Annotated in this window: 50 protein-coding genes (2 of these 50 running past the window's edge); 21 read left to right on the top strand and 29 right to left on the bottom strand. The window is 63.2% G+C overall.

Annotated features, from left to right (window positions below; genetic code table 11):
• The 8 genes from AWB65_RS14345 to AWB65_RS14310 all read left to right on the top strand — a co-directional run.
• Nucleotides 1-542 carry the final stretch of a mannose-1-phosphate guanylyltransferase/mannose-6-phosphate isomerase gene (locus AWB65_RS14345; protein WP_087667786.1) on the top strand. The gene continues 997 nt to the left of window position 1, outside the view, so only the last 542 of its 1539 coding nucleotides appear in the window; its start codon lies beyond the left edge, outside the window; it ends in the stop codon at nt 540-542.
• A 106-nt stretch (nt 543-648) separates the two neighbouring features.
• Nucleotides 649-2028 carry an undecaprenyl-phosphate glucose phosphotransferase gene (locus AWB65_RS14340; RefSeq protein WP_087667785.1) on the top strand — a complete coding sequence of 460 codons (1380 nt, stop codon included), beginning with the start codon at nt 649-651 and terminating at the stop codon, nt 2026-2028.
• Between the two features lie 15 nt (nt 2029-2043).
• Entirely contained in the window at nt 2044-3231 is a 1188-nt protein-coding gene (locus AWB65_RS14335; protein ID WP_087667784.1) for a polysaccharide biosynthesis/export family protein, read from the top strand.
• An 81-nt stretch (nt 3232-3312) separates the two neighbouring features.
• Nucleotides 3313-5547, top strand: a complete 2235-nt coding sequence (locus AWB65_RS14330; protein ID WP_087667783.1) for a polysaccharide biosynthesis tyrosine autokinase — start codon at nt 3313-3315, stop codon at nt 5545-5547.
• A 74-nt stretch (nt 5548-5621) separates the two neighbouring features.
• Nucleotides 5622-6740 (top strand): GDP-mannose 4,6-dehydratase, encoded by a 1119-nt coding sequence (gmd, locus tag AWB65_RS14325; RefSeq protein WP_087667782.1) that lies wholly within the window; start codon nt 5622-5624, stop codon nt 6738-6740.
• Between the two features lie 4 nt (nt 6741-6744).
• Complete coding sequence (locus AWB65_RS14320) at nt 6745-7701, top strand: GDP-L-fucose synthase family protein (protein WP_087667781.1); 957 nt, start codon at nt 6745-6747, stop codon at nt 7699-7701.
• Between the two features lie 53 nt (nt 7702-7754).
• Nucleotides 7755-8897, top strand: a complete 1143-nt coding sequence (locus tag AWB65_RS14315) for a glycosyltransferase family 4 protein (protein ID WP_087667780.1) — start codon at nt 7755-7757, stop codon at nt 8895-8897.
• 135 nt (nt 8898-9032) lie between these two features.
• A complete protein-coding gene (locus AWB65_RS14310) occupies nt 9033-10361 on the top strand; it encodes a glycosyltransferase WbuB (RefSeq protein ID WP_087667779.1) in 1329 nt (442 codons plus the stop codon).
• Between the two features lie 102 nt (nt 10362-10463).
• Here AWB65_RS14310 and AWB65_RS14305 read toward each other — a convergent pair whose 3' ends face one another.
• On the bottom strand, nt 10464-10889 hold the full coding sequence (locus tag AWB65_RS14305) for a hypothetical protein (protein ID WP_087667778.1): 426 nt from the start codon (nt 10887-10889) through the stop codon (nt 10464-10466).
• A gap of 345 nt (nt 10890-11234) precedes the next feature.
• On the opposite strand from AWB65_RS14305, the gene AWB65_RS14300 reads away from it, so the two are divergent.
• Both AWB65_RS14300 and AWB65_RS14295 read left to right on the top strand, forming a co-directional pair.
• On the top strand, nt 11235-11867 hold the full coding sequence (locus AWB65_RS14300; RefSeq protein WP_087667809.1) for a DapH/DapD/GlmU-related protein: 633 nt from the start codon (nt 11235-11237) through the stop codon (nt 11865-11867).
• Between the two features lie 433 nt (nt 11868-12300).
• The gene (locus AWB65_RS14295; RefSeq protein ID WP_087667777.1) at nt 12301-14037 is read left to right on the top strand and encodes a GMC oxidoreductase; all 1737 of its coding nucleotides are present in this window, start codon (nt 12301-12303) and stop codon (nt 14035-14037) included.
• A 30-nt stretch (nt 14038-14067) separates the two neighbouring features.
• On the opposite strand, the gene AWB65_RS14290 is transcribed toward AWB65_RS14295, so the two are convergent.
• Both AWB65_RS14290 and AWB65_RS14285 read right to left on the bottom strand, forming a co-directional pair.
• Nucleotides 14068-15273, bottom strand: a complete 1206-nt coding sequence (locus AWB65_RS14290; protein WP_087667776.1) for a glycosyltransferase — start codon at nt 15271-15273, stop codon at nt 14068-14070.
• A gap of 52 nt (nt 15274-15325) precedes the next feature.
• Nucleotides 15326-16804 (bottom strand): hypothetical protein, encoded by a 1479-nt coding sequence (locus tag AWB65_RS14285; RefSeq protein WP_087667775.1) that lies wholly within the window; start codon nt 16802-16804, stop codon nt 15326-15328.
• Between the two features lie 552 nt (nt 16805-17356).
• Here AWB65_RS14285 and AWB65_RS14280 point away from each other — a divergent pair.
• Nucleotides 17357-18520: an acyltransferase family protein gene (locus tag AWB65_RS14280; RefSeq protein ID WP_087667774.1), complete on the top strand. Its 1164-nt coding sequence runs from the start codon at nt 17357-17359 to the stop codon at nt 18518-18520.
• A gap of 77 nt (nt 18521-18597) precedes the next feature.
• Here the strand turns inward: AWB65_RS14280 and AWB65_RS14275 are convergent, their stop codons facing one another.
• Entirely contained in the window at nt 18598-19800 is a 1203-nt protein-coding gene (locus AWB65_RS14275; RefSeq protein WP_087667773.1) for a glycosyltransferase, read from the bottom strand.
• 386 nt (nt 19801-20186) lie between these two features.
• On the opposite strand from AWB65_RS14275, the gene AWB65_RS14270 reads away from it, so the two are divergent.
• From AWB65_RS14270 to AWB65_RS14260, 3 genes are all read left to right on the top strand, one after another.
• The gene (locus AWB65_RS14270) at nt 20187-21434 is read left to right on the top strand and encodes an oligosaccharide flippase family protein (RefSeq protein ID WP_087667808.1); all 1248 of its coding nucleotides are present in this window, start codon (nt 20187-20189) and stop codon (nt 21432-21434) included.
• Nucleotides 21434-22522 carry a glycosyltransferase family 4 protein gene (locus AWB65_RS14265; protein ID WP_087667772.1) on the top strand — a complete coding sequence of 363 codons (1089 nt, stop codon included), beginning with the start codon at nt 21434-21436 and terminating at the stop codon, nt 22520-22522. Before AWB65_RS14270 ends, AWB65_RS14265 begins: the two co-directional genes overlap by 1 nt.
• A 345-nt stretch (nt 22523-22867) precedes the next feature.
• Nucleotides 22868-23689 (top strand): alpha/beta fold hydrolase, encoded by an 822-nt coding sequence (locus AWB65_RS14260; RefSeq protein ID WP_087667771.1) that lies wholly within the window; start codon nt 22868-22870, stop codon nt 23687-23689.
• A gap of 29 nt (nt 23690-23718) precedes the next feature.
• Here the strand turns inward: AWB65_RS14260 and AWB65_RS14255 are convergent, their stop codons facing one another.
• The 5 genes from AWB65_RS14255 to AWB65_RS14235 form a co-directional block, all read right to left on the bottom strand.
• Nucleotides 23719-24828, bottom strand: a complete 1110-nt coding sequence (locus AWB65_RS14255; RefSeq protein WP_087667770.1) for an MraY family glycosyltransferase — start codon at nt 24826-24828, stop codon at nt 23719-23721.
• Nucleotides 24829-24894: 66 nt separating this feature from the next.
• Nucleotides 24895-25929, bottom strand: coding sequence for a UDP-glucose 4-epimerase GalE (gene galE, locus AWB65_RS14250; protein ID WP_087667769.1), 1035 nt, complete (start codon nt 25927-25929; stop codon nt 24895-24897).
• Between the two features lie 28 nt (nt 25930-25957).
• The gene (locus AWB65_RS14245) at nt 25958-27097 is read right to left on the bottom strand and encodes a glycosyltransferase family 4 protein (RefSeq protein ID WP_087667768.1); all 1140 of its coding nucleotides are present in this window, start codon (nt 27095-27097) and stop codon (nt 25958-25960) included.
• A 19-nt stretch (nt 27098-27116) separates the two neighbouring features.
• Nucleotides 27117-27899 (bottom strand): glycosyltransferase, encoded by a 783-nt coding sequence (locus tag AWB65_RS14240; protein WP_087667767.1) that lies wholly within the window; start codon nt 27897-27899, stop codon nt 27117-27119.
• Nucleotides 27896-29152 carry an oligosaccharide flippase family protein gene (locus tag AWB65_RS14235; protein ID WP_087667766.1) on the bottom strand — a complete coding sequence of 419 codons (1257 nt, stop codon included), beginning with the start codon at nt 29150-29152 and terminating at the stop codon, nt 27896-27898. Before AWB65_RS14235 ends, AWB65_RS14240 begins: the two co-directional genes overlap by 4 nt.
• Nucleotides 29153-29534: 382 nt before the next feature.
• Here AWB65_RS14235 and AWB65_RS14230 point away from each other — a divergent pair, with 382 nt between their 5' ends.
• The 4 genes from AWB65_RS14230 to waaA all read left to right on the top strand — a co-directional run bounded on the left by AWB65_RS14230 (nt 29535) and on the right by waaA (nt 34355).
• Nucleotides 29535-30941 (top strand): phosphomannomutase/phosphoglucomutase, encoded by a 1407-nt coding sequence (locus tag AWB65_RS14230; RefSeq protein WP_087667765.1) that lies wholly within the window; start codon nt 29535-29537, stop codon nt 30939-30941.
• A 149-nt stretch (nt 30942-31090) separates the two neighbouring features.
• Nucleotides 31091-32086, top strand: a complete 996-nt coding sequence (waaC, locus tag AWB65_RS14225) for a lipopolysaccharide heptosyltransferase I (RefSeq protein WP_087667764.1) — start codon at nt 31091-31093, stop codon at nt 32084-32086.
• Between the two features lie 33 nt (nt 32087-32119).
• The gene (gene kdoO, locus AWB65_RS14220; protein ID WP_087667763.1) at nt 32120-33004 is read left to right on the top strand and encodes a Kdo hydroxylase KdoO; all 885 of its coding nucleotides are present in this window, start codon (nt 32120-32122) and stop codon (nt 33002-33004) included.
• A 28-nt stretch (nt 33005-33032) separates the two neighbouring features.
• Nucleotides 33033-34355 (top strand): lipid IV(A) 3-deoxy-D-manno-octulosonic acid transferase, encoded by a 1323-nt coding sequence (gene waaA / locus AWB65_RS14215; protein WP_087667762.1) that lies wholly within the window; start codon nt 33033-33035, stop codon nt 34353-34355.
• 1 nt (nt 34356) lies between these two features.
• Here the strand turns inward: waaA and AWB65_RS14210 are convergent, their stop codons facing one another.
• The 7 genes from AWB65_RS14210 to ureA all read right to left on the bottom strand — a co-directional run bounded on the left by AWB65_RS14210 (nt 34357) and on the right by ureA (nt 40012).
• Nucleotides 34357-35634: a glycosyltransferase gene (locus AWB65_RS14210; RefSeq protein WP_087667807.1), complete on the bottom strand. Its 1278-nt coding sequence runs from the start codon at nt 35632-35634 to the stop codon at nt 34357-34359.
• A 115-nt stretch (nt 35635-35749) separates the two neighbouring features.
• Nucleotides 35750-36400, bottom strand: a complete 651-nt coding sequence (gene ureG, locus AWB65_RS14205) for an urease accessory protein UreG (protein ID WP_087667761.1) — start codon at nt 36398-36400, stop codon at nt 35750-35752.
• Nucleotides 36401-36414: 14 nt separating this feature from the next.
• Nucleotides 36415-37095 (bottom strand): urease accessory protein UreF, encoded by a 681-nt coding sequence (locus AWB65_RS14200; RefSeq protein ID WP_087667760.1) that lies wholly within the window; start codon nt 37093-37095, stop codon nt 36415-36417.
• A complete protein-coding gene (gene ureE / locus AWB65_RS14195) occupies nt 37082-37654 on the bottom strand; it encodes an urease accessory protein UreE (protein WP_087667759.1) in 573 nt (190 codons plus the stop codon). The genes AWB65_RS14200 and ureE overlap by 14 nt, the downstream gene beginning before the upstream one ends.
• 3 nt (nt 37655-37657) lie before the next feature.
• Entirely contained in the window at nt 37658-39364 is a 1707-nt protein-coding gene (ureC, locus tag AWB65_RS14190) for an urease subunit alpha (protein WP_087667758.1), read from the bottom strand.
• A gap of 20 nt (nt 39365-39384) precedes the next feature.
• Nucleotides 39385-39690: an urease subunit beta gene (locus AWB65_RS14185; RefSeq protein ID WP_087667757.1), complete on the bottom strand. Its 306-nt coding sequence runs from the start codon at nt 39688-39690 to the stop codon at nt 39385-39387.
• A 19-nt stretch (nt 39691-39709) separates the two neighbouring features.
• Nucleotides 39710-40012, bottom strand: coding sequence for an urease subunit gamma (gene ureA / locus AWB65_RS14180; protein WP_087667756.1), 303 nt, complete (start codon nt 40010-40012; stop codon nt 39710-39712).
• Nucleotides 40013-40244: 232 nt separating this feature from the next.
• Here ureA and AWB65_RS14175 point away from each other — a divergent pair, with 232 nt between their 5' ends.
• Nucleotides 40245-41393: an IS481 family transposase gene (locus tag AWB65_RS14175; protein ID WP_087667755.1), complete on the top strand. Its 1149-nt coding sequence runs from the start codon at nt 40245-40247 to the stop codon at nt 41391-41393.
• 664 nt (nt 41394-42057) lie between these two features.
• On the opposite strand, the gene AWB65_RS14170 is transcribed toward AWB65_RS14175, so the two are convergent.
• The 11 genes from AWB65_RS14170 to AWB65_RS14120 all read right to left on the bottom strand — a co-directional run bounded on the left by AWB65_RS14170 (nt 42058) and on the right by AWB65_RS14120 (nt 53515).
• Nucleotides 42058-42777, bottom strand: coding sequence for an amino acid ABC transporter ATP-binding protein (locus AWB65_RS14170; RefSeq protein WP_087667754.1), 720 nt, complete (start codon nt 42775-42777; stop codon nt 42058-42060).
• Nucleotides 42764-43414: an amino acid ABC transporter permease gene (locus AWB65_RS14165; RefSeq protein ID WP_087667753.1), complete on the bottom strand. Its 651-nt coding sequence runs from the start codon at nt 43412-43414 to the stop codon at nt 42764-42766. The genes AWB65_RS14170 and AWB65_RS14165 overlap by 14 nt, the downstream gene beginning before the upstream one ends.
• Nucleotides 43411-44088 carry an amino acid ABC transporter permease gene (locus tag AWB65_RS14160; protein ID WP_087667752.1) on the bottom strand — a complete coding sequence of 226 codons (678 nt, stop codon included), beginning with the start codon at nt 44086-44088 and terminating at the stop codon, nt 43411-43413. Before AWB65_RS14160 ends, AWB65_RS14165 begins: the two co-directional genes overlap by 4 nt.
• Before the next feature lie 29 nt (nt 44089-44117).
• Complete coding sequence (locus tag AWB65_RS14155; RefSeq protein ID WP_087667751.1) at nt 44118-44918, bottom strand: transporter substrate-binding domain-containing protein; 801 nt, start codon at nt 44916-44918, stop codon at nt 44118-44120.
• 185 nt (nt 44919-45103) lie between these two features.
• Nucleotides 45104-45967, bottom strand: a complete 864-nt coding sequence (locus tag AWB65_RS14150; protein WP_087667806.1) for an urease accessory protein UreD — start codon at nt 45965-45967, stop codon at nt 45104-45106.
• A 44-nt stretch (nt 45968-46011) separates the two neighbouring features.
• Nucleotides 46012-46704, bottom strand: coding sequence for an urea ABC transporter ATP-binding subunit UrtE (gene urtE, locus AWB65_RS14145; protein ID WP_087667750.1), 693 nt, complete (start codon nt 46702-46704; stop codon nt 46012-46014).
• Between the two features lie 31 nt (nt 46705-46735).
• Nucleotides 46736-47539, bottom strand: coding sequence for an urea ABC transporter ATP-binding protein UrtD (urtD, locus tag AWB65_RS14140; RefSeq protein ID WP_181505760.1), 804 nt, complete (start codon nt 47537-47539; stop codon nt 46736-46738).
• Between the two features lie 62 nt (nt 47540-47601).
• On the bottom strand, nt 47602-48795 hold the full coding sequence (urtC, locus tag AWB65_RS14135; protein WP_087667748.1) for an urea ABC transporter permease subunit UrtC: 1194 nt from the start codon (nt 48793-48795) through the stop codon (nt 47602-47604).
• Between the two features lies 1 nt (nt 48796).
• Complete coding sequence (gene urtB / locus AWB65_RS14130; protein WP_087667747.1) at nt 48797-50428, bottom strand: urea ABC transporter permease subunit UrtB; 1632 nt, start codon at nt 50426-50428, stop codon at nt 48797-48799.
• A gap of 129 nt (nt 50429-50557) precedes the next feature.
• A complete protein-coding gene (gene urtA, locus AWB65_RS14125; protein ID WP_087667746.1) occupies nt 50558-51859 on the bottom strand; it encodes an urea ABC transporter substrate-binding protein in 1302 nt (433 codons plus the stop codon).
• A 339-nt stretch (nt 51860-52198) separates the two neighbouring features.
• Complete coding sequence (locus tag AWB65_RS14120) at nt 52199-53515, bottom strand: MFS transporter (protein WP_087667745.1); 1317 nt, start codon at nt 53513-53515, stop codon at nt 52199-52201.
• Between the two features lie 331 nt (nt 53516-53846).
• Here AWB65_RS14120 and AWB65_RS14115 point away from each other — a divergent pair, with 331 nt between their 5' ends.
• Together AWB65_RS14115 and AWB65_RS14110 are read left to right on the top strand one after the other, a co-directional pair.
• Nucleotides 53847-55127, top strand: coding sequence for an AAA family ATPase (locus AWB65_RS14115; protein ID WP_087667744.1), 1281 nt, complete (start codon nt 53847-53849; stop codon nt 55125-55127).
• A 2-nt stretch (nt 55128-55129) separates the two neighbouring features.
• Entirely contained in the window at nt 55130-55789 is a 660-nt protein-coding gene (locus tag AWB65_RS14110; protein ID WP_087667743.1) for a DUF4276 family protein, read from the top strand.
• An 89-nt stretch (nt 55790-55878) separates the two neighbouring features.
• On the opposite strand, the gene AWB65_RS14105 is transcribed toward AWB65_RS14110, so the two are convergent.
• Both AWB65_RS14105 and AWB65_RS14100 read right to left on the bottom strand, forming a co-directional pair.
• Entirely contained in the window at nt 55879-56637 is a 759-nt protein-coding gene (locus AWB65_RS14105) for an SDR family oxidoreductase (RefSeq protein ID WP_087667742.1), read from the bottom strand.
• A 14-nt stretch (nt 56638-56651) separates the two neighbouring features.
• Nucleotides 56652-57671 carry the 3' portion of an aldehyde dehydrogenase family protein gene (locus AWB65_RS14100; RefSeq protein WP_087667741.1) on the bottom strand. It continues 420 nt past the right edge of the window, so 1020 of the gene's 1440 nt are visible here — the last part of the coding sequence; the start codon falls outside the window, past its right edge; its stop codon occupies nt 56652-56654.

The raw sequence follows: 57671 nt of genomic DNA, 5'->3' as shown, positions 1-57671 counted from the left end.
CGGGCCGCGTCGTGTTCGAAGGCGCGACGTCGAGTTATGCGCGCTCGGAAGGCGGACGCCTCGTCGCATGCGTGGGGACGACCAACATCATCGTGGTGGAAACGGACGACGCGGTGCTCGTCTGCGACCGCTCGCGCGTGCAGGACATCAAGGGGCTCGTCGCACGCATCCGCGAAGAGCATGCGCCGGAAGCGGAAGCGCATCGCAAGGTGCGCCGGCCGTGGGGCTTCTACGACTCGATCGATCACGGCGACCGCTTCCAGGTGAAGCGCATCGTGGTGACGCCGGGCGCGCGCCTCTCGCTGCAGATGCATCACCACCGCGCGGAACACTGGACCGTCGTGTGCGGCACGGCGCTCGTGACGCGCGGCGAGGAGCAGTTCCTCCTGAGCGAGAACGAATCGACGTACATCCCGCTCGGCGTGACGCATCGGCTTGAAAACCCGGGCAAGGTGCCGCTCGAAATCATCGAAGTGCAGTCGGGCTCGTATCTCGGCGAAGACGACATCGTTCGCTTCGACGATACGTACGGCCGTAGCTGAAGCTAGCTGAATTTACAAAAACGACGGGACACGCAGCACGGCAGGGACACGGAGGAAGCGGCGGTTTGCGGTTCGTCATCGGAAAAGCAGGACGGGGAGAATCAGGATGCGCGATTTACAGGGACTACTGGCGCGGATATTCGACGTCGCAATGATCATCTGCGGCGCTGCTATCGCGTCGCAGATTCGTTTCGACAACATCGAAGCACATCGCTTCTACGTCGCGTTCGTCGCGTTCGCGGCCGCGTTTTCACTCGCGCTGTTTCCGTCGTTCGGCGTGTACGAATCGTGGCGCGGACGCTCGAAGATCGTGCTGGCGAGCCAGGTGTCGCTCGCGTGGCTCATCGTGCAGGCGTGCGCTCTCGTGCTGATGTTCTCGCTGCACCGCCTCGACTACGTGTCGCGGTTGTGGTTCGCCTACTGGACGGCGATGTCGGGCGGCTTGCTGATCGCCGGACGCCTCGTCACGCATGCGGTCCTCGCCCGGATGCGCAACGCCGGCATGAACCTGCATTCGGTCGCGGTCGTGGGCTGCGGGCGGCATTGCGAGTCGATCATTCGCAAGATCGACCGCTCGCCGGCTTCGGGCTTCCGCGCCTCGGCCGTGTGCAACGCGACGCCCGAAGCCGGCCCGATCAACACACGAGTGCCGGTATTCGAAGACATCGTCTCGTTCGTGAACTTCGTGCGCACGCAGAACGTGAACGAAGTCTGGCTCGCGCTGCCGCTGTCACACGAACGCACGATCCTGAAGTACGTCAACGAATTCCGTGACGACCTGGTGAACGTGCGCTTCATCCCCGATGTGCGGAGCCTTGCGCTCTTCGAATCCGGCGTGACGGATTTGCTGGGCGAAACGGCGATCAACCTGGTGGCGTCGCCGCTCTCGCCGAGCGCTCTGCTGCAAAAGGAACTCTTCGACCGCGTGTTCGCGGCCTGTGCGCTCTTTGCCGTCTCGCCGCTCCTGATCTGCATCGCGCTCGCGATCAAGCTCACCTCGCGCGGCCCGGTGTTCTTCAAGCAGCGCCGCAAGGGCGCGGATGGCCGCGTCTTCCAGATTTACAAGTTCCGCTCGATGCGAGTGCATGCCGAGCAGGCCGGGGTGGTTCGTCAGGCAACGCGCAATGATCCGCGCGTCACGCGTGTGGGGGCATTTTTGCGCCGCACGAGCCTCGACGAACTGCCGCAATTCTTCAACGTGCTGCGGGGTGACATGTCCGTCGTTGGTCCGCGTCCGCACGCGCTGGAGCACGATGATCTGTACCAGAAGGTGGTATCGGGATACATCCATCGTTATCGGATCAAACCTGGCATCACCGGCTGGGCACAGATCAATGGCTTTCGGGGCGAAACGGATCGCATCGAAAAAATGGAGGGACGCGTCGCACACGATTTGTATTACCTCGGGAACTGGTCGTTCGGCCTCGACATGAGAATCATCGCCGCAACGATCTTTAAAGGATTACGCCACACCAACGCTTACTGATGCAGGGGACGACCAATGCTCACTCAAAAACAATCAAGTACCACGTCGCTGACCAACAACAACCGTGGCACGTCCGGATTCCGGCTCGGCACACTCGCCGCCGCAGCAGCGCTGTGCACGCTCTTCGCAGGCTGCGGCCTGGCGCCGGGCATGCGCATGACCTCGCCGCCGACGCTGGTTGAAACCAGCAACGACGCCGGCGATCCGGCGACCGAAGTCAACATCCCGATCACGCCGATCGATCTGTCGCTCGTGCGCAAGATGCGTGCGCAGCCGGCGTCGACCGGTCCCGATCCGCTTGCGAGCCTTTACGGCAAGTCGGGTTCCTACGCGCTTGGCGTGGGCGACGTGCTGCAGATCACGGTGTGGGATCACCCTGAACTCGTAGCCGCGCTCGGCCAGCCGAATCCGAACACGCGCACGGCGGACGCCGCGCCCGGTTTCGTCGTCGATGCAGACGGCAACCTGCAGTTCCCGTATGTGACGAAGCCGCTGCACGTCGCCGGCAAGACTGCGGAACAGGTGCAGCGCGAGCTGTACAAGGAACTGTCGAAGGTGTTCGTGAAGCCGCAGATCACGGTGCGTGTCGCATCGTTCCGTTCGTCGCAGGTCTACATCGACGGCGACGTGCGCGCACCGGGCACGCAGACCTTCAACGACATCCCGATGACGCTGACCGAAGCGATCGGCCGTGCGGGCGGCTTCGCGCCGAGCGCCGACCAAAGCCGCGTCACGCTGCTGCGCGATGGCGCCACCTATACGATCAACATGGCGGCCATGACGCAGAAGGGCCGCAGCCCCTCGGACATCGTTCTGAAGCCGGGCGACTCGCTGCGCATCGATTCGCGCGAAGAGAACGGCATCTACGTGATGGGCGAAGTGAACAAGCCCGCCACCGTGATCCCGATGAAGAACGGCAAGCTCACGCTTTCCGACGCGATCTCGCAGGCAGGCAGCTTGAACCAGGAAACGTCGAATCCGAAGGAAACGTACGTGATCCGCAACGGCCAGAGCGACAAGCCGGAGATCTATCGCCTGGATGCGCGCTCGCCGGTTTCGATGCTGCTCGCCAACAACTTCGAGCTGCAACCGAAGGACGTTGTTTATATCGATAACAGCGGCCTGGTCCGATTCAGCCGCGTGCTTAACCTGCTGTTGCCGGCAATCAATGCTGGTTTGACCGCAGCCATCGTCACGAAGTAAGCCGTTCGCACGGCGCGCGCATTTCGCGCGCGCCGCCCAATGCGCAGTTCAGAACGTAGTTCAGAACGAGTGAGCGACACCATGGCCATGAACTTTGATACACGATATTCGGATGTATCGTCGGGGGACGAGTTACGGTTATCGGACTATCTGGCTGCCGTGCTAGGCAACTGGAAGCTGGTAACGGTTGTCATGTTGGCGGTCATCGCATTGGGAACAGCCTACGCGTTCCTCGCGCCTCCGACGTATCGCGCGGACGCCCTGATTCAAACGGAAGAAAGCAACGCCGGCGGCAATAACAACAACAACGCAAACGCCAACGCAGTCCAGACCGTCTCGCAGATGTTCGACGCCAAGTCGACCACCGCTGCGCAGATCGAACTCCTTCGCTCGCGCCTCGTCGTCGAAGACGCAGTGCGCCGCATGCACCTCGACATCATCGCCACGCCGCGCTACTTTCCGTTCGTCGGCGGCCTCGTTGCGAGCGCGTTCTCAGCGTTCGACAAGCCGATCCCGGCGGGCTACATGTCGCGCTTCGCATGGGGCAACGAGCAGATTCAAGTGCCGCTCTTCGATACACCGAAGGAGCAGTACGAAAAGACTTTCACGCTCGTCGCCGGAGAAAACGGCACCTATGTGCTGAACGATCCCAACGGCATCGCGATCCTGACCGGCAAGGTGGGCCAGGAAGTGTCGGGCACGAGCTCGATCGGTCCCGTGAAGCTGAAGGTCGAGAAGCTTGTCGGCGCTCCCGGCTCGCAATTCGAGTTGCAACGCTTCTCGACGCTCGGCACCATCGACGCGCTTCAAAAGCGCCTCACGGTGACGGAAACCGCGCTGCAATCGGGCATCATCAGCGTGAGCCTCGAAGGTGGCGACAGCAAGCAGGCAGCGGCGATCGTGAACAGCATCGCGCGCCGCTTCACGCAGCAGGACATCGAGAAGCGTTCGCTCGAAGCCGAGCGCACCCTCGCATTCCTCGACCAGCAACTGCCTGAACTGCGCAAGCAACTCGATGCGGCCGAACAGCGCTACAACACGTTCCGCAATCGCCAGGGCACGGTGGATCTCAGCGAGGAAAGCCGTCTGCTGCTGCAACAGATCGTCGATAACAAGACGAAGCTGAGCGACCTGCAACAGCAACGCGCCGAACTGTCGCTGCGCTTCACGGCGAACCATCCTTCGGTGCAGGCGCTCGATGCGCAGATCGCGTCGCTCGCCGGTGCGCAGACGCGTCTCGGCAAGAGCGTGTCCGTGCTGCCCGATACCGAGCAGACCGCGCTGCGCCTCCTGCGCGACGTGCGGGTCAACACCGAGCTCTACACGAACCTGCTCAACAGCGCGCAGCAACTGCGCATCGCGAAGGCGGGGCAGACCGGCAACGTGCGCGTCGTCGACTTCGCCGAAGCAGCCGACGATCCCGTGCGTCCGAAGCGCCTGATCGTGATCCTGATCAGCGCGGGCGTCGGCCTCGTGCTCGGTATACTGGTCGCGTTCGTTCGCAAGGCGCTGTATGGCGGCGTCGAGCGTCCGGAAGACATCGAGCGGCAACTGGGCGTGCGCGTCTTCGCGATCGTGCCGCGCAGCAATACGCAACTGCGCCTGCAACGCAAGGTCGGCCAGCGCACCGAAGGACTGCACGTGCTCGCCGCGCAAGCGCCGGAAGATGCGGCGGTCGAAGGGATTCGCGGGTTGCGCACGTCGCTGCAACTGCAACTGGAAGACGCGCGCAACAACGTGGTGATGCTGACGGGCTCGCGTCCGGAGGCCGGCAAGTCGTTCCTGTCGGTGAACCTCGCGACACTCGTGGCATCGACCCGCAAGCGCGTGCTCCTGATCGACGGTGACATGCGCCGCGGCGACATCCACTCGCATTTTGGCGTGCGTCATTCGCCGGGCCTCTCTGACGTGCTGATGGGCGCGGACGTGTCGAGCGCGATCCTGCGCGACGTGCTGCCGGGCGTCGACCTGATCACGAAGGGCTCGCTGCCGTCGCACCCGTCCGAACTCCTGATGAGCGACCGCCTTGGAGAAGTACTCGAAGAATTGAAACACCTCTACGACCTCGTCATCGTCGACACGCCGCCTGTCCTTGCGGTCACTGATGCCACCGTCATCGGCAAGCATGCCGGCACGAGCTTGCTCGTCGTGCGTCACGGCAAGAATCAAGTGCAGGAAATCGGCGAAACGATGAAGCGCCTCCATCACGGCGGCGTGAACATGAAGGGCGTCCTCCTCACCGACGTCCCGCAATCGAAGATGCTGATGGGCAGTACCTACGCAGGCTATTACGGATACGAAAGCATCTCCGAATAAAGATGCTGGCGGACACAAGTTCGGCGCGTGTCCGGCACGCGCCTTCTCGGCATGGCAAACAGGCGAGGTAGACAATGAACCGCAAAGTGGCTTTGATCACCGGCATCACGGGGCAGGATGGATCGTATCTCGCTGAGTTGCTGCTCGCAAAGGGCTACGAGGTACACGGCATCAAGCGCCGCAGTTCGCTTTTCAACACCGACCGCATCGACCATCTGTATCGCGATCCGCATGATCCGGACCAACGGCTCTTCCTGCACCACGGCGACCTGACCGATTCGACGAGCCTCTTGCGCATCGTCCAGCGCGTGATGCCCGACGAGATCTACAACCTCGCGGCGCAGAGCCACGTAGCGGTGTCGTTCGAGGAGCCGGAATACACGGCGAATGCCGACGGCATCGGCACATTGCGCATCCTCGAAGCGATCCGCATCCTGGGACTTGAAAAGAAGACGCGCTTCTATCAGGCATCGACGTCGGAACTCTATGGTCTCGTGCAGGAAATCCCGCAGCGCGAAACCACGCCGTTCTATCCGCGCAGCCCGTATGCGGTCGCGAAGCTGTATGCGTACTGGATCACGGTGAACTATCGCGAAGCGTATGGCATGTACGCGTGCAACGGCATTCTCTTCAACCACGAGTCGCCGGTGCGCGGCGAGACGTTTGTCACGCGCAAGATCACGCGCGCGATCGCACGCATCGCGGTGGGCATGCAGGACGATCTGTATCTCGGCAACCTGTCAGCGTTGCGCGATTGGGGTCATGCGCGCGACTACGTCGAGATGCAATGGATGATGTTGCAGCAGGAGAAGCCGGAAGACTTCGTGATCGCAACGGGCGTGCAGTACAGCGTGCGCGACTTCGTTCAGCAGGCGGCTCTTGAACTCGGCGTTCACGTGCGCTTCGAAGGCGAGGGCGTGGATGAAGTGGGCATCGTGGATCGCGTCGAAGGCCGCGAAACGAAGCTCGCGCCGGGCCAGGTGATCGTGCGCGTCGATCCGCGCTACTTCCGCCCGACCGAAGTCGAGACGCTCCTCGGCGATCCGACGAAGGCGCACGAGAAGCTCGGCTGGAAGCCGGAGACCTCGTTCTCGTCGCTCGTGAAAGAAATGGTTCGCTCGGACTTCCAGATCGCACGGCGCGACGCGCTCGTCACGCTGGCGGGCTTCAAGGCTCTCGAACATCACGAGTGAAACCATGGACAAGAACGCACGCATCTTCGTGGCGGGGCATCGGGGGATGGTCGGGTCCGCGCTGGTGCGGCGGCTCGCCAGCGCGGGCTACCGCAACATCGTGACGCGCACGCGTGCGCATCTCGACCTGACCGATCAGGGCGGCGTCAACCTGTTCTTCGAGGAAGAGCAAATCGATGTGGTGTTCCTCGCGGCGGCGCGCGTCGGGGGCATCTACGCGAACTCGACGATGCCTGCGTCGTTCATCTACGAGAACCTCGCGATCGAAACGAACGTGATTCACGCGGCATCGCGCTGGAACGTGCCGAAGCTGATTTTCTTCGGCTCGTCCTGCATCTATCCGAAGGCCTGCCCGCAGCCGATCAAGGAGGAGTATCTGCTCACCTCCGCGCTCGAGCCGACCAACGAGGCGTATGCGATTGCGAAGATCGCGGGCCTGAAGATGTGCGAGGCCTACAACCAGCAATACGGCACCAAGTTTGTGTCGCTGATGCCGACGAATCTCTACGGTCCGAACGACAACTACGATCTGCAAAGCAGCCACGTGCTGCCCGCGCTGATCCGTAAAGCGCATGAAGCGAAGCTGCGCGGCGACGGTGCGCTCGAAGTGTGGGGCTCGGGCACGCCGTGCCGCGAGTTCCTGCACGTCGACGATCTCGCCGACGCCGCGACCTTCATGATGGAAAGCGACATCGCCGAAGGCGTGTTCAACGTTGGCGTCGGTCGGGACTCGACGATTCGCGAGTTGGCGCAGACCGTGTGCCGCGTGGTGGGCTTCGAGGGCGAACTCGCGTTCGATGCGAGCAAGCCCGACGGCACGCCGCGCAAGCTGCTCGACGTATCGAAACTGGAGCGGATGGGCTGGAAGGCATCGATCATACTGGAAGACGGCATCGCCGCGACGTATGCGGACTTTCTCGCGCGATATGAAGGGCTTTCGCAGACGGCGGTCGCAGCATGAGCACGCACCTGAACGCGGACGTAAAGCGTCCCACTTCCAGGGAAGCCAAAAAAATGACTTCGTCGGTCACGATCTTTCATAACGTCGTGTGGTCTCGCCACAAGGGCGCGGTGCTCTCCGCGCTGCACAATATCTCGGGGTCCGGTTCGATTCGCTATTCGATGGTGCAGATCGCCGATACGGAGCATGACCGTCTCGGCTTCTCGGATGTCGATTATTCGTTTCACCGCTATCCGATGAAGAAGCTCTACAACGGATGCTATGAAGACGTGCCCACCTGGCGCATGACGGCGCGCCTCACGTGGGAAGTGTTGAAGGCGAAGTCCGATCTCGTCGTGCTGCCGGGTTATCACCGTCCCGAGTACTGGGCGATGATGATCGCGTGCATCGTGACGGGCAAGCGTCGCGCGGTGTTCTGCGATTCGACCGGCCGCGACCGGCCGCGCCGCATGCTGACGTCGATTCCAAAGCGCGTGTTCTTCTCGCTGTGCGATGGCTACTTCGCATTCGGCACGCGCAGCCGCGAGTATCTGATGTCGCTCGGCGCGAAGCAGGACAAGATCTTCATTCCGTGCCAGGCCGCGGCGCTGCCGCGCTCGTTCTCGCCGGAGACGGCGATTGCGGACCGCGTGCACTATCGCAAGGGCGGCGCGCCGGTGTTCGTGTTCGTCGGGCGGCTGTCGGAAGAGAAGGGCATCGGCACGTTGCTCGATGCGTTCGCGGGCGTGAAGCAACTCATTCCCGCGGCGACGCTGCGCATCGTCGGCACAGGTCCGATGGGCGATCAGCTCAAGCAGAAAGCCGTCGATATCGGTCTCTCCGATTCGGTGTATTTCCTCGGCAGCCTGCAGGACGCGCCGCTCTCGCGCGAATATTTCGGCGCTACCTGCATGGTGCTGCCGAGCGTGAGCGAACCGTGGGGTCTCGTCACGAACGAAGCGCTGAGCCACGGCTGCCCGGTCATCGTGAGCGAGAGCTGCGGCTGCGTGCCGGAACTCGTGATCGACGGCGTCAGCGGCTACGCGTTCCCTGCGGGCGACGTGCCGGCGCTGCAACGCACGATGCTCAAAGGTCTCGAAGCATTCGCCGATACCGAGGGTGTCGCGCGGCGCTGTGTCGACGTGATCAACCATTTCGATCCGCCGTCGGCTGCGGCGAACATCGCGCGGGGCTGCGCGCTGATGCTGAATCATTGATTTCCTCTATAGGAGAACACGCGGTACCGCAACACAGAAAGGCCATACGGATGCATTGCCGGTCCGCAGGCGAGCGCTCGATCGTCCCGTATCACGATGCGAGGGCGACGGTGCGACAGTCGGGCGAGGGACCATATGAAAATTCTTATCTACGGGCTCAACTACGCGCCCGAGTTAACGGGAACGGGTAAATACACGGCTGAAATGGCCGAGGCGCTGGCCGCACTCGGTCACGACGTGCGCGTGGTGTGCGCGCCGCCGTATTACCCGGAATGGAAGGTCGCGGAGGGCTTTTCAGGCTGGCGCGGACGTCGCGAGACGCTGCGCGGCGTGCAGCTCTGGCGCGCGCCGTTGTGGGTGCCCAGGCGTCCGAGCGGCCTCAAGCGGATCCTGCATCTCGCCTCGTTCGCGGCGGCGTCGCTGCCCGCGATGATGTCGCATCTGCGCTGGCGTCCGCAGGTCGTGATGACCATCGCCCCGAGCCTCTTGAACGCTCCCGCCGCGCTTGCGATTTCGCGCATCACGGGCGCGCAGTCGTGGCTGCACATCCAGGACTTCGAAGTCGATGCCGCCTTCGATCTCGGCTTGCTCAAAAACGAACGCGCGGGCCGCGCGGCGCTCGCCGTCGAGCGCTGGCTGATGCAGCGCTTCGACGTGGTCTCGTCGATCTCGGAGAAGATGATCGGGCGCGCGGCGAAAAAAGGCGTCGCGATCGCGAAAACGTTTCACCTGCCGAACTGGGTCGATACGACGGCGATCTTCCCGCTCGATCGGCGCAGCGCTTTTCGTCGCGAGCTGAACATCGGCGAGCATACGATGGTCGTGCTCTATTCGGGCAACATGGGCGCGAAGCAAGGGCTCGAAGTGCTAGCCGAGACGGCGGCGCGCATGGCCGATCGCGAGGACATCGTGTTCGTGTTCTGCGGCAACGGCGCGACGAAAGCGCAGTTGCAGACGCGCTGCGCGACGCTGCCCAACGTCCGCTTCCTGTGTCTGCAGCCGCTCGAACGTCTGAACGAACTGCTCAATCTCGCGGACATGCACGTCCTGCCGCAACGCGGCGATGTCGCGGATCTCGTGATGCCTTCGAAGCTGACCGGCATGTTCGCGAGCGCGCGTGCGGTGATCGCGATGGCGCAGCCCGGCACGGAACTCTTCGATGCCGTGACGACGCGCGGTGTCGTTGTGCAGCCGGAGAACGTCGACAGGCTTGCCGAGGCGATCGAGATGCTCGTCGCCGATCCCGAATTGCGCGCGAACTTCGGCGCGGAAGGACGGCGCTTCGCGCAGGAGCGCCTGGCGCCGCTCGCGGTATTCACGCGGCTGGACGAGAAGCTGACGGAACTGGTCGAGACTCAGCCTTCGACGGATGCCGCCGATGCGCGGACCGTCGACGCCGGCGAGCGGCCGTTCGCCAAGGTCAGCGAGCGGCCGGTGATCCTGCGTGTGGAGAAGGTGGACTGACGTTCAGGGCGCTGGCCGTCGGCCAGCGCTTTTCCAATGACGATGTTTCAGGCCGCCGAGCACATGATCGTGCCCATAACGCAACGGCATGTCCCCGCGCCCTCACCAGGGCGACTTGTAAATCTCCCTGGGCTTCGCAGGCGCAGCCGGCTTGCCGCCCGGCGACTGATAGAGCGCTGCCGCGGCACCATCCGGCGTCTGCATCAGTTTCGCATCGCGATTGCGCGCGAGCGGCCGCAATTGCACGCGGCCGCCTTGCGGCACCATGCCGTCCTGCTGCGCGAGCATCTTTTCGGTCGGCGTGGAAGCCTGCGTCGCCTGTGCATTCGCAGTCGCGCCACGTTTGGCCGTAGCCGGTGTGCCGTACGGGTCCGCGTAGGTCCGCGGGCCGCCGAGCATGTCGAGCTCCGCGGCGTTGCCGCCATCGCCGAGCGGGGCCGCCTCCACGCCCTGCGCGCAGAGCAGTGCAGCAGGCAGGCAAAGCGCCGCGATCAGCGGATGAAACGTCGAACGAATCGTGCGTGCCATGTGGTGCTCTCCAGTGCATGCTTGCTTAAATCGATGGTGTCGCCGGGCGGTTTCAGCGCCGGAATGCTTTCACGTCAGACGATGCGCGCGACCCTGAAAACAGCATATTCCGAGTGCCCGGCTGCTACCGCCAAAAGTCTTTCCCGTGCGGCCATTCGTGCTGTAGCGCACGCGGGCTGGCGCACGCTTCGCAGATAATCGGATCACCAAAGGTCGGTTCAAATGACCAATCAGAGGCGACTTGCCCGTCAAGAAACGTCCCTTGAGTACAGTGCTAAAGAGCATTCGCAAGTGCATGAGTCGCGCTACGGCGCGGACCACGGCAATCACGCGGGGATCGGGCAAATGGACAGGGCAATTGGCGAAGATTGCGTCGGCCAGGCAGGCAGCACCGAAAGTGCGCCGCAGAGTCCGAGCGTCGGCGCGCCGGGCAAGGTGATCGATTTGTCGCTCGCCGGCCCCGGCAACTTCGTCGCCCGACGCGGCTTCGTCACCGAACTCGCGTGGTTCTTCCTCGAAGCCTGCATCATCAACAACAAGCTGATCCCGCTCTCGTCCGTGCGCATCGCGCTGCTGCGCGCATTCGGCGCACGCATCGGGCGCAACTGCCGCATGCCGCATCCGGTCCGCGTGAAGGCGCCATGGAATCTCCAAGTCGGCGACAACTGCTGGTTCGGTGTCGATGCATGGATCTACAACCAGACAACGCTTCGCATCGGCTCCAACGTTTGCATCTCGCAAGGCGTGTTTCTCACGACGGGATCGCACGACGTGGCGGGCAACATGGACCTGAAGGTCGCGCCGATCGTCATCGAGGACGGTGTGTGGATCACGTCGAAATGCGTCGTACAGATGGGCGTCACGATCGGCCGCTCGGCCGTCGTCACGCCGATGTCGGTCGTGCACCGGTCGCTCGAAGCGGAAGGCGTGTACGGCGGCAATCCGGTGCGATTCATCAAGAAGCGCTTTACCGCTTGAGAAACTGCGTCGCTGAATGCATCGCTTAAGTGCATGACTCTCAGTTCATAACAAGCAATCACGGATGCAAACCGCGGTCAAAGGACGGGCGCATCCTTGTCGCCATTTCGGGGTGACGGAAGAGACGAATAGCTTGGCTGTACAGGCTGCCAGTTTGGCGGACCAGCCATTTCTTCTGGGCCGAATATTCTTGGGGGACAACGCACGTGGGTTCTCGCTGCCGCGCGCAAGCCACGCTTGTGTCGCATGCATCGCAGGGAACCGATGACGACGTTCGAATCCTGCACGAGTCCTGCCGCGTCGAGCGGTATCGAAGGGACAGTGGCCGGAGTCGGCGTTTCGATTGTGGATCGCGACAGCGGACGGGTTCGATCGAGGGAATCGGTCATGAACCGGGCGAATCGCTGAGCACGAGAGAGAGGGAGCACGGGGCATGTTCATCGACAGCCGAAGAGTAGAAGATCGGGCAGTCATAGAGACCACGGTATGCATCATCGGCGCGGGGGTGGCGGGAATCACGCTCGCCCGCGAAATGGAAAAGCTGGGCATCGACACGTGCATGCTCGAAAGCGGCGGCCTCAAGCCAGATTCCGAGACGCGCGACCTGTATCGCGGTGAAAACGTCGGCGTGCCATATGAGTTCGCCGACGGCTGCCGCAGCCGCTATCTTGGCGGCAGCAGCAACTGCTGGGGCGGCTGGTGCCGTCCGCTAGATTCGTGGGACTTCGACAAGCGCGACTGGGTGAAGGACAGCGGCTGGCCCTTCGGCCTCGACGAATTGCGCCCGTACTACGCGCGCACGCATGCGCTGCTCAAGCTCGGCGAGAACAACTTCGAGCCGGCGTACTGGGAAGCGGCGATTCATCGTAACGATGTGCGGCGCCATCCGTTCCCGAGCGGCAAGGTGCGCGACACGATTTCGCAGTTCAGCCCGCCGGTGCGCTTCGGCAGGGAGTATCGCGAGGATCTGGAAAAGGCGCGGTACGTGCGCGTTTTTTTGCATGCGAACGCTTTGAACATCGACACCGACCGCGCGGCCAGAGAGGTCACGCAGATCGACGTCGGCACGCTCTCCGGGCGACGCTTCTCGATGAAGGCGAAAGTCTTCGTGCTGGCGACGGGCGGCATCGAGAATGCGCGGCTGCTGCTCTCGTCGAACAAGGTGCACGCTGCCGGTCTTGGCAACGGCAACGATCTCGTGGGCCGCTACTTCATGGACCATCCGCGCATCATGTCGGCGAAGGTGAACTTCAGGAAGCAGTGGGCGCGTAACAAGCTCTACGACATCAAGTATCACTACCAGAACACGGCCGTCGCGGCGCACGGGACGTTCATCTCGTCGCAGTTCGCGTTGACGAAGGACGTGCTCGAACGCGAGAAGCTGCTCAACGCGCGCTCGTGGTTCTACTCGGTGTTTCGTGGCGAAAACACGAAGGGCTCGGAAGCGTTGATCCGTTGCAAGCAGGCGCTGCTCGGCAAGGACCAGCCTGGCTGGAACTTCTCGGCGGACGTCTTGCAGATGATGGCGCATCCGGTCGATACCGCGTGCTTCGGTCTTGCGCGGCTATTGCAGCCGCGCCCGCTCATCACCGAGGTGAAGATCCAGACGATCGTCGAAGCCGAGCCGAACCGCGACAGCCGCGTGACGCTTTCGGAGAAGAAGGACAGTCTCGGTCTCAATCGTGTGAAGGTGGACTGGCAGGTGACGGAACTGGTGAAGCGCACGTTCGATCGCACCGTCGCGCTGATCGCCGACGAACTGCAGCGCGGCGGCGTCGCCGATGTGGAGCTCGATGAACCGCTCGAAGGCAAGCCGTGGCCCGCGCAGCTCGAAGGGACGTGGCATCACATGGGCACGACGCGCATGCACGATTCGCCGAAGGAAGGCGTCGTCGACCGGAACTGCAAGGTGCATGGCATGAGCAACTTCTACATTGCCGGCAGCTCGGTGTTTCCGACGGTGGGCGCCAACTTCCCGACCATCACGATCGCCGCGATGACGCTGCGTCTGTCCGAGCACATCGCGTATGCGTTGAAAAGCGGGGAAGTCGGCGCGACGGTGACGCCAATCGGAGCCGCTGAACATCAGCAGCAGGAAGAGCCGCTGCCGTTCGCGGCATCGACGCTGCACATGCCTTCTGATCTGGCGCTGGAGATGGGGAAGAAATAAGCACGAAGAAAAACCCGCCCCGGCGGGTTTTTAGCGCTCGACAGACGCCGTTCGCGGCCGCTCCGCGAACGCGGCGTTTCGATTCAGCGCACCTTGCCGCAGCACGCGCACGAGATCATGCGACATCGCATCGACGGTGAAGCGCTTCGTGAACGTCGCAAGCGCCTGCGTGCGCATCTTCGCGGCATCGGCGGGGTGCATCGTCAGCCAGGCGCGCAGCATGTTGGCCGCACCCTCGACCGTGTCCGTCCCGACGATCCCCGCGCCGTCCGTCTGCACCTCGCGCCAGATGTTGACCTTGTCGGAGATCAGCACCGGCAGCGAGCAGCCGAGCGCCTCCGCCACCGCGATCCCGAAGTTCTCCTGATGCGACGGCAGCGCGAACGCATCGCTCGCATGGAACGCGCCCCACTTCATGTCGCCGCCGAGCATGCCGGTCCACGTGATGCGGTCCGCGATGCCCAGCTTTTCCGCGAGCGTCTGCAATTGCGCTTGCCATTCGCCGCCGTCGGGACCGGCCATCACGAGATGCGCTCTCGGATCGAAATCGCGCACGGAGGCGAACGCTTCGATCAGCAGGTCGCATCCTTTCTTCTCATGAATGCGGCCGAGGAAGAGGATCAGGCGCTTGCCCGCAAGCTGCGGATACTGCGCAAGAAAATGCGCGCGCAATGCAGAGGCGTCGGTGGGCGGCGGATTCGTGCCGAACGCGACGACTTCCTCGTTCGCGCGATAGAGACTGAACGATTCTCGCGCCAGCACGCGCTCTTCCTCTGCGGTGAAGAGCACGCGCTCGGCGTCGCGCAGCACGCGATACTCGGCCCACGGCCAGTAGAGCCATTTCTTCAGATGCTTGAGCGGATATGTGCGCTTGAACCACGGATCGAGCATGCCGTGCGGAAACACGTAGTACGGCACGCCGATACCGCGCAGCGCCTTCCACGTCCCGTAGCTGTGGTACTGCCAGAGACCGTTGACGATCACCGCATCGAAGCGCGACGCGTGTTCGCGCAGCCACGGCACGAGGCGCGGGCACATGCCGTAGTTGCCCTTCGACGGGCCGAGCGCATGCACCGTCAGCGGAAACGTCGCGAGCCAGGGCGCGTGGGGATCGTCGAGGGTCACGACTTCGACTTCGTGCCCCATCGACTTCAGGCTGAGGCCGCTCTGGCGAACGCCCTCGGTGGGGCCGCCCGCGCGAGGGTCGATGGTCGACAGCAGATGGAGGATCTTCATGTGCATGTGCCGGTCAGTCTCTCATCAAGGCGTCGCGCGGGGCCACGTCGTGTCAGGCAAGCGGTGCGAGCGTGCTCGTGCCGGAAGGCGGCTTCTCACGGCCATGATCATGCGTGAGCGACGGCACCGCCGCCGGATGGGGCGGGAGAAGCTCGACGTCGTCGTGTGGATTGTGCGGGCGCATGCCGGGGTCCATGGGGCCGAGGTCGTGGCCGAATATCGGATGGCGCTGCATCGCGGGGTTGCTGGTGGCGCGAAGGCGCATCGCGTGGGCGATGCGTGCGTAGCTTGCGACCAGCAGTCCGAGCGCCACGCCGAACACGAGGCCCGAGAAGCGGTTGCCGAGCGGATTGCCGCCGACCGACGTCGCGGGCAGGGCGGCAAGCACGAGCAGCGCGCGCCCGAGCACCGGGAGATACAGCACGTCGGGCGCGCTGCGTCGCCATGCGCGATACGCCTGCGAGCCGCGCCAGAGTGCGAACAGCACGGCGAGCGGCAGCCCGATGCCGAACAGGATGCCGCCCGCGAACAACTGATAGACCCAGAAGTTATGCCCGGCCGCCCATTCCTTGATCGCGTAGAAATCCTTCGCGCTCATCTGGCCGGCGAGTTCGGGCAGATACGTGGGCGAGTAGCGGTAGTTGTGGCCGTAGCCCATGCCCGCCAGGAGCGACACCGTCGACGACGTCGTCTGGTCGTACTGGTCTTTCATTTCGGCGAGGCGCGTGACGGTCGTCGGATCGCGGCCCGACTCGGTCGCGGACGAGAAAAAGATGCGCTGCGACCAGTGTTCAGCGACGGTCGGGAAAAACGCGGCGGCGGCGAGCGTCATGCCGCCGAGCAGCACGCCGATCATCACGGCGCGCGCGCTCGACTTGATCAGGCTCTTGAGCGAAGGCGACGCGATCCAGGTCGCGAACGCGAACAGCAGCACCGTGCCGACGAGGAGGCTGCGCGTCACGCTCAGCAATTCGATGACGATCGTCACGAGAAAGAGCGCGACCGATACCTTCGTCAGCCGTTTCGCGACGACGAATTCATGCAGCAGCAGCCCCTGCAGGCAGAGGAACGTGACCGACACGATCCGGAAGCGCACGTTCTCGAGGCTGCCGCCCGTTGCCATGCCGTAGGCAAAGCTGAAGAAGAGCGAGACGACCATCGACCAGAACATGATCTTTTCGATCTGTTCGAGGCGGTCCTGATTCCACGGATGGCAGGCGACGAAGTAGCCGAGCAGCATCAGGAGAAAGGGCAGCAGCACGCGCAGATAGTTGCCGAAGTCGTTGCCTTGCAGAACCTGCGTGACCGCGCTGCCGACGATCGTCAGGAGCAGTGCGGCGGTGACGAACTTGCGGAGTTTCGAGCGGCGCGCGAAGTGCGGCGCGATGAGCAACAGCGCGATGCCGCCCGCGATGGCCGGAAGCACGAGGAGAACCTGCAGAACCTTGCTGCCCGTTTCCGCGCCCTTGAAGTCGAGGGCGAGAGGGAACAGGAACATCCACATCCAGAACAGGGCGTACTTGTTGCGCATGTCGATCTCGCTCGTGACTACTGGTCTTTAAGCTCTTCATGGCGACTGCGAAGCCGCTGCGTACCCTCGAAGACCATTGTCGCGCCTCGCGCGCCCGCAGTCACGGCCCTCTCCGGGTACCCCCGTATTTGTGGGTCGAATATAGCAGCGGCATAAGTGCACGCCTTCGCGGCGGCGCCTAAGGACTAGCGTTCGGCGCGAAACGACAGACCCCCATGTGCGCCACGCCACGCATCGTCTCGCGGGTCTGGAGCACACTGCGGGGAAGTGTTGCAGCGCCGACACCCGGCGCGTTCCAATGTCGGCGAACGACCGGATGTTGGCGGATCGAACCGTGATTCCCGGCAGAAGATTCATAGGCCGGAAGAAGGCGCGCAACCAGCGTATTTTCGCGCGTTTATTTCGTATGAACGTGCGTCGTGCCGGGTAAAACCGGCGCGTGTGGCATCCGCTCCACGGCAGCGGGTTCGTCATGTAAAAGGTCCGTTAAAGCGCTGCTTCGAGCGCCATGAGGACCGTGGTCAACGAGACCTTCGCAACGAGGGGGAACGCATGGGCTGGTTCGGCGCTTCACGCACTCAGTCATCCAGGCAGGCACCGGCACCCGGACCGGCCCGCTCGATCGAACTCGATTTCATCCGCGGAATCGCCATCATCGCGGTGATGGGCTATCACTTCCATTCGTACCCGACGGGCAGCGCGATCATCGCGGCGATCGAGATGCCGCTGAAGAGCTTCGGCCATGAAGGCGTGAACCTGTTCTTCACGCTCTCGGGCTTTCTCGTCGGCGGATTGTTGCTGAAGCAATACTCGCAGGATGGTCGTATCGACGCGGGCCGTTTCATCGTCCGGCGGATGTTCAAGATCTGGCCGGCGTACTACGTGCTGATCCTCTTTCATGTATTCGCGGGACGCCATCCGACGAACACGTTCCTCGTGCAGAACTTGACGCACATGCAGAACTACTTCGGATCGTCGATTGCGCAGACCTGGAGTCTTGCCGTCGAGGAGCATTTTTATCTGTTCCTGCCGGTGCTCCTGATCGGCTTCGCAAGGCTCAAGCTGAGGGCTAATGCGATTCTCGGCGTGCTTTTCGCGATCTGCATGCTCGTGCTCGTCGCGCGCAGCGCGGCGGTCGCGAATGGCGACTTGAACGGCACGTTCTTCTATACACAGTACCGCATCGACAGCCTGCTCTTCGGCGTGATGCTCGCCGCGATCTACTGGATGAAGCCCGCCGCATACCAATGGCTCGCCGTGCGCAAGAAGACGCTGATCGCGACGGTGGTGCTGCTCGTCGCGTGGCTCGTATTCGGCACGCGCAGCGTCGCGCTCGACCAGAGCATCGGCTATACGATCCAGGCCATCGGCTTCACCGCGCTCATCGTGCTCACGCTCGAATACTCGGGATCGATTCGCGGTTCGTGGATCTATCGCGGGATCGGCTGGATCGGGCTCTATTCGTACGGTATTTACTTGTGGCATTCGCTCGCGCTCGCGCCCGGCGACATCCTGATTCGCAAGGCATCGGCGATGGGGCTGCCCGCGATTCCTTCTTGGTTCGCCATCATGGCGGCGCAGTTCGCGATCGCGACAATCGTCGGGTATGTGACGACGCGCGCGGTCGAGTTTCCGTTTCTTCGAATTCGCGATGCGCTGTTTCCTGCAAAGCGCAAAGCTCCGATCGAAGTGCCTGCGACGGGGCATGTTTCGTGAGGTGAGTCGTTCTTCCCTGAATGCAAAAAGCGGCGCATGTGCGCCGCTTTTGCGTTTCCAGGGCATCGCTTCAGCCTTCAAATCACCGCCTGCCGCAACGTCTTCTTGAACTGACTGAGCGTATTACGCTCGAGCAAATGCTGCGCACCCGGGGTCGCATGAGGCACGCCTGCGAGCACCACATCGAGCGCGCGATTGATCGATGCCACCGAAAGATCATCGACCATCGGGCCCAGTTCCCCCGTCCTGCAGAACCATCCGATGAGACCATCCGCCGTCGCGATCACGGGCTTGCCGAAGCGATACGCCTGCACGAGCACGCCGCTCATGCCGTAGTGTCCCTTGTAGCCGAGCCACACGACATCGCACGCGGAGAAGAGATCGAGCTCCGCTTCGATCGAGATGAACCTGTCGAGCACGACCGGCGCCGGCACGAGCTTCGCGGTCGCTGCCTTGAGCGACGCGCGCACTTCCTCGTCCTGCGCGCCCGCGATCACGAGCGTCGGCGCTTCCTTCGATGAGGGCCGCGCGGCGAGCGCCGCGGCAAGCTCGAATATCCCCTTGCGGTCGTTGATCGCGCCATAGACGAGCACGTGCTTGCCGCTGCCGAGACCGAGACGCGCCTTCGCGAGTTCGGGCTCGGCGGCACGCGCATCGGGGAACGGGTCGGCAAGATATTCGATCGCGGCAGCCGTCGCCGACGCCTTCAAACCACGATGCCCGATGTCCATCCACCAGCCGGCGAGCGTCGGATCGATGGTGAGGAGCGTTTTCAGACCCCGCGTGCGGATCGCGCGCATGAAGAGTTGCGTCTTCGCGGCGTTGACGAGCGGACGGCGCGGCGCCCTCACGCCCACCTGATCGTGATGAAAATTCGAGCGCATCGTGATGCCGACCCACGGCGTCGCGCCAAACGGCGAGCCGAGAAAGGGCAACGCGAGAAAAAAGTAATCGACGTAAGGCACGACCACCAGCGCGACGCCGCGCCCGCGGCTCGCGACGTCATACGCGTGCCGAAAGTCCTGATGAAAGCGCGCGTAACTGATCGACGACAATCCCCGCCGGCCGCTGCGTTCCGGCGGCGCGACGAGCGCTATCTGCAATTCCGCTCGGTCCTCCGCCTGCAACCGCGCGACGAGCGGATGACTCGCGTTGGAAGGCTCCGTCACGATGACGCAGCGATATCCCGCTTCCATGTAGGCGTTCGCCGCCCACTCGGCGTATCGCCAGCGATGGCCACTGAAGTTCGGCTCGATGATCAGGACGGTGTCGTTTATCATGCGTCGAAAACGTGTCGGAAAAGTGTGAGGTGCGCGCCGTCATGCGCTTCGGCGCGCAGCAAGCGGCATCGAGCCGACGAAACCCAACACTAGCACTGCGGCGCGTGCGGCAAGCGCCAAAGTCGCGTGGTTTTCCGGCGTCAAAAGACAGTGGCAAAGCCCACACGATATGACGTTTCGGGCCGATTTCGACTACGGGTTGGCGTCCATTGTGGTCTTTGCCACGATACCTTTTGCATACTTCGTGGGATAAAGCACGGGCGCTCGATCGCTGCGCCCCTAGTCGCCACCTTGAACGCGTGCCGTAGCCGCCACGAGCGTTAAAACGCTCGCGAGACGCCGCCGCACCGCGGTTTGCAACAGCCAGCAGCGCGGGGAATACCTTGGTGAGATCTGTCCGGCTTTCGTTTCTACCGGCGCGCGCGCGATTCGATCACGATGCGGCGTTTTGGGTACTGCTGCAACAGGTAGTGGTACGGGGGCTGGTCGCGGTCAAGTTTCTCGCCATCGGCCGCATTCTCGGGCCGGAGGCGATCGGCGCGGTCAGCATCGCGCTGCTCGCGGTTGCGATCGCCGAGTCGCTCTCCGATACGGGACTCGCGCAGGCCGTCGTCCAGGGCCACGACGCGCCGACGCACGGCGAACTCGGCGCCGTCTGGACGACGCTCGCCGCGCGCGGCGTGCTGATCGGCGTGCTGCTCGCCGCGCTCGCGCCGTTCATGAGCAGCCAGTTTCATCTGACGGGTTCGATCGGGCTCCTGTTTCTCGCCGCCGTCCTGCCGATTTTGCGCGGCATCGCGTCGCCCGCTTATTTCATCGTGACGCGCCAGCGCGGTTTCCAGAAGCTCGCGGGCGTCGAGACATCGACGGCGTTCGTCGATTGCGCGGTCGGCCTCGCCTGCGCGCTGGCCGGTGCGGGCGCGTACTCGGTGCTGATCGGCCTGCTCGCGGGCGAATTGCTAAAAACTACGCTTACCTGGACCACGATGTCGCCGCGTCCGCCTGTGAGGCTCGCGTTCTCCGGCATCGGACACTACGTGAATTTTAGCCGCTGGATCTGGGCGGGCAGCGTCGTGAATCTTCTGCTGAATCAGTTCGACAAGGTGATCGTCGCCAAACTGCTGGGGCCGCTTCAGCTTGGCGCGTACCAGATGTCGTCGAAACTCGCGCAGATGCTCTTGGCGGACGCCGCCATCGCGATGTCGCAGTACCTCTTTCCGACGTTCTCCGAGCATCATCGACGGGACGTGGAGTCCGCACGGCGCCTGTTCCGGCGTTATCTCGTGCTCGCGGCGATCGGCCTCGCGGTGCTCGTGATCGTGCTGCGGCTCGTCGCGGAGCCGCTCTTCATGTTCGTGCTCGGGCCCGCGTGGCTCAGCGCCGTGCCGCTCTTTCGCATCTTCGTGATCAACATGGCGATCGGCGCGGTGATCGCGGTGCTGGTGTCGTGGCTGCGCGCCGTCGGCTTGCCGAAGGTCGCGACGCACGCGTCCATCATCCAGGCGGTCGTGCTGTGCGTGACCGTGCCCGTTGCGACGCATCTGTGGGGCGTCACCGGCATCGCGTGGGCGATGACGGTGGGGCTCGGGTCGGCGGCGGGGTGGATGCTCTTTCGAATCGTCAGGGAGGCGTGATGCGCATACTGCACCTCGTTCTGGCTCCGCGTCTCTCGGGCGCGGAAGTGCTTGCGAAGGACCTTGCGATCTATCAGCAGCGCGGCGGCGAGACGGTGGGCGTGACCGCGCTCACGCCCCCACACGACGATTTCGTTGCGCTCCAGACCGAACTGGTCGCGAACGGCGTGCAGTGCCTTTTTCCGGAGCGCGTGCACGGGCGTGTCGGCAAGCTATGGAGCCTGTACCGGACGGTCAGGCGCTACCGTGCCGACGTGCTGTTCGCGCACGCGACGATTCCCGCGTTCTACGCGCGCACGTTGCCGCTGAAGGTGCCGGTCGTGTACGTGATGCACTCCGCCACGAACGACTTCGAGAGCCTCATGTTCCGGCGCGTCGAGCGGATGCTGTCGCGGCGCGCGCGGGCGGTGATCGCGGTGTCGCCGTCGAATATCGACGATTATGTGGGCGCGGTCGGCCGCCATCCGTCGATGACGCTGATTCCGAACGGCGTCGACATGGCGCGTTTCGCGCGGCGGCCGCTCGCCGGTATCGACGATATCGATGGCGGCGCGCAGATCGTACAGATCGGGCGCTACACGTCGGTGAAGAACCAGTTGTCGACGGTGCACGCGTTCGAGCGCGTGATCCAGACGGTGCCCGAAGCACGGCTCTTGCTGTGCGGCGTGATCGAAGATCCGGCGTATCACGCGGCGGTGGGCGATCTTGTCGCGAAGCTCGGGTTGTCGGCGCGGGTGAGCCTGCACGGGCCGCGCCCGGATGTCGCGGACCTGTTGCTGGAATCGCGCGTCTTCGCGATGCCGTCGCGCTCGGAAGGGCACAGCATCGCGTTTCTGGAGGCGCTGGCATCGGGCGTGCCGGTGGTCGCGAGCACGATCCGGCCGTTCAGCTTCGCGGCGGATTTTCCGGGCGTCCACCTCTGCGATCCCGACGATACCGCCGCGTACGCGAGCGCGCTCGTGGCGGCGCTGCGCGAGCCGCGTTCGCTGCGTCCGCTCGGCGGGCTGACGCTCGCGGATACGGCCGCGAGGTATCTGGCGGTCGCGCATGAGGTGACGAAAAGGATGCCGCGGGCGGCGGTGGCTTGATCAAAAACCTCCGGGTACCGGAAAGCGGTACGGTCTTACCGCTTTCCGGTACCCGGTCGAAATCAGACGGCGCGTTCGCGCCTCCGAAATGGCCGTTTAGCGGCAGATATCTTGTATCTCGCCTGTTCAACAGAACAGCGGCGCCTTGTCCGTAACCCCCATCCCTGAAACTTTCCCCGGTTTGCGCGACGATGCTGCCTGTGCACGTCGCGAGCGGGCTTGCGCGCGAACGCTCGACCATCGCGCCACCTCCGCCGCACCGTCGCACGTCACACACGCACAGCACACTGACCTTGGCGGCGGCCGAAAAAAGCCGCCGCCGCACAAACCAAGGAGCTTCGCACGATGAGCACGATCCAGACGAAGGACGGCACCGAGATCTATTACAAGGACTGGGGCACCGGCAAGCCGGTGGTTTTCTCGCACGGCTGGCCGCTCGATTCCGACGCGTGGGACCCGCAGATGCTGTTCCTCTCGCAAAAGGGCTATCGCGTGATCGCGCATGACCGGCGTGGCCACGGGCGCTCGGGCCAGCCGTCGGAAGGCAACGAGATGGACACCTACGCCGACGACCTCGCCGCGCTCCTCGACACGCTCGACATCACCGGCGCGACGCTCGTCGGACACTCGACGGGCGGCGGGGAAGTCGCGCACTACATCGGCCGGCATGGCACGAAACGCGTCGCGAAGGCAGTGCTGATCGGCGCCGTGCCGCCGCTGATGCTCAAGACCGAGGCGAATCCCGGCGGCCTGCCGATCGACGTGTTCGATGGCATTCGCGCAGGCGTCACCGCCAATCGCTCGCAGTTCTACAAGGACCTGGCGATGCCGTTCTACGGCTTCAATCGGGATGGCGCGAAGGTGTCGCAGGGCATCATCGATTTGTTCTGGCTCGAAGGGATGCGCGGCGGCATCAAGGGCCATTACGAATGCATCAAGCAGTTCTCGGAGGTCGATTACACCGAGGACCTGAAGAAGTTCGACATCCCCACGCTCTTCCTGCATGGGGACGACGACCAGATCGTGCCGATCCATGCGGCGGCCGAACTGGCATCGAAGATCGTGAAGGGTTCGACGCTGAAGGTGTATCCGGGCGGCCAGCACGGCATGTGCACCGTCGAGGCCGACAAGGTCAACGCGGACTTGCTGGCGTTCCTCGAGTCATAAAGCCACGAACAAGGCCGGCCAGTCCGGCCTTATTTCTTCAGCGGATGCGCTCGGCGAAACACCATCCAGCGCGGCACCTTGAAGCGCACGATGCTGATGTACAGCCACACGTAAGTCGCCGCGAACACGACGACGAAGCAGAACAGATGCACCGTATGGCGCCAGAAGAGCGTCGCGGGAATCACGGCGACGAGGCACAAAAGCCACAGATAAGGCGACGTCAGCGAATTGCGCCGCGTCAGTTCGCGGGCGTTCTGCGCACCGACCGCCCAGCGCATCAGCCGCTTGTAGACGAGCATGTGCAAATGCACGCCATCGGGAATGCCCGGCGAAATGCCGCGAATGAACTTCTTGCGGTAGATCGAGAAGCACGTCTCGAAGATCGGATACATGAAGAGCAGCACCGGGAACCACGCGGAGACGTCGCGATTGCGCATCACGAGCATGATCGCGAGTTCGGCGAGCATGAAGCCGACGAAGTACGCGCCGCCGTCGCCGAGAAAGATCAGGCCAGCCGGAAAATTCCAGATGAAGAAGCCGATCACCGCGCCCATCATGATCAGCGACGCCGACAGCACGATCGGGTCGTGCACCTGGAACGCGACATACGCGAGTGACGCGAACATCATCACCGCGACCATCGATGCGAGGCCGTTGAAGCCGTCGATGATGTTGATCGCGTTTGCGAGCGCCGCGACCGCGAGCACGGTGACGGCGCACGAAATCACCGCATACGAGAGCAGAAAATCGAGCGGCGGCACGCTGATGCGCGTGACCGCGATGTCGAGCAGCGCGTAAGCGAGGGCGGCGGCCGCCATCGTGCAGACGAGGCGCACGAGCGGGCTCACGCGCTTGGTCAAATCTTCGATGAGGCCCGAGAAGAACGCGGGCATGCCGCACGCGATGATCGCGAGGATGCCGGCCGAGACGGCGGGATACGCCCAGTGAAGCTGGATCGCGGAACCGGTGAGCCCGCACAAAATGCCGACACCGCCGATGCGCGGCACCGGCGACGAATGAAATTTCTGCACGCCGGCAAGATCGGTATCGCCGATGAACCCCTCATGCAGATGCGCGAATCGCACGATCAGAAGCGTAACGAGGAGCGAAATCAGAAAAGCAAGCGCGAAACTGAGCATGAAGAATGACCGTTGAAAAAGGGAAGCTCGCGGGCTCGCGCGTGGTGCACGCGCGCCCGCCGGGCCTCAGGCAAAACCGTTCGGATTCTGCGACTGCCAGCGCCAGTGATCGGCGCACATGCGTTCGATGCCGTATTCCGCGCGCCAGCCGATCAGCTTCGCCGCGGCGGCCGGATCGGCGTAGCACGCGCCAACGTCGCCCGGGCGGCGCGCGACGATCTCGTACGGCACGGGCTTGCCCGACGCCGCCTCGAACGCCTTCACGACGTCGAGCACACTGTAGCCCTGGCCCGTGCCCAGATTGACGACGAAGCTGCGGTCGAGCGTCTTCAGCGCATTGATCGCCGCGATATGGCCGCGCGCGAGGTCCACGACGTGGATGTAGTCGCGCACGCCCGTGCCGTCGTGGGTCTCGTAGTCGCTGCCGAAGATGCGCAGGCGCTCCAGCTTGCCGACCGCCACCTGGGCCACGTACGGCATCAGATTGTTCGGCACGCCGGCCGGATCTTCACCGATCAGGCCGCTCTTATGCGCGCCGACCGGATTGAAGTAGCGCAGCGTCGCGATGCGCCACGACGGATCGGAGAGTTCAAGATCGCGCAGCACTTGTTCCGCGATCAGCTTCGACTGGCCGTAGGGATTGGTCGCCGAGAGCGGAAACGATTCGTCGATGGGCACGCTTTGCGGCACGCCGTACACCGTCGCCGACGAGCTGAACACGAAGTTCTTCACGTTGCGTGCGCGCATCGTGTCGAGCACGACGAGCAGGCTGTCGATGTTGTTGCGGTAATACTCGATCGGCTTTGCAACCGATTCGCCCACGGATTTCAACGCCGCGAAGTGGATCGCGCCAGTGATCGGATGGTCGTCGAACACTTTGGCGAGCGCGGCTTCGTCGCGGGCATCGGCTGCGTAGAACGCGAGCTGCTTGCCGGCGATCTTCTGGACCCGTGCAAGCGACTCCGCGTTGCTGTTCACGAGGTTGTCCACCACGACGACGTCGTAGCCGTCGTCGAGCAATTCGACGCAGGTGTGCGAGCCGATGAAGCCGGCGCCGCCGGTGACGAGGATCGTGCCCTTGAGTTGCTTGTTGTCCGTCATGTTTCGAGGTCTCCGGGTGACGCTTGGGTCAGAGTGAAACGCCGGTAATTGCGCGTATTGTGCCTTTATATCGCTCGACGACGGCGTTTTCGTCGAATTCTTGGGCGACCTTGGCGCGGCCCTGCACGCCCATCTCCGCGCGTTGCCGCGCATCGAGCGTGAGCATGCGTTCGAGCTGGTGCGCAAGACTGTCCGCGTTTTTCGCTTCGCACAGAAGCCCCGTCACGCCATCCTCGACCACTTCGCGGCAGCCGGGGACGTCCGTCGCGACGATCGGGCGGCCCATCGCCGAGGCTTCCATCAAGGTGCGCGGCACGCCTTCGCGATAGGAGGGCAACACGACGCAATCGGCGTTTGCAATGTGAGGGCGCACGTCATGCGCCTCGCCGAGGTATTCGATCACATTGTCGCGCTCCCACGCGTCGACTTCCGTGCGGGAGATCGCGCTCGGGTTATCTACGCCGACCGGCCCGAGCAATTGGAAACGTGCGTTCGGATAAATTGCGCGCACACGCCGCGCAGCTTCCACGAATTCCGCGACGCCCTTGTCCCACAGGAGCCGCCCGATCAGGATGAACACGAACGACTCGCGCTCGGGCAACGGTTCGAACGCGTATTCGTCGAGATCGACGCCTTCGCCGTGCAGCAGGCGCGCGCGATCCGGATGCGCGAGCAGATCCTGCCTGGCGAATGCGTCGCGATCGTCGCGGTTGAGGAACCACACTTCGCGCGGAAAGCGAAATGCGAAGCGGTAGAGGCGTTTTGCCACCATCGCCGTACGGCTCTTCTGGATGAAGACGTAGCCGAGCCCGGTCGTCACCGCGATCGACGGCACGCGCGCGAGCCGCGCCGCGATCGACCCGTAGATATTCGGCTTGATCGTGTAGTGAAAGACGACGTGCGGGCGCGTCGCGCGGTATTCGCGGTAGAGCGCGGCGAGCGTCTTCAGGTCCTCGCGCGGATCGGTCCCTTTGGAGGCGACCGGCAACTCGACGCAGCGGCATCCCATCGCGATGAGCGGTTCGAACGTGCGGTCGCGCGGCGCGATGATGGTGACTTCCGCGCCGCGTTCGGTCAGCATCCGCAGCACGCCCCGCCGATACGTGTAGATCGCCCACGCCGTGTTGCAGACGAGGGCGATGCGAAGGCGTTCGGGTTGTGCGGTCATCCGGTATGCGAGAAAGGGGTTAACGGAGCAGTTGCGCCTTCAAACGACGCAACGCGCGATACGGCAGCACGAGATGCGCGACGCTCTTCGCCACGCCGATCCAGTCGGGGAGGTTGCCCGCACGAAAGTAACGCAGTTGCAGGCGCAGCGTTGACAGCACTTGCGTACGGCGTTTCGTGGCGCTGATACCGCCTTCGTTCGACTCGTAATAAAGGCCGAATTCCGGCAGGTTCGCGCAGTCGTGCCGTTGCATCAGGCGCAGGATCAGATCGAGGTCTTCCGCCGCGCGATACTGCGCGCGATAGTTGCCCGCCTCGCGCACGGCATCGACGCGCAGCATCATCGACGGATGCGCGAAGCACGAGCGCATCAGCATCACGCGGCGAATCGCGGCGGGATCGGCGGGCGGCGTGAGGTCGAAAAGCGGTGCGCCTTCGGTGCTCACTACGTGCGTCCACATGCCGAGCGCAGCGACGCGCGGATGCGCCTCCATATACGCGCGCTGTTTCGCGATGCGCTGCGGCGTCGCGAGATCGCCGGCGTCGATGCGTGCCGCGTAGCGGATGCCGCGTGCGGCAAGCGCATCGATGCCCGCGGCCAGCGCGCGCTCGATGCCGCCATTCGCCGGCAGACGCAGGACTTCGATGTCGAGTCCGCGCATCGATGGCGCGACGATCGGCGGCGTGCTGCCGTCATCGACGATCAGCACGCGCACGCTCGATTCCTCGCGGAACGACGCGAGCGTGCGTTCGAGTTCGGCTTGTCCGTTGAACGCGGGAAGCAGGATCGCGACGTCGTTCATGCGCTCAGCCTGTAGCGGATGTAGTAGAGATTGACGCTCGCCGCCGCGAGATAGCCCACCGCCAGGCCAATCAGCGCACCATGTCCGCCGAGGTGCGGAATCGCGATCCAGTCGACGACGAACGCCACCGCGAGCGCGAGCAGCCACTTTGTGAGCAACACGAACTTGGCCTGATATTTCAGCACGACGAGATTGCCGATCGCTTCGATACCCGCCGGGACCGAGAGCCACACTGCCCAGCGGAAAATATCGATCGCGCCTTCGTAATCCGGCCCGAACACGCGCGTGATGATGAAACCCGCGAGCAGGTCGAGCACGATCGCGCCGGCGATCATCAGCGCAGCCGTCATCGCGACGAGTCGGATGATGTTGCGCTTCAGCAACTTCGTGTCCTGCACGCGATAGACGAAGGCCGGCGCGATGGTCTGCGCGAGCATCAGCGCGAGCGTGATCCAGTTTTCGTTCAACTGCTGCGCGGCCGAATAGCGCCCGAGATCGGCGAACGAGATGAAGCGTTCGAGCATCAGGCGATCGAGTTTAAGGAACAGATACATGCACACGAGGCCGATCCAGAACACTGTGCCCGCGCTCGCGAACTGGCGAAAGAGGCGCCCGTCGAACTCCCAGCCGAGCGTGCCGCCGTGGCGCTTTCTGTAGTAATGCAGCAGCAAGCCCGCGATCGCGGCCGCTTCCAGCGCCCACAGCCAGCCGAAGCTCGCGAAACCCGCACTCGCCCGCACGAACGCATAGACGAGCGCGGCCTTTACAAGCGCCGTGAACATGCTCGCCGCGAGTTGCGGCTTGCTGTAGGTCATGCTCTGGAGCCAGGCGTTGATCACGCCGACGAGCGGCTCGCGAAACAGCATCGTCACGGCGAGCCCGGCGAGCATTGCGCCGACGAGCGCATCGAGATGGCCGAACGCGATCCACGCCCACGTCGCGACGAGCGCGAGCACGGACACGGCCATGCGCAACACGAACGCGCTGCCGAGCACCCGGCCGACTTCGCCCGCCGGCCGGTGGACGATGGTCGGCACGAGGATTTCGGCGCCGCACACCCAGGTCATCGGCGCGAGCACGAGCAGCAGCGTGTTCGCGTACTGCCACTTGCCGAACGCGTCGGGGCCGAAATAACGCGCAAGCAGCCCACTGATGACGATCGCGACGACGATCTGCGTCACGCGTTCGAGCCCGAGCCAGACGATATTCGCGAGCGCCTTCGCGACATCGCGATTGCCGATGCGACTCAGCATGCGGGACCGGGCACGCGATGTGCTGGCGTGGTTCGATCACCCGATGCAATGAGCGAGTCGTGGCAGGAAGAATGTGCGTTTGACCGCTCAGGCGCCGCATTTCGTGCATTCGAGGCTAAGGGGCGGCGAGGCATTGGATTAGAATGTTTGCGCAGGAATTTGCTAGGAAACTGCTGAAAGACTGCGATTATAAGTGTGAACGGGATCGCTCCCATCGAAGGCGCGGCCCGGACGCGAAGCTGCTTGGCCCATGCAACATCGTTGCTTTCGAAGTTGCCCGCACGCGTGACGCTCGTTCGCGTGCATGTCCGTCGGTCACGACCTGCAAGCCCGCTGGCTGCATCGCCGAGAATCCATCAACAAATAGACAGGTAGCCATTCCATGAGCCAGTCACAGATTTCCCAATCCATCTTCAAGGCGTACGACATCCGTGGCATCGTCGGCAAGACGGTCGATGCGGACGTCGCGCGCAGCATCGGCCGCGCCTTCGGTAGCGAGATCAGGAAGCAGGGCGGCGACTCCGCCGTCGTCGCGCGCGATGGGCGCCTGTCGGGCCCGGAACTCGTCGGCGCGCTCGCCGACGGCCTGCGACAAGCGGGCGTCGATGTCGTCGATGTCGGCATGGTGCCCACGCCCGTCGGTTATTTCGCCGCGAGCGTGCCGCTGCAATTGCCCTCGGGCGAGCGCCGCGTCGATTCGTGCATCGTCGTGACGGGCAGCCACAATCCGCCGGACTATAACGGTTTCAAGATGGTCCTGCGCGGCGCGGCGATCTACGGCGACCAGATTCAGGAGCTATACAAGCGCATCGTCGACGAGGACTTCACGGAAGGTGAAGGCACGTACACCGAGTACGACATTTCGCAGGTTTATCTGGACCGCATCGTGAGCGACGTAAAGCCGGTGCGCCCGATGAAGATCGTGATCGACACGGGCAACGGCGTCGCGGGCGGGCTCGCGCCGCGTCTTTTCAAGGCGCTCGGCTGCGAACTCGTGGAGTTGTTCACGGACATCGACGGCAACTTCCCGAATCACCACCCGGACCCGGCGCATGCCGAGAACCTGCAGGATGTCATCAAGGCCCTGAAGGAAACCGACGCCGAAATCGGCTTCGCCTTCGACGGCGACGGCGACCGTCTGGGAGTCGTCACGAAAGATGGCGAGATCATCTATCCGGATCGCCAGTTGATGCTGTTCGCGCAGGAAGTGCTGTCGCGCAACAAGGGCGGCCAGATCATCTACGACGTGAAGTGCACGCGTAATCTCGCGAAGTGGGTACGCGACCAGGGCGGCGAACCGGTGATGTGGAAGACCGGCCACTCGCTCGTGAAGGCGAAGCTGCGCGAAACCGGCGCGCCGCTCGCGGGCGAAATGAGCGGCCACGTGTTCTTCAAGGACCGCTGGTACGGCTTCGACGACGGTCTCTACACCGGCGCGCGGATGCTCGAAATCATCTCGCGTGTAGCCGATCCGAGCAAGCTGCTGAACGACCTGCCGAACTCGCTCTCGACGCCCGAACTGCAACTGAAGCTGAACGAAGGCGAGAACTTCGAACTGATCGCGCGCCTGCAGAAATCGGCGAAATTCACCGGCGCCGACGACGTGCTGACCATCGACGGCCTGCGCGTCGAGTATCCGGACGGCTTCGGCCTCGCGCGTTCGTCGAATACGACGCCGGTCGTCGTGATGCGCTTCGAGGCGGACAGCGAGGAAGCGCTCAAGCGCATCCAGGAAGACTTCCGCCGCGTGATTCTCGCGGAGAAGGCGGACGCGAAGCTGCCGTTCTGACCGTTTTAATTGTTCGATGTGAAGAAACGGCGCGGTTCCCCCGGAACCGCGCCGTTTTTTATGGCGCCGCTGCATCCCGGCCGCGCTAAAATCGCCCATCTCATTTTGTCCACGCGCCGCGCCGACGTGCGGCGCTCATCGTCCACAGCGTGCAAAAGATCTTGATTGTCCGGGTGTCGTCGCTTGGCGACGTCGTCCACAACATGCCGGTCATCGCCGACATCCGCCGCCGATACCCCGACGCGCAGATCGACTGGCTGGTCGAGGAGAGTTTCGCGAGTCTCGTCGAACTCGTCGACGGCGTGCGCCGCGCGATTCCGTTTTCCCTGCGCCGCTGGCGCAAGCGCTGGTTTTCGGCCGCGAACTGGGGTGAGATCGGCAAGTTCCGGCGCGAACTGGAAGCGGAGAAGTACGACCTCGTGATCGACTGCCAGGGGCTCATCAAGACGGCGTGGGTGGCGAGCTGGGCGCGCGGGCCGCTCACCGGGCTCGCGAACCGCACCGAAGGCGCGGGCTTCGAATGGCCGGTGCGCTTTTTCTATGACCGGCGCGTGCCCATTGAATCGCGCACGCACGTCGTCGAACGCACGCGGCAGCTCGTTGCGGCGGCGCTTGACCTGCCAGCGCCGCAACCCACCGACGACATCGACTTCGGCCTCGACACGAAGCGCGCCGCGCTGGCGTTGTCGCAGACTGGCCTGAACCTGCCGGTGCCGTATGTCGTATTCGTGCACGCAACTTCCCGCGCCGACAAGCAATGGCCCGACGCCGCGTGGATCGAGCTCGGGCAGTCCTTGGTGCGGCGCGGCGCGTCGATCGTCCTGCCGTGGGGCAGCGAGACCGAACGCGCGACCAGCGAGAAGCTCGCGAAGGAATTCGGCGCGGCGGCGATCGTGCCGCCGAAGCTGTCGCTGCCGGCGGTGGTCGGCCTGATCGACGGCGCGGCGGCGACGGTCGGCGTCGATACCGGCCTCGTGCACATCGCCGCCGCGCTGAAGCGGCCGACGGTCGAGTTGTACAATTTCTCGACCGCCTGGCGCACGGGCGGCTACTGGTCGCCGCAGGTCATCAATCTCGGCCAGGCGAACCATCATCCGACGCTCGCCGAAGTGAAGGCGGCGCTCGCGGGCTTCGGGTTGCTGTGACACGCGGGCACCGCATCGGAGTATCGAAGGCACATGACCGAATCTCAAATCATCGAAGTCGCTTCGTGCGACTGGCAGGGCAAAGACCTCTCCGTGCCGCGTGAGACGCTCGTCGCGGGCGTCGAGCGCGGCAAGGTGCTGTACTTCCCGAATCTGCGCTTCGCCATCGAAGGCGGCGAGAAAGCGCTGCTCGATCCGAAGATCGCCGATCCCAAGCGCAAGAACATCAGCCTGGCGCCGAACGGCGGCGCGCTCGCGGGCGTGCTGGGAGACGCCGTCATGCAGTCGGCGGTGCGTGCGCTGGTCGCGCGCTATCAGGCGAACGCGCGCTCGCTCGTCGACGGGCTTTTCCCCGAATACAACGGCAAGTTGCGCGTCGCGCCGACGAGCCTGCGCCTGCATCAGGTCGAGACGCGCGAAACGTCGTGGCGCAAGGACGACAGCCGCCTGCACGTCGATGCGTTTCCGTCGCGGCCGAACTACGGCGAGCGCATCCTGCGCGTGTTCACGAACGTGAATCCGCACGGCGCGCCGCGTGTGTGGCGCGTGGGCGAACCGTTCGAGGACATGGCGAAGCGCTTCCTGCCGGCGATCAAGCCGCAGATGCCCGGCGCCGCGTGGCTCATGAACCTGCTGCACATCACGAAGACGCCGCGCAGCGACTACGATCACCTGATGCTGCATCTGCATGACGCGATGAAGGCCGACCTCGACTATCAGAAGGCCGCGCCGCAGGAGAAGATGCCGTTTCCGCCGGGCTGCGTGTGGGTGTGCTTCTCCGACCAGACGTCGCACGCGGTGATGTCCGGGCAGTACATGCTCGAGCAGACCTTCTTCCTCCCCGTCGATGCGATGGCGCAGCCCGATTGCGCGCCGCTCGGCATCCTGCAGCGCCTGAAGGGCAGGGCACTCGTTTGAGCGCCGCTCGCCACGTGCGGGGGCGCGCATGCTGAGGCCGATCTATCGCGCGCTATGGTGGATCGTCGCGCCGCTCGCGGTGCTGCGTCTTCTGATCCGCTCGCGTAAGGAGCGCGGGTATCGCGAGCATATCGCCGAGCGTTTTGGCCGCGGCCCCGGGCGGCGCGCCGACGATCTCGCGCCGCTCATCTGGGTGCACGCGGTGTCGGTCGGCGAGACGCGCGCGGCGCAACCGCTGATCGACGCGTTGATGAAAGCGCATCCCGAAGCGCGCATCCTGCTCACGCACATGACGCCGAGCGGCCGCGCGACCGGCGAGCAGCTTTTCGGCGATCGCGTGCTGCGCAGCTATCTCCCCTACGATCTGCCGCATCTCGTGCGGCGCTTTTTGCGCGCATGGCGGCCGACGCTCGGCATCGTCATGGAAACCGAGGTGTGGCCTACGCTCATCGACGAATGCAAGCGCGCCGACATGCCGCTCGTGCTGACGAACGCGCGGATGTCGGAGCGTTCGTACCGGCGCGCGGCGAAATTCGGCAGCGCGACGCGCGAGGTGTTCGGCGGCTTTGCGCGTGTGCTCGCGCAGAGCCCATCGGATGCGGAGCGGCTGACGGCGCTCGGCGCGCGCAATGTCGCCGTGCTCGGCAACCTCAAGTTCGACATGAGCGCACCGCCCGAGCTGGAAGCGCGCGGTCATGCGTGGCGCGCGACGATCGGCGAGCGGCCGGTGTGGGTCGCGGCGAGCACGCGCGAAGGCGAGGAGGTGCTCGTGTTGCAGGCGTTCGCCGCGCTCGACGTGCCGAATGCGCTCCTGATTCTCGTGCCGCGCCATCCGCAACGTTTCGATGAAGTCGCGGCGCTCGTGGCGAGCGTGGGGATGTCGTGCGTGCGGCGTTCGGCGTGGGCGCCGAAGGCGTTGGCGGCGGGATCGGGGGTGGATGCGGCGCGGCCGTTGCCGTCGAGCGTGCAGGTGCTGCTCGGCGATTCGATGGGCGAACTCGGCGCTTACTATGCGGCGGCCGATCTGGCGTTCATCGGCGGGAGTCTGTTGCCGCTCGGCGGGCAGAATCTGATCGAGGCGTGTGCGGAAGGCGTGCCGGTGCTGATCGGGCCGCATACGTTCAACTTCACGCAGGCCACTCAGGATGCGATTGCGGCGGGGGCTGCGCTGCGGGTCGATGATCCGCAAGGGCTTGCGCGGAGTCTTCGCGAGCTGTTCGGCGACAAGCCGCGGCGGCTCGCGATGAGCGCGGCGGCATCGGCGTTCGCGGCGCGGCACAAGGGCGCGACGCAAAGGACGGTGGGAGTGTTGGGAGCGTTGCTGGAAACGCAGGAGGACGCGGCGAAGTGATTCAGGCCGACGCCATCGCCTTGATCCGCCTCGCCAGCATCCCCGACAAACACTCGTCGAGCCGCACATTGCTCGCCTCGATGCCGTAAAACGTCGCGCGTTCATGCGAGCGCTGCTTCAGGCCGTCACGCAGTGCATCGTCGGACAGCACGCGCCAGATTGCATCTGAAAGCGTTGCTTCGTCCCCGACCGGGACGAGCAAACCATAGCGCCCCTCATCCAGCATCTCGCGCGGCCCGGTCGGGCAATCGCTCGCGACCACTGCCTTTCCGAGCGCGAGCGCTTCGAGCAGCACCATCGGCAGGCCCTCGTAGCGCGAACTGAGCACATGCATCCGCGCGCCCGCGATCAGCGGATGCGGATTGTTCCGATACCCCTGAAAATGCACCCGCGCCGCAATGCCGAGCGCTTTCGCGAGCGCTTCGAGTTCGCCGCGATTCGCGCCATCGCCGACGATCACGAGGTCTTCCGCCACAGTCCGCTCGCGCACGAGCCGCGCATACGCGCGCAGCAGCGTGCGATGGTCCTTCTGCACTTCATCGAGCCGCGCGACCGACACGATGTACGGCGCGCTGCAAGGCCGCGCCTCGACGATCGACGCGCGCTCGCGAATCCGCGCGATGTCGATCGCATTCGGCAGCACAAACACGTTGCGCAAGTTGTCACCGAACATCACGGCGGCTTCGTCGGCCATGTGCTGGTTGAGTGCGGCGATGCTGTCATAGCGCGCGAACTGCGTCATCAGCCGCCTGCGCTTGCGCGGCCGCGAACCGAGCCGCGCGTCGAAGCTGAAATGATTGACGCCGAGCCACGCGACATCGAATTCGCCCGCCATGCGGCGCAGGGACATGTCGAAGTCGACGATGATGTGGAAGCGCCGTGCGAGCGCGGCAAGGCGCTCCTTCACGTAGGGCCGCACGACGAGCGTATTGAATACGTCGCGGCCCACGCGGCCGAGCTTCGACAGGCGCTTCGCGTAACGGCGCATCTGGAAGTAGTTGAGCCAGGGCTTGTCGGCGAGGATCTCGATGGGGACGTCGGCGGGGATGAGCGCCTTGAAGCGCGTCTCGTACGCGGGCGACGTGAACATCACCGAGAGCGTGACCGCGAAGCGCTTGCGATCGAAGACGCGCAGCCACGAGATCAGCGCGGACTCGATGCCGCCGTCGCCGAAATCGACGATGTGGAAGAGGACCGGGATGCGCGCACGAGGCGCCGCTGCCGAAGCGGATGACGACGATGCAGCGGATTGCTTCGCCTGATCGTTACGGGTGAGCATGAGAGGCACGGTACGGTTTCTCGCCCGTTGCCAGGCGAGCAATGCGAATTGCGAATCCGCCATGCTACAGCAATCGTTTGGCATGCCGCATAATCGGCCCGCCGTGCTCTCGTGCTCAAGCCGCGAGCAAGCCCTTCTTTTCGATGAAGCGGATCACTTCATCCAGCCCGTCGAGCGCCTTCAGGTTGCACATCACGAACGGCCGCTCGCCGCGCATCTTTTTCGCATCGGAAGCCATCACGTCGAGGTTTGCACCGACATAGGGCGCGAGATCGGTCTTGTTGATCACGAGCAGGTCCGATTTCGTAATTCCCGGGCCGCCCTTGCGCGGAATCTTCTCGCCGCCCGCGACGTCGATCACGTAGATCGTCAGGTCCGACAGTTCCGGGCTGAAGGTCGCCGCCAGATTGTCGCCGCCCGATTCGATGAACACGATGTCGGCATCGGGAAAGCGCGCGATCATCTGGTCGACCGCTTCGAGATTGATCGACGCATCCTCACGGATCGCCGTGTGCGGGCAGCCGCCCGTCTCGACGCCCATGATGCGCTCGGCCGGCAACGCGCCCGCGACGGTCAGGAGGCGCTGGTCCTCCTTCGTGTAAATGTCGTTGGTGATCGCGACGAGGTCGTACTTTTCGCGCATCGCCTTGCACAGCATTTCGAGCAGCGTGGTCTTGCCGGAGCCGACCGGACCTCCGACGCCGACGCGCAACGGCGGCAGTTTCTTGGTTCGGCGATGAGCGGCGGAATAGGCGGGCGTGTTCATGTTCGATGAGTTCTTCAGGAGCGAAAGAGCCGCGAATACTGCGATTCGTGTCGAGCCGACAGAATGCCCAGTTGCGGCGCGAAAGTGTTGATGTGATCGGGCGGAGTCGCGAGCGCGTGCGCGACCGCGCGATCGATCGGATCGCGCAACGCGATGATGATCCGCTGCCCCGCGAGCTGCCCGAGCGGCACGGCCTTAAGCGCCGCGGCCGCCTGATTCTCGACCCAGCCGAAGGCGTAGGCCGCTAATGCCGATTCGGGCGCGATGTCGTGCGCGTGGGCGGCGAACGCGAAGGCGGTCGGCTGCGCGATCGGCTTCAGGGCGTTCAGCGTCGCGCGTCGTTCTGCGTCGCCCCATTCGAGCGACGTACACAACTGCGCGAGCGACCAGCCCATCTGCTGCGTCTCGCGCCGCAGTTCCGCTGATTCGCGGCTCGCGAGGAATTCTTCATCCGCGATGGCGAGCGCGCTAGCTTCATGCATGCGCCAGCGTTGGATCTGATGCGCGAGGAACGGCAATTCGCCGCGCGCGAGCACATGCGTGAGGCCGCTCGCGATCCAGTTGCGCGCGGTATCGCCATCGTGGATCAGGCCGTGTTCGATCGCGGCTTCAAGACCCTGCGAATAACTGAACGCGCCGATCGGCAACGCAGGCGACGCGAGATGCAGCAACGCAGTGAGTTCAGCGATGCGCATGACCGTGGTCGTGTCCGCAAGTCGAATGATCGTGGTCGTGGTCATGACCATGATGTTCATCGAAGACCTTCTGCGCGAGCGCGTAGTCCTCGGTGAAGGTTTCGTCGTGACCATGCTTGTGGCCGCCGCCGTACGCGCCCGTTTCCGGCTGGAACGGCTGCGATGCGTGCTCGACTTGCGCGCCGAGACGCCGCAACATGTCTTCGAGCACCGGATCGGCTTCGAGCTTCAGATGATCCGCGCTCACTTCCACCGGCGTGTGTCGGTTGCCGAGATGGTAGGCGGCACGCGTGAGCGTCAGCGCATCCGGCGCGCGCACGACGAGCACGTCCTGTGCCGCCGCGATCACGCGAACCAGCGCGCCATCATCAGCGACGAGCACGTCGCCATCGCGCAGTACCGAGCCGCGCGGCATCACGAGCGCAACGTCCTCACCCGTGTCGAGCGTTGTGGCGAGGCGGCTCTTGCAGCGCGCATCGAAGGGAAGGGTGAGCGTCGCGGCGCGCTTGATCAGCACGGGCGCGAGCTTCGCGGTGAGACGTTTGTCGATCGTACGCATGGTTCAGAAGAGGAAATAGCGCTGCGCCATTGGCAGCACGGTGGCGGGATCGCAGGTCAGCAACTGGCCGTTCGCGACCACCTGATACGTTTCGGGATCGACGGTGATCGACGGTTGCCACGCGTTGTGGATCATGTCGGCCTTCGTGATCTTGCGGCAATCCTTCACAGGCACGACGTGCTTCGAAAGACCATAGCGATCGGCGATGCGCGCATCCGCCGCCATCTGCGAGACAAACGTGAGCGACGTTTTGCCGAGCGCCCCGCCGCGCGTCGCGAACATCTCGCGATAGTGCACTGGCTGCGGCGTCGGAATCGATGCGTTCGGGTCGCCCATCTGCGCGACCGCGATCATGCCGCCCTTTACGATCATCGCGGGCTTCACGCCGAAGAACGCCGGTTCCCAGAACACGAGGTCGGCCCATTTGCCCGGCTCGATCGATCCGACTTCATGCGCGATGCCGTGTGTGATCGCCGGGTTGATCGTGTACTTCGCGACATAGCGTTTCGCGCGGAAGTTGTCGTTGCGTGCGCTGTCCTCGGGCAATGTGCCGCGCTGCACTTTCATCTTGTGCGCGGTCTGCCAGGTGCGGATCACGACTTCGCCGACACGTCCCATCGCCTGCGAATCGGACGAGAGCATCGAAAGCGCGCCGAGATCGTGCAGGATGTCTTCGGCGGCGATCGTCTCGCGGCGGATGCGCGACTCGGCGAACGCGATGTCTTCCGCAATCGACGGATCGAGGTGATGGCAGACCATCAGCATGTCGAGGTGTTCGTCGAGCGTGTTGATGGTGTAGGGGCGCGTTGGATTCGTCGACGAGGGCAGCACGTTCGATTCGCCGCAGACCTTGATGATGTCCGGCGCATGACCGCCGCCCGCGCCCTCCGTGTGATACGTGTGGATTGTGCGGCCCTTGAACGCGGCGACCGTCGTTTCGACGAAGCCCGCTTCGTTCAATGTATCGGTATGGATGGCGACTTGCGTGTCGGTATCGTCGGCGACCGAGAGGCAGTTGTCGATCGCGGCGGGCGTCGTGCCCCAGTCTTCGTGCAGCTTCAGGCCGATCGCGCCCGCCTTGATTTGCTCGACGAGCGGCGCTGGAAGGCTCGCGTTGCCCTTGCCGAGAAAGCCCAGGTTGACGGGCCAGCCGTCGGCGGCCTGCAGCATGCGTTCGATGTGCCACGGACCCGGCGTGCAGGTGGTCGCGTTCGTGCCGGTGGCGGGGCCGGTGCCGCCGCCGAGCATAGTCGTCACGCCGCTTGCCAGTGCTTCATCGATCTGTTGCGGGCTGATGAAGTGGATGTGCGAATCGATACCGCCCGCCGTCACGATCATGCCTTCGCCCGCGATCACTTCCGTGGCTGCGCCGATCGCGATCGTCACGCCGGGCTGGATGTCGGGATTACCCGCCTTGCCGATGGCGAAGATGCGTCCGCCCTTGATGCCGATGTCGGCTTTCACGATGCCCCAGTGATCGAGGATCAGCGCATTGGTGACGACCGTATCGACGACGTCGTCCGCGACGCGTTGCGACTGGCCCATGCCGTCGCGGATCACTTTGCCGCCGCCGAATTTCACTTCTTCGCCATAGGTGGTGAAGTCGCGTTCGACTTCGATTATGAGGTCGGTGTCGGCGAGACGGACACGGTCGCCGGTGGTCGGGCCGAACATTTCCGCGTAGGCGCGGCGGCCGATGCGTAGCGTCATTGCTTTTTATCCCGATAGAGTCAGAGCGGTCCCATCACGAGACCGTTGAAGCCGTAGACGGCGCGATCGCCCGCGAGCGCGATGAGCTCGACGGTGCGTTCCTGTCCCGGCTCGAAGCGCACGGCGGTGCCCGCTGTGATGTTCAGGCGAAAGCCGCGTGCTTTATCGCGTTCGAAGACGAGCGCTGTGTTGACTTCGTAGAAGTGGTAGTGCGAGCCGACCTGTACGGGGCGGTCGCCGGTATTCGACACGATGACCGATACGGTTTCGCGGCCTGCGTTGAGTTCGTGTTCGCCGTCGTCGATCAGATATTCGCCGGGGATCATGGCGCGGGTTCCTCTTCGATCAGGGGATCGGATGATGGACGGTGACGAGCTTCGTGCCGTCGGGGAAGGTGGCTTCGATCTGGATATCGGAGATCATCTCGGGGACGCCTTCCATGACGTCATCGCGGGTCAGCAAGGTGGTGCCGTAGTGCATTACCTCGGCGACGGTCTTGCCGTCGCGAGCCGCTTCCATCAGCGCGGCTGAGATGAAGGCGACCGCTTCAGGGTAGTTCAGTTTCAAGCCGCGGGCGCGGCGGCGTTCCGCTAGCAGTGCGGCTGTGAAGATCAGTAGCTTGTCTTTTTCTCTGGGGGTGAGTTTCATCGGTCGGTCTTGTTTCGCTTCGCTTTAGGCGGGTTGCGTTACGTTCGTTAAGTTACACCGTTTGATGCGCTCGTGCTTTTGTGGAACTTGCATTCTTAACGGTCTATTAGCTTTGCCCCTGTCCGGGGCGGGACTCACTTTCTTTGCAGCAGTGTATAGACCGGAGACATCGCTGACAGGTGTGCGAGGACATGGTTGACACTTTCGAGCATCGAGATGCCCGGAGCCGACCATGCCGTGGAGCCCGCGAGACACCATGAAGCTTCGTCATGATTTCGTCACCCTTGCCCAGCCCCAGGAGCTGTCCATGACCGAGTTGTGCCAGCGCTTCGGCGTCAGTCGGCAGACCGGCTATAAATGGCTCAAACGCTATCGAGACGAAGGGCCCGAAGCGCTTGCCGATCGCTCTCGTAGACCGCGGAGCAGTCCAGCCAGGAGCGCGCCCGAGATCGAGCAGCGCGTGCTGCAGGTGCGTGCCGAGCATCCCGCCTGGGGCGCGCGCAAGATCAGTCGCCGGCTCGCCGATCTCGGTGTCGCGCCCGCGCCCGTGCCCAGCACTGTGAATTCGATCTTGAAACGCCGCGGCCTCATTGACGAGCAAGCCTCGGCCGATGCCACCGCCTGGCAGCGCTTTGAGCGCGCTCAACCCAACGAGTTGTGGCAGATGGACTTCAAGGGCGACTTCGGCACGCTGAGCGAGGGGCGCTGTTACCCGCTCACGGTGCTCGACGACTGCTCGCGCTTTAACGTGGCGCTGCAAGCCTGCAGTTCGACCCAGACCGAAACGGTACGCGCGCACTTGCAACGCACCTTCGCCCAATACGGGCTGCCGGTGCAGATCAACACCGATAACGGCGCGCCCTGGGGCTCGCCGGGCAAGTCGGGGCAACTGTCGGAGTTGGCGATCTGGTTGATCCGTCTGGGCATTCAGATCAGCTTCAGCCGTCCCTATCATCCTCAGACCAATGGCAAGGACGAGCGCTTTCACCGTTCGCTCAAGGCCGAGGTGCTCAATGGCCGCAGCTTCGTCACGCACACCGAGGTGCAGGCCGGGTTTGATCGCTGGCGCGAGATTTACAACCACCAGCGGCCGCACGAAGGTATCGAGCTGGACACGCCCGGCCGACGTTACCGGCCGAGCCCGCGAGCGATGCCAAGCACGCTGGCACCGGTCGAATACGGCCCCGACGACGAAGTGCTGCGTGTGGGCTGGAACGGCAAGCTGACCTTTCGCGGGCATCGACTGAAGGTATCGAGCGCACTGCACAGGATGGATGTGGCAGCGCGTCCCAGCCCGCGCAAAGCTGACGTCTATGACCTGTATTTCGCTCATCATCGACTCATGACCTTTGACCTGAACCAGCCGGATGCATCAATATGAAAGTGTCAACCATGTCCTCGCACACCTGTCAGCGATGTCTCCGGTCTATACACTGCTGCAAAGAAAGTAAGCAAAGAAAGCAGCTTCCCACCGCCAGTGCTAACGGTCCATCACTCGCATAAGAACGAATTGGCGCTGGAGAGTAAGTGTCGCCCTCACGATGGAACCGGGCTTGGCTCGCGGACCCACTGCGTCAACGCGCACTTCCTCGGAGTGGTATGCACTCCGTTTAGCTCCGTCCTCGCTTCGCTCCGACGTGGGGTTCACAAAAACCATCTTGTGTTTGCGCTCCTCTTGCCTTTATCCCCTGCGCGGTGCACCCCTCGTCTGAGCGCGTAGCGCGAGGACGGATGTATGACCGCTGCACCTGTCCGTTGTACTGCGCGTTGCCACAGTGGGTCCGCGAGCCAAGCCCCTGTCCACCGTGAGGGCGACACTTACTCTCCAGCGCCAATCCCAATCAAAGGCTAGTGGTGGATTGTTAGATTTGGCGGTTGGAAGCTGCTTTCTTTGCTTACTTTCTTTGCAGCAGCAAAGAAAGTGAGTCCCGCCCCGGACAGGGGCAGAGCTAAAAGACCGAAAAGAAAGCAAGTTCCATAGGAGCACGAGCGCATCAAACGGTGTTCACTTAACCCCACCCCACCCCACCCCAGGCCATGAAAACTCATTGAATAAACTTCTGAAGTTCAATCGTGGTCGGCCGTTCAAAAATCTCCTCCGGCGTGCCGCTTTCCCACACACGCCCTTGGTGCATGAATACGACCTTGTTGCTCACCCGTCGCGCGAAGCGCATCTCATGCGTGACCATGATCAGGGTCATCCCGTCGCGCGCGAGGTCTTCCACAACGGCGAGCACCTCACCGACCAGTTCAGGATCGAGCGCCGAAGTAATCTCATCGCAAAGCAGAACGGTAGGCTTCATCGCAAGCGCCCGCGCGATCGCAACGCGCTGCTGTTGACCGCCCGACAGTTGCTCCGGATAAGCATTGAACTTGTCGGCAAGACCAACACGTTCGAGCACTTGTTCGGCAGTCGCGCGAGCCTTCGCCTTGTGCACTTTCTTGACCACCGTCTGCGCGAGCATCACATTTTGCCCAGCCGTCAGATGCGGAAAGAGGTTGTATTGCTGAAACACCATGCCGACTTTCAAGCGCAGCGCACGCAAATCCGCATGGCGCGCATCCATGTGTTCGCCGTCGATTTCGATCGAGCCTTCATCGATGCTCTCAAGGCCGTTCAACGTGCGCAGCAGCGTGCTCTTGCCCGAGCCACTACGTCCGATGATCGCCACGACCTGTCCCGGTTCGACCGAAAAATCGATGCCCTTCAGGACCTGGTTCGATCCAAACTGCTTCTGGAGATTGCGTGTTTCAACGAGCGGCATTCCATTTCCTTTCCAGCGTGCGCGCGTAGCGAGTGAGCGGATAACAAAGCACGAAATAAATCACGGCGACGAGGCCATACACGAGAAACGGCTTGAACGTGGCGTTCGAAATCATCGTGCCGGCCTTGGTGAGTTCGGTGAAGCCGATGATCGAGACGAGCGCCGTGTCCTTCACGGCCTGCACGCCAAAGCCGACCGTCGGACCCACTGCGATGCGCGCGGCCTGAGGCAAAATCACATGACGAAGCTGCTCGAAGTAATTCATCGCGAGACTCGACGACGCTTCCCATTGCCCCTTTGGAACCGCCTCCACGCAGCCGCGCCAGATTTCCGCGAGATAAGCGCTCGTGAAGAGCGTGAGACCGACCGTCGCGGCGATCCACGGCGACACTTCGATGCCAAGCAGCGGCAAGCCGAAGAACACGAGGAACAGTTGCATCAGCAGCGGCGTGCCCTGAAACACTTCGATATAGCCCTTCACGACCGTGCGCAGCAAGCGCGACTTCGATACACGCATCACAAGCAGCGCAAAGCCGACCACACCGCCCGCAATGAACGACACGATCGACAAAACGATCGTCCAGCGCGCGGCGAGCAATAGGTTCGTAAGGATCTGCTCAAAGGTGAATTCGATCATCGCGCGCCTCGCAGATTTCGTGAGAAGAGACGCTTGCCGGCCGAGTTCAGGAGCCAGCGCAAAATGATCGCCATCACGAGATAGGCCGCCGTGATCAAAAAGTACGTTTCGAACGCGCGGAAGTTGCGCGACTGGATGTAGCTTGCCGCATAGGTCAGGTCAGGCACCGAGATCTGCGAGACGACAGCCGAGCCGAGCATCGTAATGACGATCTGGCTCGATAGCGCGGGGAAGACCTTGGCGATCGCCTGCGGCAATACGACGTGCCGGAAGGTCTGTCCGCGCGACATCGCAAGCGATGCCGCCGCTTCCAGATGCCCCTTCGGCACCGCGGCGATTCCCGAGCGGATGATCTCGACCGAATACGCGCCGAGGTTGAGCGTCATCGCGAGAACGGCCGCCGTGTATTCGCCGAGATGCACGCCCAGTGCGGGTAGGCCGAAGAACACGAAGAACAGTTGCACGATGAACGGCGTGTTGCGGATCGCTTCGACATAGCCTCGCACGAGCCCGCGCAGCCATGTGTGCTTGCTGCCGCTGCCCGCCGCACCCGCTACGCCGACGGCGATGCCGAGCGCCGTCGATACAGCGGTGAGGGCGAGCGTCGTTGCGGCGCCGCTCGTGAACATCCCGACGTATTCGCCGAGATCGCCAAATTGAAGTTCATAGGCCATTAAAAGCGTTGCCTTAGTTTATATGCGTGTTAGAGGCTCGCGGGCAGCGGCTGGCCGAACCACTTCTTCGACATCCCTTCGAGCGTGCCGTCCTTCTTAGCCTGCTCGATGGCCGCATCGACCTTCGCGACGAGGCGTGGCTCGTTCTTGTTCATGCCGACGAAGCACGGCGAATTCTTGATGACGAACTTCGCTTCCGGACGGCGCGGCGGGTTCTTCGCGAGAATCGCAGCCGCGACGATGTTGCCCGCCGCGATCAGTTGCACCTGGCCCGAAAGGAACGCGGAGATCGTTGCGTTGTTGTCCTCGAAGCGCTTGATGGTCGCGTTCGGCGCCATCTGCGTGAGCGCGATCTCTTCGAGCGCGCCGCGCGTCGCGCCGACCGTCTTGCCGGTCAGGTCGGCGGGGCCGGCCACCTTGATGTCGGCGGGGCCGAACACGCCCTGAAAATACGGCGCATAAGCGGTCGAGAAATCGACGACCTTCTCGCGCTCAGGCGTCTTGCCGAGCGATGAAATCACGAGATCGACCTTGTTTGTCGTGAGATACGGAATGCGGTTTGCGCTGTTGACCGGCACGAGTTCGAGCTTCACGCCCATCGCCTTGGCGAGGACGCCCGCCATGTCGATGTCATAGCCTTGCGGCTTCATGTCGGCACCGACCGCGCCGAACGGCGGATAGTCTTCCGGCACCGCGACGCGCAGCGTGCCGCTCTTCGCGATCGTATCGACGGCGTCAGCGTGGGCCGCGACCGGTACGAGAGCGAAGAGGGGCACCGCGATGAGGGCGGCCAGAGCCGTGCGGCGCGCGCGGGAAAGCGTGTGATTCATCGATGATCCTGTTATGTGTGTTGCGCGCCTAAGCCTTCTTTGGGCAGGCGCGACCTTGAGCCGGATCACTTAAGCGAGAGTCATGCCATCGCGCCGAGGCTTAGAGCCCGCAAGCCTTGACGTCGTCGTTCAAGCTAACACGCACAAAATCGGGGCGCAATAAAGCGCTGCTTTGGTGCGTGCGTTCAAGTCGTCCAGAGACGCAAAGGCTTCGCATCGATGCCGTGTACGAGCGGGCGCAGACGCATCCAGCAATCGGTGAGCGCACGTTGCAGCGGCTCCATCGAGCGGCTCACGGCGCGCACGATCAGCACGCCGGGCGCCACGCATGAGGCAGCGGCGCGCAGGGTGTCGTCGAAGGGGAGATGCGCGGTGAGCAATTCGGCGAGCGCGTCGTCGCAAGCGGGGCCGATGGCCCAGAGCGTGCCGTAGGCAGGGAACGAAGCAAGACCTTGCGGCGCATCGCGCAACGGATCGTCGGCGGTGAGATGGGTGCGTTCGAACCAGCGCAAGCGGCCGTTGCTCGTCCTGATGCTCGACGTGGCCGCGAGCCTGCCATCGGACCATCGTTCGCCTGAGGACTGACGGCCGAGCTGCATCGCGTCCCAGCCGATGGCGGTGGCGTCGTCGTCGAGGGTCAGCGTGAAGGCGAGCTCTACGTTCGACGATTCGAACACGATGTTGTTCTGCGGCAGCCAGTCGAGCTTCGCGCGCGCGCCGACTCGAATGTCGATGCGCTGCGTCGCGAGCTTGCCGTTCGACTTGTACCACTTGGTGGCGCCAGGTGTCGTGATGACGGCGTGTGTGTTAGCGGCGAGATCGATGTCGATGGCGAGCCGGTCGCCGCCCGCGACGCCGCCCGGCGGATGCACGATCACCGCGTGGCAGTTCGCATCGCCTTCGGGATAAAGCGGCCGTTGCAAACGCAGCGGCCCCTCGTGCCTGCGATGCGTGAGCACCGTGCGCGCGTGTTGCCGCGTGAAGCCGAGTTCGAGGCGGCCGTGCCATTCGTCGGCGGGTTTGAGCGCTGCGTGGGGTGCGTGGTGCATGAATGCGAGGCGTGACGGATGGAGCCGCAATGGTACGGCCGCATTCACACTGCGATCAACTCCCGTACGCCGTGCGCTTCCATGTCGGTGCCTTCGCCGCCCGCGACGATCTCGCCGCGGCTCATGACCCAATAGCGGTCGGCGAGTTCGCGCGCAAAGTCGTAATACTGCTCGACGAGCAGCACCGTCATGCCCATTTCATCGACGAGTTGCCGCAACGTGCGGCCAATGTCCTGGATGATCGATGGCTGGATGCCTTCGGTAGGTTCATCGAGGATCAGCAGTTGCGGTTCGCTCATGAGCGCCCGGCCGATGGCGAGTTGCTGCTGCTGTCCGCCGGAGAGATCGCCGCCACGGCGACTCTTCATGTCGCGCAGGACGGGGAAGAGTTCGTAGATGCGGTCCGGCACTTTCGATGGCGCCTTGCGGCTTGCTGCACCGACCATCAGGTTTTCTTCGACGGTGAGGCGGCCGAAGATATCGCGGCCTTGCGGCACGTACGCCAGGCCGTTCGCTACGCGCTTGTAGGTTGGCATCGAGGAGATCTTGGCGCCGCGCCAGCTGATCGTGCCGCTTTTGGTCGGCACGACGCCCATCAGGCAGCGCAGGAGCGTCGTCTTGCCGACGCCGTTGCGGCCGAGCAGTACTGTCAGCTTTCCGTCGGGCACCGTCATCTTCACATCGCGGAGGATGTGGCTGCCGCCGTAGTACTGGTTAAGGGAATCGACTTCCAGCATGGGTTTGTATCCTGTTTGATGCACTTGCGCGCTAGCGCCCCAAGTACGATTCGATCACCGCTTCATTGCGCTTGACCTCGTCGAGCGTGCCTTCCGCAAGCACGCTTCCTTCGGCCATCACAGTGACCTTGCCGGTCGCTCCGGAAAGCGCGGCAACGAATTCCATATCGTGCTCGACGACCATCATCGAACACGTTCCGCGCAGCTTGTTGAGCAATTCCGCGAGTTCCATCGTCTCGTGATCGGTCATGCCCGCAGCCGGCTCATCGAGTAGCAAAAGGGCAGGCTGCTGCATCAGCAACATCCCGATCTCCAGCCGCTGCTTTTGCCCGTGCGAAAGCTCACCCGCAGCGCGCGTCGCATCATGCTGCAGACGAATCAATTCGAGCGTCTCTTCGATGCGAGCCTGCGCGCTACGATCCAGCCGCGCGCGCAACGAAGCCAACCAGCCCTTATCGGTCTTCATCGCCAGTTCGAGGTTCTCCCACACCGGATGATTTTCGAACACAGTCGGCTTCTGGAACTTGCGCCCGATGCCGGTACGCGCGATGACAGGCTCCGACATGCGCGTCAGGTCCAGCGTCTGCCCGAGGAAAACCTTGCCGCCGTCGGGCCGCGTCTTGCCGGTAATGACGTCCATCATCGTCGTCTTGCCCGCGCCGTTCGGGCCGATCACGCAGCGCAATTCGCCGACGTCGATCGATAACGTCAGCTTGTTCAGCGCGCGAAAGCCATCGAAGGAAACGGTCACGTCCTCGAGATAGAGGATCGTGCCGTGCGATATGTCGATCTCGCCGGGCGCCAGGATATGCCCCAGCCCCGTGATGCCGTTCATGTTGCGTTCACTGACTTCCGGCAAGGGCGGCAAGTCGACGATCAACGCGTTGTGTGCGGTCATTACGCGTGCCCTCCGGTCTTGTTGCGGCGCAGCGCCATGTCGATCAGGCCCATGATTCCCTGCGGCAAGAGAAGTGGCACGAGCGTGAATATCAGCCCAAGGAAGAACAGCCAGTACTCAGGGAAATTCGCCGTGAAAAAACTCTTCGCGCCATTCACCGCGAATGCGCCGACGATCGGTCCGATCAGCGTCCCGCGTCCGCCGACCGCGACCCAGATCGCCATCTCGATCGAGTTCGCCGGCGACATCTCGTTCGGATTGATGATGCCGACCTGCGGCACATACAACGCCCCCGCGATGCCGCACAGCACCGCCGACACGGTCCAGATGAAGAGCTTGTAAGCAAGCGGGCTGTAGCCCAAAAACATCAGCCGCGTCTCGCCGTCGCGCACGCCCGTGACCACGCGCCCGAGCTTCGACGTGACGATCGCACGCGCCGCGATGAACGCGACGACCAGCACCGCGAACGTGATCAGGAAAAGGGCGGTGCGCGTGCCCGGATGCGTGATCGGAAAGCCCGCGATGCGCTTGAAGTCGGTGAAGCCGTTGTTGCCGCCGAAGCCCGTCTCGTTGCGATAGAAGAGCAGCATCGCGGCGAAGGTCATCGCCTGCGTGATGATCGACAAGTACACGCCCTTCACGCGAGAGCGGAACGTGAAGAAGCCGAACACCCACGCGAGAATCCCCGGCACCAGCACGACCAGCGCGAGCGCGTACCAGAGATGCTCGGTGCCTTGCCAGTACCACGGCAGCTTGTGCCAGTCGAGGAACACCATGAAGTCGGGCAGGTCGCTTTGATACGTGCCTTCGCGCCCGATCGAGCGCATGAGGTACATGCCCATCGCATAGCCGCCGAGCGCGAAGAAGAGCGCGTGCCCGAGGCTCAGGATGCCGCAGTAGCCCCACACGAGATCGAGTGCGAGTGCGCCGATCGCGTAGCACATGAGCTTGCCGATCAGCGTCATCGCGTACGCGGAGAGGTGGAACGTGCTCGTCTCCGGCAAGACGAGCGCGGCGATCGGCACGCAGATACCCATCGCGAGAATCAGCGCGACGAGCGCGAGCCAGCCGTTGCGCGGCAAGAGTGCCGCGCGTGGCGGCAGGCCGAGCGCGAAGCCTTCGAGCCGCGCGCGTTCGTCGGGTTGCGGCGCGACGTCGAGGTTCGCGCCGACATCGGTCGAGGAAGCAGTCATTTCAAGCCTCCGCGCTGCGGCCCTTCAGGGCGAACATGCCCTGAGGACGCTTCTGGATGAACAACACGATGAGCACGAGCACCGCGATCTTCGCGAGTACCGCGCCCCAGAACGGCTCGATCGTCTTGCTGATGAGCCCGAGGCCGAAGCCGCCGATGACCGTTCCCGCCAACTGCCCGACGCCGCCGAGCACGACCGCCATGAACGAATCGATGATGTAGCTTTGGCCGAGGTCTGGCCCGACGTTGCCGATCTGCGAGAGCGCGCAGCCGCCGAGTCCCGCGATGCCCGCGCCGAACGCGAACGCATACGAATCGACGCGCGCGGTTTTCACGCCGACGCACGCCGCCATGCGGCGGTTCTGCGTCACGGCGCGCACGAAGAGACCGAGGCGCGTCTTCGTCAGCACGGCCCACGCGATGAACACGACGACAATCGAGAAGCCGAGGATCGTCAGGCGGTTGTACGGGAGAATCAGGTTCTGCATCACGTTGACGCCGCCGCTCATCCACGAGGGGTTCGTCACCTGCACGTTCTGCGCGCCGAAGATCGTGCGCGTCGCCTGGATCAGGATCAGGCTGATGCCGAAAGTCGTGAGCAGCGTTTCGAGCGGGCGTCCGTAGAGATGCTTCAGCACGAGCCGTTCGAGCACGATGCCCACCACCGCCGCCGCCGCGAACGACACCGGCACCGCGAAGAGCGGATACCAGTTGAACGCGGCGGGCGCGTAATGCTGCACGACGTTCTGCACGACATACGTGGCGTACGCGCCGATCATCAGAAACTCGCCGTGCGCCATGTTGATGACGCCGATCAGGCCATACGTGATCGCAAGTCCGAGGGCGGCGAGCAGCAGCACGCTGCCGAGCGACAGACCCGCGAACAGTGTGCCCGCGATCTGGCCGCGCCGCTGGATCGAGTCGAGGTCTGCGATGCCCGCCTGCGCCGCGGCGCGCACGCGTTCATCGGATTCGTTAAACGTGCCGTCCGCTTTCTTCGCGACGATCGGACGCAGCAGTTCATTCATGTCGAGGTCATGCCGGGCCACGACGAGCTGCACCGCTTCGAGGCGATTCTTCGCGTCGGGATCGTGCAGCGCGGTCATCGCCCAGAGCGTGTCGAGGCGCTTCTTCAGATCGGCATCGGTTTCGGCGGCGCGCGCCTTGTCGATGAGCGGCTTCATCGTTGGATCGGGGTTCTTCAGCAACGCGGCGACGGCGTCGCGGCGTTTCGCGACATCGGTGGACGCGAGCTGCAACGCCGACAACGCGCCCGCGACCTTCGCGCGCAGCAGGTTGTTCAGCGTGATCGATTGCGCATCGGGGGCTTCGACGGCCTTGCCGGTCAGGGGGTCCTTGTTGCCGTCGTCGGTCTGCACGAGCACCTGGCCCTTGTCGGTCGCGACGAGCGAGCCGTCCGCGAGCGCGTTGAGCACCGCGATCGAAGGGGTGTCGGCATTGGCGACGAGCTTGTCGATGGCGGCAGCTTTGGCGTCGAAATCGTCGGCGCCGAGCGGGGCGAGATCGTCGGCGGTGAGGGCCGCGAACGCGGCGAGCGGCGCGCAGGCGAGCAACACGGCGCAGAGCGCGCGGCGTGCGGCGCGCGCGAGGGTATTTCCAGGCAAACCGGTCATGATGGCCTTTCAGGTGAGGCTGGGCGTTCTCGTGAAGACGCCGCGCCCGTGCGTGTTGCGTGCAACGATGCAAACATTGCGACGGGCGCGGCGGTAAGGCTTCAGCAGATCAGGCTAAAAACGCGATGCTCACGCCACGCGCGAACGGCGCAGGAAAGCCGGGATCGACGACACGACATCCGGCTTGCCCTGATTGCCGGCGATATACGGGCTCCACGGCTGCGCGCGGATCGCGGTCTTCGTCTTCCACACGACGTTGAACTGCCCGTCGCCGCGAATTTCGCCGATCATCACCGGCTTGTGCAGATGGTGATTGCCGTCCATCGTCAGCGTGAAGCCCGAGGGCGCCGCCATCGTCTGGCCGATCATCGCGACACGCACCTTGTCCACGTCCGTGCTCTTCGCCTTTTCAACGGCCTGCTTCCACATGTGGATGCCGACGAAGGTCGCTTCCATCGGATCGTTCGTTACGCGCTTCGTGCCGCCCGGCAGGTTCTGCGACTTGACCCATTCCGCCCATTCGGTCTCGAACTTCTTGTTGTTCGTGTTCTTCACCGACATGAAGTAGTTCCACGCCGCGAGGTGCCCGACGAGCGGCTTCGTATCGATGCCGCGCAGTTCTTCCTCGCCAACCGAGAACGCGACGACCGGCACGTCGGTCGCTTTCAGGCCCTGGTTGCCCAGTTCCTTGTAGAACGGGACGTTCGAATCGCCGTTGATCGTCGAGACGACCGTCGTCTTGCCGCCCTGGGAGAAAGTCTTGATGTTCGCGACGATGGTCTGATAGTCGCTATGTCCGAACGGTGTGTAGACCTCTTGTATATCCTCATCCTTGACTCCCTTCGAGTGGAGGAAGGCGCGCAGGATCTTGTTGGTCGTGCGCGGGTACACGTAGTCGGTGCCGAGCAGGAAGAAGCGCTTGGCGTTGCCGCCTTCGGCGCCCATCAGGTACTCGACGGCGGGAATCGCCTGCTGGTTCGGCGCGGCGCCCGTGTAGAACACGTTGCGCGACATCTCTTCGCCTTCGTACTGCACCGGGTAGAAGAGAAGACCGTTCAGTTCCTCGAAGACGGGCAGCACCGACTTGCGCGAAACCGAAGTCCAGCAGCCGAACACGACAGCGACCTTGTCCTGCGTCAGAAGCTGGCGTGCCTTCTCGGCGAAGAGCGGCCAGTTGGAGGCCGGATCGACGACGACCGGCTCGAGCTTGCGGCCCATCACGCCGCCGTTCTTGTTGATGTCGGCGATGGTCATGAGGGCGGTGTCTTTCAGCGACGTCTCGGAGATCGCCATCGTGCCCGACAGGGAATGCAGGATGCCGACCTTGATCGGACCGGTATCGGCGGCTTGCGCTTTCGAGATCGGCAGTTGTCCCGCGACCGCAAGCGCGCCGGACATCGAGCCGAATTTCAGGAGACTGCGTCGTTTCATGTGTTTCCCCTTGCCGATATGTTGTGTGAGCCGTAAAGAGCACGTGTTCTGGCTGGCCTTCCCGCCTCAGGCGGACGAGCAGCGCAGTTGTTACTGCAAGGGTTATGCCAATCTGCAATAGATGCTGAATTGGCGGGGCTTTGGCGGGGTTTGGCGAGACTCGGGACGAGATCGCCAGAGGGTGGCGCGGGGTGTTTTGGTGCATCGGCACGAGGCCGTGCTTCATGGAGGTGCGCGGCGGCGCTTCGCTGAGGCTCGACGCCTCGGCTCACACGGGCGGCGAGCCAATGAAAAAGGGCTTCCGCCGTGAGACGGAAGCCCTTTGCCAAGACAGTTGCTTCAGCGGTTCACGGTCCTCGCCGGCACGCTCAGCACGAGCAGCGCGCCGAGGATCAAAAACCCCGCGAGCATATACATCCCGCTCGAATTCGAAGCGGTCGCCTGCTTGAGCCAGCCCACGAGATACGGGCTCAGGAACCCGGCGAGATTGCCGAGCGAGTTGATCATCGCGATCCCTGCCGCCGCGCCCGTGCCCGCGAGAAACGCCGTCGGCAGGCTCCAGAAGAGCGGCAGCGTCGTCAAGATGCCCATCGTCGCGAGCGTGAGGCCGAGCATCGCGAGCGCCGTGTTGTTCGCCCAGATCACCGAGAGCACGAGCCCGATCGACCCGAGCACCGCTGGAATCGCGATGTGCCAGCGCCGCTCGCCGCGCTTGTCCGCGCTCTTTGCGACCACCAGCATGCTGACCACCGCCGCGCCGTACGGAATCGCGGAAAGCAGGCCGATCGAGAGCGCATCGGTCACGCCGGTCGCCTTGATGATCGTCGGCAGCCAGAAGCTCACGCCGTAGAGTCCCATCACGAACGAAAAGTAGATCAGGCTCATGAGCCACACCTTCGGGCTCGAAAAGATCTTGCCGATCGACATGTCTTCCTTCTCGACGTTGTCAGCCGCAATGTTGCGTTCGAGCAGCTCGCGTTCTTCCTGGGTCAGCCACTTCGCCTTCGAGATGCGGTCGTCGAGCATGAAGAACACCACGAGGCCGACCACGATCGACGGAATCCCTTCGAGCAGCAGCAGCCATTGCCAGCCGTGCCAGTTGTTGACGCCATCGAAGGACTTCATGATCCAGCCCGACACCGGGCCGCCGATCAGCCCGGACAGCGCGATCGCCGTCATGAAAAGCGAGGTCATGCGCCCGCGCCGATGCGCCGGATACCAGTAAGTGAGGTACAGGATGATGCCGGGGAAGAAGCCCGCTTCCGCGATGCCGAGGAGGAAGCGCATCACGTAGAACATCGTCGGCGTGGTGATGAACATCGTGAGCGCGGAGATGATGCCCCACGTGATCATGATCCGCGCGATCCACACGCGCGCGCCGACCTTGTGGAGGATCACGTTGCTCGGCACCTCGAAGATGAAATAGCCGAAGAAGAAGATGCCGGCGCCGAAGCCGTAGACGGCGTCCGACAGACCGAGGTCGGTGCTCATCTGCAGCTTCGCGAAGCCGACGTTCACGCGATCCAGATAAGCGACCACATAGCAGATCAGAAGCAGCGGCGAAAGCCGCCACGCGACCTTGCGATACGTGGCTTCCTCGAACGCGGAAGGCGCCCCGGCGCCGGGGCGCTGCAGCGGATTGGCGGTGCTGGCCATGCTGTCTCCTCAAATTTTTATTTAGTCGAAATGGTTTTGTAAAACAAACCCGATGCTGCTGGATTCTAGCCGCTCGGATGGGCGCCAAGCGGCTGTTTTGGATGGGGAAAACACTGATGAGCGAGCGCGGCTGAACTGGTCGAAGAGGCGGCTGATTTGTGCGCCGCAAGCTCGCGTGCCTGCGTACGCGCTCAATGGTGGATCTCTGTAGGAGCAGACCTCCGATGTCGAATCCAAACTGACTGAGGCGTGCAATAATTTCTTCTAACCGAGAGATGTGATGCACACGTGATGGTTAGGCGTCCCCGGGCATTCAGTTAAAGGAATAAGAATGGCGAAAATTGAAGGGATACGAATAAAGAATTTCAGGGCGCTGAAGGACGTGACTATGGGAAAACTGTGGAATAGTCAGTCCGCGTCTCCGTTGTCTGCAATGACGGCCGTGATCGGGAAGAACGGCGTCGGTAAAAGCACGTTCTTTGATGTTTTTGGTTTTCTCTCCGACTGTCTACGGAACGGCGTAGAAGAAGCATGCGATGCAAGGGGGCGAGGAGGCTTTGAAAGACTTCGCTCACAGGGAGCCGAGGGTACCATCGAGTTTGAAATCTATTATAAGGAAGACGGCAACGCTCGCCCCATCACTTATGAAATTACAATTTCGGTGGATAGCGAGCGGCGTCCATATGTGAAGAAAGAACGTCTTCGTCAGCGACGTAAAAATCAATCTCACGGACGCCCTTTCTCATTTCTGATCCTTGAGGAGGGGAAGGGGCTGGTTTGGAAGGGTGACGTGGATGTCAGTCCACTAAACGAAGAGGAAGAAGGTGACATTTTAGAAAGTCTATTGATAGAGTCCCTCGCAGAAGAGAGTTCGAAGACAGAAATAATAGAGCTTGAAGACAAGCGAAGGCTCGGTATTGCAACGTTAGGTTCTCTCAAACAGCACCCAAGAATCTCCGCATTCCGAAGGTTTATTGAAGGCTGGTATTTGAGCTACTTCACTCCTGATGCGGCGCGGAGTCTTCCACTAGCGGGCCCGCAAAAGCACTTGAACATTCATGGGGATAATTTGGGTAATGTAGTCCAATTCATGGAGCGAGAACATCCGAGGAGATTTCAGCAGATACTTCAACGTATTTCGGGGAAAATCCCCGGGGTTGAACGAATCTCGACTGAAAAAACTGCGGATGGGCGACTTCTCATCCAGTTCAATGATAAGGGTTTCAAGGATCCTTTTTTCGCGCAGCAGATTTCGGATGGTACGCTGAAAATTTTCGCCTATTTGCTTTTGCTCGAAGATCCTACGCCTCCTCCTTTTTTATGTATTGAAGAACCTGAAAATGGCTTGTATCACAAACTACTTGAGTCGCTTGCGAAGGAGTTTCGCGACCATGCGACGGGCTTAAAGGGAGGCTCCCAAGTATTTTTGACAACGCATCAACCTTACCTCGTTGATGCTTTGTCGCCCGAAGAAGTTTGGGTTCTAGAGAAGGGGCGCGATGGGTTTTCGCAGATTCGTAGGGCGAGTGATGACCCGGTGATCCGCAGCCTAGTGGAGCAGGAGCTTCCGCTAGGGGGTCTCTGGTACAGCGATTATTTGGATGCGAGGTAAGGATGCATTTTGAAATACTGGTTGAGGATCAATCGGGAAAAAAGGCGTTAGATATACTGGTTCCTAAAATCGTCAAACCCGGTAATACATTTAAGATAATTTCTTATAAGGGGATAGGGCGTATTCCGGGAAACTTGAATGTGGAGAGAGACCCCGCCAAACGTATTTTGTTGGACCAGCTACCGAAATTGCTTAAAGGTTATGGGAACGCGTTTTCAAATTATCCTGTCGAATATCCTGCAACAGTCGTTCTGGTATGCGATCTCGATGAAAAGGAATTGACTACCTTTAAAGCCGAGCTGCATGCCGTGCTTGCTTCTTGTAACCCAGCGCCGATGACGAGGTTTTGTATTGCGATTGAAGAAGGCGAAGCGTGGTTTCTTGGTGACATTGACGCAGTAAAAGCAGCGTATCCCAATGCGAAGGATGCAGTCCTGGCGAGTTATTCAAATGACTCGATTGTCGGCACGTGGGAAGTTCTTGCTAACGCCCTATATAGGGGAGGTGCACACGCCCTCTCCTCACAAGGATGGCAGAAAGTGGGCGCTGAAAAATCAGCTTGGGCCGAACGGATATCTCCGCATATGGACGTGGAAAACAATAATTCGCCTAGCTTCCGCTATTTTCGGGACCAAGTTCGCGAACTGGCCGATGCTCAATGACGCAACCTGCGTTCGAGACAGACGGATCGTGCGGCTAGTGGAACGTTCGCTACGAATATAACGACTCCACTGCCGTCACGCATCAGGAGCTACACGCAGCGGCCGCCGTCGACTTCGAGACTCACGCCGGTGATGAATTCGGCGTCGTCGGAGGCGAGGTAGAGCGCGGCGTTCGCGATGTCCTGCGGCGTCGAGAGGCGCCCGAGCGGGATCGTCGCGAGGAACTTCTGGCGGTTCGCGGGCGTGTCCTCCATGCCCATGAATTCGGACAGGAGACCGGTTTCGCCCATCACCGGATTGATGCAGTTCACCCGGATACGATCCGGCCCGAGCTCGACGGCGAGCGCCTTGCTCGCGATGATTACCGCCGCCTTGCTGCCGTTGTACCAGACGAGGCCCGGCCGCGGCCGCACGCCCGCCGTCGACGCGATGTTGATGAACGCGCCGCCGCCCTGGCGCCGGAAGTAGGGCACGAACTGCTCGACGCTCCAATAGAGGCTCTTCACGTTCACCGCATAGACGCGGTCGAATTCGGCTTCGGTCACTTCCATCACCGGCTTGTTCCGGTGCGTCGTGCCCGCGTTGTTCACGACGACCTGCACGCTGCCGAAGTCTTCGATGGCGGCATCGAAAAGCGTCTTCCAGTCGGCCTGTTTCGTGACGTCGCCAGCGACCGCAATCGCGCGGCCTCCTGAAAGCGCGATCTCGCTCGCCACGCGCTCGGCGGACGCCCCGTTCAGATCGTTCACGACGACGTTCGCCCCTTCGCGCGCGAACGTCTTCGCGATGCCCTCGCCGAAGCCCGATCCGCCGCCCGTGACGATCGTCGTATTGCCTTGCAGTCGCATGTTGTCTCCTTTTTTTAGCCGTGTTTGATTGCGATGGTTTTCAGGACGGTGAAGCCGTAGAGCGCCTCGAAGCCTTTCTCGCGGCCGTGTCCAGAATGCTTGACGCCGCCGAACGGCAGCTCGACGCCACCGCCCGCGCCATAGTTGTTGATGAACACCTGCCCCGAGCGCACGCGGCGCGCGAGGCGCATCTGGCGGCCGCCGTCGCGCGTCCAGATGCCGGCGACGAGGCCGTAGTTCGTGTCGTTGGCGAGGCGCAGGGCGTCGTCTTCGGAGTCGAAGGGCATCGCCGCGAGCACCGGGCCGAACACCTCCTCGCGCGCGAGCCGGTGCGTGCGCGGGACGTCGCGCAACAAGGTCGGCGCCTGATAGAACCCCGCTTCCGGCGCCTCCGACACCACTTCGCCGTGCGCCGCCATCGCGATGCCGTCGTGCTGCGCATCGGAGAGAAAATCCCACACGCGCTGCTGCTGCTTCGCGCTGATGAGCGGCCCGCAGTCGAGATCGAGCTTGCTTGGACCGACCTTCAGCGCCGAAAAGGCTTCGGCGAGCCGCGCGAGCAACGGTTCGTACGCGTCGCGCTCGATCAGCACGCGGCTGCCCGCCGAGCACGTCTGCCCGGCGTTTTGCACGATCGCCGAGACGAGCACCGGCAGGGCAGCGTCGATGTCGGCATCGGCGAAAACGATTTGCGGCGACTTCCCGCCGAGTTCCAGCGTCACGGGGACGTGGTTGTCGGCGGCCATCTTGACGACCGCCGCGCCCGTCGCGGGCGAGCCGGTGAACGAGATGTGGTCGATGCCCGGATGTCGAGCGAGCGCCGCGCCCGCCTCGTAGCCGTAGCCCGTCACGATATTGAGCGTGCCTTCAGGCAGCCCGGCCTCGGCGGCGAGTTCGGCGATGCGCAGGATCGACAGGCACGCGTCCTCGGCCGGCTTCACGACGCACGCATTGCCCGCCGCGAGCGCCGCCGCGACGCTGCGCCCGAAAATCTGCAGCGGATAGTTCCACGGCACGATGTGGCCGGTCACGCC

This window comes from Caballeronia humi (genome assembly GCF_001544475.1).
In the GTDB taxonomy this organism is placed as follows: Bacteria; Pseudomonadota; Gammaproteobacteria; order Burkholderiales; family Burkholderiaceae; genus Caballeronia; species Caballeronia humi.
The sequence above is the reverse complement of the archived record's forward strand: the minus strand, read 5'-3'. Positions and strand labels throughout refer to the sequence as shown.

Excerpts from the sequence above, each read along its gene's own strand:
- AWB65_RS14340 (WP_087667785.1), top strand. The coding sequence starts at position 649 with ATGCGCGATTTACAGGGACTACTGGCGCGGATATTCGACGTCGCAATG.
- AWB65_RS14335 (WP_087667784.1), top strand. The coding sequence starts at position 2,044 with ATGCTCACTCAAAAACAATCAAGTACCACGTCGCTGACCAACAACAAC.
- AWB65_RS14330 (WP_087667783.1), top strand. The coding sequence starts at position 3,313 with ATGGCCATGAACTTTGATACACGATATTCGGATGTATCGTCGGGGGAC.
- gmd (WP_087667782.1), top strand. The coding sequence starts at position 5,622 with ATGAACCGCAAAGTGGCTTTGATCACCGGCATCACGGGGCAGGATGGA.
- AWB65_RS14320 (WP_087667781.1), top strand. The coding sequence starts at position 6,745 with ATGGACAAGAACGCACGCATCTTCGTGGCGGGGCATCGGGGGATGGTC.
- AWB65_RS14315 (WP_087667780.1), top strand. The coding sequence starts at position 7,755 with ATGACTTCGTCGGTCACGATCTTTCATAACGTCGTGTGGTCTCGCCAC.
- AWB65_RS14310 (WP_087667779.1), top strand. The coding sequence starts at position 9,033 with ATGAAAATTCTTATCTACGGGCTCAACTACGCGCCCGAGTTAACGGGA.
- AWB65_RS14305 (WP_087667778.1), bottom strand. The coding sequence starts at position 10,889 with ATGGCACGCACGATTCGTTCGACGTTTCATCCGCTGATCGCGGCGCTT.
- AWB65_RS14300 (WP_087667809.1), top strand. The coding sequence starts at position 11,235 with ATGGACAGGGCAATTGGCGAAGATTGCGTCGGCCAGGCAGGCAGCACC.
- AWB65_RS14295 (WP_087667777.1), top strand. The coding sequence starts at position 12,301 with ATGTTCATCGACAGCCGAAGAGTAGAAGATCGGGCAGTCATAGAGACC.
- AWB65_RS14290 (WP_087667776.1), bottom strand. The coding sequence starts at position 15,273 with ATGAAGATCCTCCATCTGCTGTCGACCATCGACCCTCGCGCGGGCGGC.
- AWB65_RS14285 (WP_087667775.1), bottom strand. The coding sequence starts at position 16,804 with ATGCGCAACAAGTACGCCCTGTTCTGGATGTGGATGTTCCTGTTCCCT.
- AWB65_RS14280 (WP_087667774.1), top strand. The coding sequence starts at position 17,357 with ATGGGCTGGTTCGGCGCTTCACGCACTCAGTCATCCAGGCAGGCACCG.
- AWB65_RS14275 (WP_087667773.1), bottom strand. The coding sequence starts at position 19,800 with ATGATAAACGACACCGTCCTGATCATCGAGCCGAACTTCAGTGGCCAT.
- AWB65_RS14265 (WP_087667772.1), top strand. The coding sequence starts at position 21,434 with ATGCGCATACTGCACCTCGTTCTGGCTCCGCGTCTCTCGGGCGCGGAA.
- AWB65_RS14260 (WP_087667771.1), top strand. The coding sequence starts at position 22,868 with ATGAGCACGATCCAGACGAAGGACGGCACCGAGATCTATTACAAGGAC.
- AWB65_RS14255 (WP_087667770.1), bottom strand. The coding sequence starts at position 24,828 with ATGCTCAGTTTCGCGCTTGCTTTTCTGATTTCGCTCCTCGTTACGCTT.
- galE (WP_087667769.1), bottom strand. The coding sequence starts at position 25,929 with ATGACGGACAACAAGCAACTCAAGGGCACGATCCTCGTCACCGGCGGC.
- AWB65_RS14245 (WP_087667768.1), bottom strand. The coding sequence starts at position 27,097 with ATGACCGCACAACCCGAACGCCTTCGCATCGCCCTCGTCTGCAACACG.
- AWB65_RS14240 (WP_087667767.1), bottom strand. The coding sequence starts at position 27,899 with ATGAACGACGTCGCGATCCTGCTTCCCGCGTTCAACGGACAAGCCGAA.
- AWB65_RS14235 (WP_087667766.1), bottom strand. The coding sequence starts at position 29,152 with ATGCTGAGTCGCATCGGCAATCGCGATGTCGCGAAGGCGCTCGCGAAT.
- AWB65_RS14230 (WP_087667765.1), top strand. The coding sequence starts at position 29,535 with ATGAGCCAGTCACAGATTTCCCAATCCATCTTCAAGGCGTACGACATC.
- kdoO (WP_087667763.1), top strand. The coding sequence starts at position 32,120 with ATGACCGAATCTCAAATCATCGAAGTCGCTTCGTGCGACTGGCAGGGC.
- waaA (WP_087667762.1), top strand. The coding sequence starts at position 33,033 with ATGCTGAGGCCGATCTATCGCGCGCTATGGTGGATCGTCGCGCCGCTC.
- AWB65_RS14210 (WP_087667807.1), bottom strand. The coding sequence starts at position 35,634 with ATGCTCACCCGTAACGATCAGGCGAAGCAATCCGCTGCATCGTCGTCA.
- ureG (WP_087667761.1), bottom strand. The coding sequence starts at position 36,400 with ATGAACACGCCCGCCTATTCCGCCGCTCATCGCCGAACCAAGAAACTG.
- AWB65_RS14200 (WP_087667760.1), bottom strand. The coding sequence starts at position 37,095 with ATGCGCATCGCTGAACTCACTGCGTTGCTGCATCTCGCGTCGCCTGCG.
- ureE (WP_087667759.1), bottom strand. The coding sequence starts at position 37,654 with ATGCGTACGATCGACAAACGTCTCACCGCGAAGCTCGCGCCCGTGCTG.
- ureC (WP_087667758.1), bottom strand. The coding sequence starts at position 39,364 with ATGACGCTACGCATCGGCCGCCGCGCCTACGCGGAAATGTTCGGCCCG.
- AWB65_RS14185 (WP_087667757.1), bottom strand. The coding sequence starts at position 39,690 with ATGATCCCCGGCGAATATCTGATCGACGACGGCGAACACGAACTCAAC.
- ureA (WP_087667756.1), bottom strand. The coding sequence starts at position 40,012 with ATGAAACTCACCCCCAGAGAAAAAGACAAGCTACTGATCTTCACAGCC.
- AWB65_RS14175 (WP_087667755.1), top strand. The coding sequence starts at position 40,245 with ATGCCGTGGAGCCCGCGAGACACCATGAAGCTTCGTCATGATTTCGTC.
- AWB65_RS14170 (WP_087667754.1), bottom strand. The coding sequence starts at position 42,777 with ATGCCGCTCGTTGAAACACGCAATCTCCAGAAGCAGTTTGGATCGAAC.
- AWB65_RS14165 (WP_087667753.1), bottom strand. The coding sequence starts at position 43,414 with ATGATCGAATTCACCTTTGAGCAGATCCTTACGAACCTATTGCTCGCC.
- AWB65_RS14160 (WP_087667752.1), bottom strand. The coding sequence starts at position 44,088 with ATGGCCTATGAACTTCAATTTGGCGATCTCGGCGAATACGTCGGGATG.
- AWB65_RS14155 (WP_087667751.1), bottom strand. The coding sequence starts at position 44,918 with ATGAATCACACGCTTTCCCGCGCGCGCCGCACGGCTCTGGCCGCCCTC.
- AWB65_RS14150 (WP_087667806.1), bottom strand. The coding sequence starts at position 45,967 with ATGCACCACGCACCCCACGCAGCGCTCAAACCCGCCGACGAATGGCAC.
- urtE (WP_087667750.1), bottom strand. The coding sequence starts at position 46,704 with ATGCTGGAAGTCGATTCCCTTAACCAGTACTACGGCGGCAGCCACATC.
- urtD (WP_181505760.1), bottom strand. The coding sequence starts at position 47,539 with ATGAACGGCATCACGGGGCTGGGGCATATCCTGGCGCCCGGCGAGATC.
- urtC (WP_087667748.1), bottom strand. The coding sequence starts at position 48,795 with ATGACTGCTTCCTCGACCGATGTCGGCGCGAACCTCGACGTCGCGCCG.
- urtB (WP_087667747.1), bottom strand. The coding sequence starts at position 50,428 with ATGACCGGTTTGCCTGGAAATACCCTCGCGCGCGCCGCACGCCGCGCG.
- urtA (WP_087667746.1), bottom strand. The coding sequence starts at position 51,859 with ATGAAACGACGCAGTCTCCTGAAATTCGGCTCGATGTCCGGCGCGCTT.
- AWB65_RS14120 (WP_087667745.1), bottom strand. The coding sequence starts at position 53,515 with ATGGCCAGCACCGCCAATCCGCTGCAGCGCCCCGGCGCCGGGGCGCCT.
- AWB65_RS14115 (WP_087667744.1), top strand. The coding sequence starts at position 53,847 with ATGGCGAAAATTGAAGGGATACGAATAAAGAATTTCAGGGCGCTGAAG.
- AWB65_RS14110 (WP_087667743.1), top strand. The coding sequence starts at position 55,130 with ATGCATTTTGAAATACTGGTTGAGGATCAATCGGGAAAAAAGGCGTTA.
- AWB65_RS14105 (WP_087667742.1), bottom strand. The coding sequence starts at position 56,637 with ATGCGACTGCAAGGCAATACGACGATCGTCACGGGCGGCGGATCGGGC.